Here is a 57,671-nt window from a genome sequence, read left to right as displayed (position 1 = left end):
ATCAAACCACAGCGGCAAGTCAGGCACGCTACCGCCCTTGGCTGTCGGTGCCAATACCGCCTTGATAGCCTCGGGTTCTCCCTGCGCCACAAATGAAGGCGCACAACGCATCCCTTGCCGAATGCGTTTACATTCCGCTGCTTACCCTGACGGATGATTGCGCAAATTACAGGTTCAGACGCAGGCGTTAACTAACTCGTTGCTATACTAGTTATTACTGGCCTGTTTACAAGTGGACCCCGCCATCACCGGACTATTTTAGGAAAAAGACTACCAGTAATAAGTATTGAAGCCGCTCATTTTGGGTGCCGGGGAAGAAAAAAATCAGATTTATTCCATGTTGGCACCAGGATTAATCGCATAAGAAATTCCTCTGAATGGCGAGTGTAGTGACATTAATCTGCAACCTTTATCCCTTACAGTCCTTCCCGCATTAATCATTTCGTCCATTAATTCGCCTGTAATTAAAGTGGTCTGTGTCTAAATAAAGCGTAAAGCGCCTGTCATTCCGCTATTTGTCCCGACGCCGTCTGTCCACTATCATCAGACAAAGCTTATTTTTAGACATTCAGGTGAATAACGCATGCTGGAGGTAATGACCGATCCCTCATTGTGGGCAGGTTTAGTAACGCTAATCGTTCTGGAGCTGGTGCTGGGTATTGATAACCTTGTGTTTATCGCTATCCTGGTGGAGAAACTGCCTGCGGCGTTGCGCGACCGCGCGCGCATTATTGGTCTGCTCATGGCGCTGGTTTGTCGCCTGCTGCTGTTAGCCTCGCTTTCCTGGCTGGTAACGCTGACTCAACCTTTATTCACCTTCGCGCATCATGCCTTTAGTGCGCGTGATCTGTTGCTGTTGTGCGGGGGGCTGTTTTTGCTGTTCAAAGCGACCACCGAACTTAACACACGACTTGAAGGCAGCGATGCGGAGGACACTCAACAAAAGGGCGGCGCTAAATTCTGGCCCGTCGTGGCACAAATTGTCGTGCTGGATGCCATTTTTTCTCTGGATGCGGTGATTACCGCCGTCGGGATGGTCAACGATCTGCCGATCATGATGGCGGCGGTCACTATCGCCATTTTACTGATGTTGTTAGCCAGTAAACCGCTGACGCGCTTTGTTAACAACCATCCGACCATCGTGATTCTGTGTCTGAGCTTTTTGCTGATGATTGGTTTCAGTCTGGTGGCGGAAGGGTTTGGTTTTGCGATTCCCAAGGGCTATCTGTATGCCGCGATCGGTTTCTCCGTCGTCATTGAAGCCCTGAATCAGCTGGCACAGTTTAACCGCCGTAAAGTGTTGTCAGCCGGACGGCCCCTTCGCCAGCGCACAGCTGAAGCCGTGCTGCGGCTGCTGCGTGGTGAAGCGGAACAGGCCGAGCTGGATACGCAAACCGCTTCTATGCTGGCTGACGGTGAGTCTGTTGCCCTGTTTAACCGGCAGGAACGTGTGATGATTGCCAGCGTGATGGGACTGGGGCAACGTCGTATCGACACAATTATGACCACGCGCCATGATGTTCAGCACATTGATTTAAGCGACGATCCCGACGTCATTATGGCCGATCTTGACCGCAATCAGCATACGCGCATCGTTATCACCGAAAACGGTAACGAACCGCTTGGTGTTGTCCATGTTAACGATCTGCTGCATCAGTCGCTGCATCAGCATGCCCTGGATCTGCGTAGCCTGATCCGTCAGCCGCTGGTCTTCCATGAGCGAATAACGGTGTTACAGGCGCTGGAGCAGTTCCGCCAGGCACAGACGCATTTTGCGTTTGTGGTCGATGAGTTCGGGTCGGTAGAAGGCGTGGTGACGCTGAGCGATTTAATGGAGGCGATTGCGGGCAATCTGCCGAACGAAGCCAATTCAGAGGCGCGCCACGACATTCAGCCTGACGGCGCAGGCGGCTGGATTGCCAATGGCCATATGCCACTGGACGATTTGGCCCTTTACGTCACGCTGCCGCGAGAAAACACACAGCATTACCACACGATCGCAGGTTTAATGATGGATCGCCTGCAACATGTGCCGCAGGAAGGCGAAGAGATTCAGCTTGGCGAATACCGGCTACGGACTTTACAGGTCGACCAGCATCGGATTCAGAAGGTAGGGATTGTACCTCACGTCGACGGTGCGGCGCTGAAAGCGTAATTCAGCGCCGGCTGCCGACGGTGATTACGGGTGCGTACTGTTCTTGTCTTTTGCCTGTTGACGATCGAGCCACTGATTGAGGCGGGATTTTGCCTCATTCTGTAGCCTGTCACGCATGACATCATCTACCGGCAGCGTATATTGCGGATTAGCCCAACTGCCATAAATACGGAACGGAATCACCTGGTCGGACAGCGCGGCCACCAGTTTTTCGTCGCCGCGCCAGTCGCTCAGTGTCAGGCCCAGCGTCACATCCAGCTGTTGCTGCACCAGATTGATACGCCCCTCGCCGCGCAGCGTCAGCGCCTTCCCTCCACCGTCGAGATGACTTAACGTCAGCAGCCCATTTTTCATGGCCAGTTGTCCGCTCACCTGCTCAATGCCCTGTCCGGACGCCTGAGAATCACTGCTGACACGGTCGCTGACACGTGCCACGGCACTGCGCACCATTTGCTGTAAGTCGAGCTGGGCCAGTTTCAGATCATGCGCCTGGATATCGGCCTTGCCCTGCCAGCTGCGTTTTGCATCCGCAAGCGTCAGATTTTCACCCGACAATTCACCTTTAAGGCTCAGGGTTCCCTGCAGCGACGGCGGCAAGGCCAGCGCTTTTAATAAAGGCTGGATAGCTATCTGGTTCAGCACCGGCGTAAAAGCGACCTGCGTAACAGGCTGACGAATGTCGATACTGCCCGGTACAGAGAAGCTCCCCTGCCCCACATTGCCTGAGAATGTACTGAAGGTTACCAGCCCCTGTTGATTAACCGCTTTGAGGGAGAGTTTGGTCAGGTTCAGGCCACGCCAGACCGCGCTATCGGCCTGCAGCGACAAATCGAGATCAATGTCGTTAAGCGGGGAGTCTGCATTGGTCGGTTCAGGCTGGTCCGCGATGACCGGTGCCGGGGCAATCTGACTGTTTTGTCCACTCATCTGCTGGGTCAGGGTCGAGATAAACAACAGATTGTCCATATTGAGTGCGCTGGCATGAAGATCCAGCGCCAGCTTTTGCGGCGGCGTAAGTTCGCCTTCAGCGCGCCCGCTGAGCACGCTGTCGTTAGCGGTCAGCTTAAGATTGCTCACGTCAAAACGATTTTTATCCAGGTCCCAGTTGCCCTGAAAGCTCAGCGTGCCTTTAATGCCCTCTGGCGGCAGGCTCGCTCCGGTCAGGTTATAGTCGACCTGCGCCACCTGGCCGCTCAACTGATGCGGATAGCGTGATTTGTCCAGTTGCCCTTTCAGCGTCAGGACAGCGGTGCGCTGGTTACGGGTCAGACTGGTCGTCAGGCCGATCGTGGCGATTCTGGACTGATCCTGCTCCATATCCAGATTAAGATTACGGAAGGTAAAGGCGTCCCCGCCCGGCTGCTGCCAGATAAGCAGGCTGTCGGACAGTTGCAGATTGTCGATGTCAAACGACCAGCCAGCAGACGAGGTGGGTTCGCTGTTGTGTGGCGCGCGCGGCGCGTTCTCAGGTGCCCGCGCGGCGCTGTCTGGCGTGACCCGCACGATGGCATTTTTTAACATCACCTGGCTTACGCTGAGCTGATGGGAAAGTAACGGCAGAAGATTAACATCCAGACGCATGTTATCGGCAGAAACAACCGGTTGCGCCGCTCCGGGTGCCGTCAGGCTCATCCGTCCGGCGAGAATGCTGAGTTTCGGCCACACATGCCAGCGCAGGTCGCCATCGATAGTGAGTTGATAACCGCTACGCTGTTCGACCTCTTGCACCATGTAACTACGGAAGTCGTTAGGGTTCACCAGCATGACCAACGCCGTTAATCCGGCTACGACCACTACCAGTAGAATGGCCAGCGTGGTTATCACTCTTCTCATCACATCCTCATGAATTAATCTTTGTCGATACGACTGGCATCAGCACCCTGCTGGCCACGATATTTTGCATTCTCACGGCGATTATAGGGACGCGCTGCCGGACCGGAAAGCGGTTCAAAGCTTAGCGCACCAATCAACATGCCAGGGCGCAACGCCAGAGGCAGTTTGCCTGAATTATAAAACTCCAGCACGATACGGCCCTGCCAGCCCGGATCGATACGGTGCGCAGTGACGTGAACCATTAGCCCGAGGCGGGCAAGTGAAGAACGCCCGTCGAGCCAGCCCACCAGATCGTCGGGAATCGTGACAGATTCCAGCGTTACCGCCAGCGCCAGTTCGCCCGGATGCAGAAAGAACGCCTCACCTTCCGGCAACACGATCTCATCGCTCATGACGCGATCCAGCGCAGCACTGACCTCGTGCTTCGGGCCGCTTAAATCAATAAACGGCGCGGTATGTCCGCTGAACGTCCGGAACTGATTGCCCAAACGCACGTCCACCGTTGCACCATTGATATGTTCCACGGTTGGCCGTGGGGTAATCGCCAGTTTTCCGGTGTCGAGCCAGGCTTCAATATCGCGGTCGCATAATCTCATTACGGTAACTCCATGAAGTAAGTGTAGCGAACAGGGCGCATCTGTGCTTTTAACCTGTTCGCGTCACGCCTTTTGAGACGTAAACTACTCGAAAAACTGATTAATCTTGGCCTTCAGAATATCAATCGCGATGCGGTTTTTACCACCGCGCGGCACGATGATATCCGCGTACTGTTTTGACGGTTCAATGAACTGCAGAAACATCGGGCGTACCGTTTTCTGGTACTGACTCATGACGGAATCCATTGAGCGACCGCGTTCATTGACGTCGCGCTTCATTCGGCGCATCAGGCAAATATCCAGCGGCGTATCGACGAAAATGGAAAAATTCAGTTCCTGGCGTAACCGCGCATCCGTTAACAACAGAATGCCTTCAAGAATAATGACTTTTTTGGGCTTGAGATGCAGCGTCTCTTGCGTGCGGGTGTGCTCAACGTAGCTGTAAACCGGCAGTTCAATGTCCTGTCCTGCTTTGACAGCGCGCAGATGCTGTAACAGCAAATCATGATCCATCGCGCTGGGATGGTCATAATTGGTCTTAACCCTCTCTTCCATAGTGAGGTGACTTTGATCTTTGTAATAGGCATCTTCGGGAATAACACCGATGTGTTCATCCCCCACTTGATCGCGAATTTCACGATACAGGGTACTGGCGATTAAACTTTTACCGGATGCGGATGCACCTGCAATGCCAACGATCACGCACTGATGGGACTTGTCAGTCATACTTTTAAAAACCTGATACTGGAGCCAGAAACTGTACGCAAACTGCGCACCCAGTTAATGGGGCTGAACGGAGAGGGTGATTTGGCGCTAAGTATAGGGATTTCGGTCTTTTGATGCCAGAGAAATGGCATGGCCGGTTTTCAGACTTTCCCCTTTTAACTCGAATGATTTCATCGATAAACTAGCCCTCTCAGACAGCATGACGATGCACAGCACGTATCAGGTCTTACAAACCTGAACAAAAAGGGCCTGGGGCCCGAAAAAAATAAAGGAAAACTATGCTCTGGAAGACCCTCACCTATTTTGGTGACAGTATGTTGTTAATTCCCACGGCGGTGATTATTGCACTGATTTTGCCGTGGAAAAGTGATAACCGGCGCACCGTATGGTACTGGCTTTTTGCCTTTGGCCTGGCGGGGCTGGTTGTCAGCCTGTCAAAAATTCTCTTTCTGGGCTTTGGCATTGGCAGTGCCCGTTTTAACTTCACCGGATTTAGCGGCCACAGCGCCATGTCTGCCACCCTGTGGCCCGTGATGCTCTGGCTGATATCCGGACGCTGGTCGAGCCTGTGGCGCGGTTTCGCCATTGGCGTGGGCTATATGATCCCCTTAATGGTGGGGTTTTCCCGCCTCGTCATCCATGCCCATTCCCTCAGCGAAGTCCTGACCGGACTGCTGTTAGGCTTTACACTGAGCACAGCTTTTTTGCTTTCACAACGCGAAACCGCATTAAAAGGGTTTAGCTGGCCGCAGATTGCCGCCGCGTTGCTGGTGCCGGTGCTGCTGCTGGGACATGGACGCATCGCCACCACGCAGCAGTTTCTTGAGCACTTTTCAGCCCGCCTCGCGGGCCTGGAAAAACCCTATACCCGTGCCGACCTTTTTCGTTGAATAAGGCGAGACGGGCTCGCCTCACAGACGAGCCCGTCAATCGGTCAAATAACGCAATTTAATGATTTCCCCCCTTTTTTCTCCAACAAATGTGCTAGCATTCTTCAATCAGGATGGCTATCTCGTCACCTGCCATGTCAATACCTTGTACCCTGCTGGATCGATAAATGATCGTTGATGCGCTGGCTTCGTCAGATAAATCACCTAATTCGTGGCTTCATGCCTGCGGGCTTGGCCTGGTTTCGTTCGTCCTGACCTTGTTCTGCCTTGAACTGATCGTAGTGAGCGGCAAGATTTCGCCTTTATGGTTTTCCACCGCCTTAATGACCGTGGTGGTGTTTCGCTGCACATCACGTCAGTTGCCGTTGTTCCTTGCGGCCTGCCTGATTGGCACCGCCGCAGCCAATGCGTTTGTCATCGGTCCTGCGCTTTCAAATTTAAAATTTGCCCTGTTGAACCTTTTGCAGGCGGGCATCGGTGGCATGCTGCTGCGCGCGTTGCTTAACCGCGAGGCACCGCTGGTGTCGCTGCGCGACTGGCTGCGCTTTGTTTTTGCCACCGGCGTGATTTCGCCACTGATTGGTGGCGTACTGGCGCTGTGGGTTTTACAGGTTGGACAACAGGCCTCTTTCGCCTTCTTTTATACATGGGTGATTTCGGAAATCATCGGCATGCTCGCGCTTGGGCCGGTTCTGCTGCTGCTCTCCTGGCCCTTGCCTAAAGGTTACCTCAGGCGCGCCTCGCTGTTTGAAACACTTTTCAGCCTCGTTCTGACGCTGATTGCCAGCTATTTGTCGCTGCGTTTTTTGCCCTGGCCGTTTACCTTCATTTTGGTCGTGCTGTTCTGGTGCGCTGTTCGACTGCCCAAGGTGGAGGCGTTTGTCCTGTTCTTTCTCAACGCCAGCTTTATGGCGCTGCTGCTTTCTTTAGACTGGATAATCGTCACGCCTACGACGACGAATTACGCCATGATTGTCAGTTGGCTGCCGTTTCTGATGGTCTTAATCCCCTGCCATATTATGTCGCTGGTCATGGATGCGTTCCGCCATGAAACGCGCCATATCAGTGAAAGCGAAACGCGTTTTCGTAACGCCATGGAGTATTCCGCTATTGGCATGGCGCTGGTTTCACCCGAAGGCCGCTGGCTTCAGGTGAATAAATCATTATGCGACACGCTGGGTTATCCCGAGTACGAATTAAAGAACCTGACTTTCCAGCAGATTACGCATCCTGACGACCTCGGTATTGACGATGGCAAAATGGATAAGCTGCTGGCTGGCGAGATTTTGTCGTTCACGCTGGAGAAGCGTTACTTCCGTAAGGACCATGAAATCGTCTGGGTGCGGCTGACGGTTTCGCTGGTACGGGACAGCGAACAACAACCGCTCTATTTTATTGCGCAGATTGTGAATATTTCTGAATTAAAACAGAGCGAGTTGGTCAACCAGCGATTAATGGAACGTATCACGCTGGCCAACGAAGCGGGCGGCATTGGCGTGTGGGAATGGAACATGAACAGTGGAGAAATGCTGTGGGATAAACGCATGTACACATTGTTCGGTTTGCAGTCGGATGAAGTGCCCAGCTTCGACTTGTGGATCAAACTGGTGCATCCCGACGATCGCGCATTTTGTGTGCAGACCATACAGCAGGCCATTGAAGAAAGCAGCGCGTTTCAAATGGAGTATCGCGTGATGCGCGAAGAAGGACATTACTGGATACGTTCTCAGGCGAATCGTTTACTCAGTCAGGAAGGCCGGATCGAGCGCATACTGGGCGTTGCACAGGACATTACGCCGCTGCGTAACCTGAACGAAGCCCTGTTTCAGGAAAAAGAGCGCATGATGATTACGCTCGATTCCATCGGCGAGGCCGTCATCAGTACGGATCAGGCCATGCGCGTTACCTTCATGAATCCGGTGGCTGAAAAAATGACTGGCTGGTCACAGGAAGCCGCGGTCGGCAGACCGGTAAGTGAACTGCTTCACATCACCCATGGCCGTCACGGCGCGCCCGTGGAAAATCTGATGATCAACCCCACGCATTCTGAAAAGACTGCGCCCTATTTGTCGGAAGAGTGGGTGCTTCACACCCTGAATGGTGAGCATATTGATATCCATTACACGATAACACCGCTGAAATCGGAATCGGGAACCGAACGCGGCGCGGTGATGGTCATTCAGGATGTGAGTGAATCACGTAAAGTCATGAAACGATTGAGCTACAGCGCGCTGCACGATACGTTAACCCGCCTGCCCAATCGCGCCAGTTTTGAGTTGCAACTGAAGCGACTGCTGTCCGATGCCGCTGAACATCAACATCAGCATGTACTGGTGTTTATTGACCTGGATAAATTCAAAGCGGTTAACGACAGCGCCGGGCACGCCGCCGGGGATGCACTGCTGAGCGAACTTTCCGATTTAATGCGTCACCACCTGCGCAGCACCGACTTTCTCGCCCGTCTTGGCGGGGATGAATTTGCCGTGCTCATGCCTGAATGTCTGGTGGACCAGGCCCGTGATGTGGTGCAGCGTATCGTGCGTGCAGTCAACGACTACTGTTTTGAATGGCTGGGCCGGGCCTATCAGGTTGGGGCCAGCGCAGGCATGACACAAATTTCACCAAATAATTGTCAAAGCAGTGATGTGTTGTCCCAGGCCGATATTGCCTGTTACAACGCTAAACGCAGCGGCCGCGGGCGCTACATGGTGTACGAACAGCATCCGCTGGCCCTGACCGGCAGCCACCATTCGCTGGATCAGGCAACCCTGGATGCCTTGCAGGTGGAACTCCAGGTCTGGGCTGTCGCACCGCCAGGTAAGCCGCACTCTGCCAGCGTCTGGTTGATTGAAGTGCAGTTGTTTACCCGGGAAGGACTGCTGGTGGATGAACATCTGCTGCGTAACAACCTGACTGACGCGGCGCTGAAACAGCGGCTGGAAGACAATATCGTTGAGGCTTTTTTCCGTCATCGCATTGCGGCTATGAGCCAAAAAGGCATTGCCTTAATTTTGCCCGTGGATGTTAACGCGCTTTATAATCCGGTTTTCGTTGAGAAACTTTGTGTCCGTTTTGCAGAATCCGGTCTGGCGAACAGTAACAGCGGTATCGCGCTGCATGCCGCCAGCGTGTTATCGGGCGGCGAGCAGCTTTTGGGTACACTGATGAAGCTGCGCCAGGCAGGCTGTCGCATCGTGCTGCAACAGTTTGGCCGTAACCTGGATGCGTTTAATCAGTTAACCGGTAAAGTGGTGGACTGCCTGATTCTGGCACCCGAGTTGGTGGCGAACCTGCATAACAATCTGATGGATGAAATGCTGATTTCCATTATTCAAAGCCAGACCAATGAACGTAATATTATATTGCTTGCGGGCCCAGTCTCCGTGCCGGCCGTTCTGACCACGCTTACCAGCCTGGATGTTGACGGAGTCTGGGGCAGTGCGGTTGCCGAGCGCCAGCCGCTCAGCAAACTGAGTGAAGATCACCTTTTTGCGATTCGCTAATTCTGCCGCTCGCCGCTTGCCTCACCTTTACAGCTGCGCTAAAGTCGCCCCCTTTTTCCTGCCTGGGGGCGAAAAATGTTCATTGGATTCGATTACGGTACGGCTAACTGCTCGATTGCGGTCAGCGAAAAAGGCACACCACGACTGTTAACGCTGGAGAACGGTCAACGCCTGCTGCCATCGATGATCTGCTCCCCGACACGTGAAGCCGTTACGGAATGGCTTTATCGCCATCATCAGGTTGCCACGCCGGACCAGGAAAGCACGGCGCTGTTGCAACGGGCGCTGCGCTATAACCGTGAAGAAGATATCGATGTTCTCTCCGATAGCGTGCAGTTCGGTCTGACCGCGCTTCAGCACTATATGGTCGATCCGGAAGATGTCTGGTTCGTGAAGTCGCCGAAGTCCTTCCTGGGCGCGAGTGGGTTAAAACCCCAGCAGATCGCCTTCTTTGAAGATTTAGTGTGCGCCATGATGCTGCATATTCGTCAGCAGGGCGAAGCACAGCTTGACCAGTCAATTGAACAGGCGGTAATTGGCCGCCCGGTGAACTTTCAGGGACTGGGCAGCGAAGAGGCCAACGCGCAGGCCCAGGGCATCTTATTGCGTGCCGCTAAACGCGCGGGCTTTCGGGAGGTGGAGTTTCAGTTTGAGCCGGTCGCGGCGGGGCTGGACTTTGAAGCCACACTCGAAAAAGAAACCCGCGTGCTGGTCGTGGACATCGGTGGGGGAACCACCGACTGTTCGATGCTGTTGATGGGGCCGCAGTGGCGTCATCTGTCAGACCGGCGGGAAAGCCTGCTGGGCCATAGTGGCTGCCGCGTGGGCGGTAATGACCTGGATATTATGCTGGCGTTTAAAGCGTTGATGCCGTTGCTGGGCGCGGGCGGGAAGACACAAAAAGGCACGGCCTTACCTGCCCTGCCCTGGTGGAATGCCGTCGCCATCAACGATGTGCCTGCACAAAGCGATTTTTACAGTACCGCCTGCGGCAAACTGTTGCGCGATCTGGTACGGGATGCCGAAAATCCTGCCGCCGTGGCACACCTGTTAAAAGTCTGGCAACAAAAGCTGAGCTATCGTCTGGTGCGTACTGCGGAAGAGAGCAAAATCGCCCTCTCCGACCGCCCTGACTTCGCCGCCGCACTGGATTTTATCAGCGCGGATTTACAGGCCGATATCAGCGTGGCAATCCTGCAGGACGCGATCAGCCAGCCGCTGGAGAAGATCCTGGAACAGGTACATCTGGCGCTGGCAACCAGCCATATTAAACCGGAAGTGATCTATCTGACGGGCGGTAGTGCACGTTCGCCTCTGCTGCGCGCTGCGCTGCAGCAGGCCCTGCCGGGTACACCGATTGCTGGCGGAGATGACTTTGCCTCAGTGACCGCTGGTCTGGCGCGCTGGGCTGAGGTGATGTTTGCCTGACAGCGGGGAGAGTCGAATAAAGTGCAGCACTCTCGGCGGGTGAAATCGCCTGAAGGGGCATTTTGGCTTCGGCTCCCTTTCCTTCGTTTGCCTTTACCGCGAAGACGTCAGGCTGAGCTGCATTGGGATGCTAACCCATTGTTGTGATGTCGGCGGGTGAGATCGCCAGAAGGGGCACTTTGGCTTCGGCGGTCTTCGCGCCGCTCACGCGGTGCCTTCAGGTCGCTCAGCGCTGCGGAATGCCTCGCGGAAAATGCCCCTTCTGGCTTTGTCAGTTTGCGCGCGGGTAAAGCGACACAGTATGTGAGCCCGTGCTTTCTTTTGCGGTGAAGGCAAAACGAATGCAGTGCCTGTCCTCAGAAAAAAAGCCCTTCTGCCCTTTAATCTTGAGCGGGGTTAAAGCGGCACCATGCGTCAGCCGGTTCTGCCGCGTTAAGGATAGCGCCCGGTCCGGCAATGCACGTTACTGACGGACCCGGCGGTATCGAAGATGATGCTTATTCCTCTTCGCGCCGCGCCCCCTTGCTCAGCGCTCAATGTCTCAGCAGGCATAACGTAAGGTTAAACGCTGACCTTCTTCATGCTGCGCACGGCTGCGTAAAGCGCTGGGTAATGAATGTGTCATCTTCCTGAAGGATAGGTTTTTTTAATCCTGTATTTCCTGGTCAGGCAGGATATGATCCGGCGCGCTGTGGTCAGCGTAGTCCGCCTTGTTTCACATCAAATCTGACTCTTTGCCAACGCCGTTTTTTCAAAAAACCGACATACTTACGGTGCGCTGACAGATATCCTTAATTCCTTCAAATTTTTACCCGCAGGGACGACTACAATTCGTGGTTTGCAGGCTAACGTTTATGCCCGCGTCCTGGAACGATATCGCTGGAGAGCAACAATAACAATGAACAACCGACATCCTGGAATGAAAAAAGGCCTGATTTTAGCGGTGGTTATTGCCGCTGCTGCAGGCGGTTACTACTGGTGGAAGCATCCAGCCCAACCAGCAGGCAACGAAACATCCAGCCAGTCAGAACACGGCAAAAGAGGCAACGGCGGGCATAAACCGCTTGCGCCCGTGCAGGCTGCCAGCGCCGTGACAGAAAGTGTGCCGCAATACCTTAGCGGTTTGGGTACGGTGACCGCAGCCAATACCGTCACGGTACGCAGCCGGGTAGATGGTAACCTGGTGGCCATCCATTTCACGGAAGGCCAGCAGGTCAAAGCCGGCGATCTGCTGGCAGAGATCGATCCGCGTCCCTATCAGGTCGCCCTGATGCAGGCTCAAGGCCAGCTGGCGCGCGATCAGGCTACGCTTGCGAACGCCCGCCGTGATTTAGCCCGTTACCAGAAGCTGGCGAAAACCTCGCTGGTATCCCAGCAGGATCTGGATACGCAAAACGCGCTGGTCAGTGAAACCCTGGGCACGATTAAGGCCGACGAAGGCAGCGTTGCCAGCGCACAGCTGAACCTGACTTACAGCCGAATTACTTCCCCGATTGCGGGTCGCGTCGGCCTGAAGCAGGTTGATATTGGCAACTACATCACCAGCGGTGATACCAATGGTCTGGTGGTGATCACTCAGACGCATCCGGTGGATGTCGTCTTTAGCGTCGCCGAAAACAATATCAGCCAGATCATGCAGGCGCAGAAAAGTGGCGAACCGTTGCTGGTGGAAGCCTGGGACCGCAGCAATCAACATCTGATTGCGCGCGGAAAACTGCTCAGCCTGGATAACCAGATCGACGTCACGACAGGCACCATTAAAATCAAAGCGCGTTTTGATAATCAGGATGACCTGCTTTTCCCTAATCAGTTCGTCAACGCCCGGCTGAAGGTGAATACGTTGCAGGATGCCGTCGTGATTCCGGTAGGCGCGTTACAGATGGGCAACGAAGGCCACTTTGTCTGGGTGATTAACAGCGAAGATAAGGTGAGTAAGAAAACCGTGACCGCCGGTTTCCAGGACAGTCAGAAAGTGGTCATCAATGCCGGACTGAGCGCGGGCGACCGCGTGGTAACGGATGGCCTTGACCGCCTGACAGAGGGGGCAAAAGTGGAAGTGGTTGCAGCACAGAGCAGTGCAACTAAACAGAGCCGCGCCAGCTTGCCATCCAAAGGAGAGTCAGAGTAATGCAGGTTATGCCTCCTGACCACAGCGGAGGACCGTCACGCCAGTTTATTCTGCGCCCGGTCGCGACGACGTTACTGATGATTGCTATTCTGCTGGCGGGGATTCTGGGTTACCGCTTTTTGCCGGTGTCAGCGTTACCCGAAGTGGACTATCCGACCATTCAGGTTGTTACCCTGTATCCCGGTGCCAGTCCGGATGTGGTGACGTCGTCGATTACAGCGCCTCTTGAACGTCAGTTCGGTCAGATGTCCGGTCTTAAGCAGATGGCCTCGCAAAGTTCTGGCGGCGCCTCGGTGGTGACGCTGCAGTTCCAGCTCTCGCTGCCGCTCGATGTCGCAGAACAGGAAGTGCAGGCGGCGATTAACTCTGCCTCTAACCTGCTGCCCAGCGATTTGCCGAATCCGCCGGTTTACAGCAAAGTTAACCCGGCGGATCCGCCCATCATGACGCTCGCCGTCACTACCACCAGCATGCCCTTAACCCAGGTACAGGACATGGTGGAAACACGCGTCGCGCAGAAAATTTCCCAGGTGACCGGCGTCGGCCTGGTCACGTTGACCGGCGGCCAGCGTCCCGCTGTGCGCGTTAAGATGAACACCCAGGCATTAGCCTCTATGGGCCTGACCAGCGAAATGGTGCGTACGGCGATCACCAACGCCAACGTAAATTCCGCGAAAGGCAGTCTTGATGGTCCGACCCGCTCGGTTACGCTGTCAGCCAACGATCAGATGAAATCGGTCGAGGATTACCGCCAGCTGATCGTCAGTTATAAAAATGGCGCGCCAGTGCGGCTGGCCGATGTGGCTACGATTGAACAGGGTGCCGAAAACAGCTGGCTGGGTGCCTGGTCTAACCGTGAACCCGCCATCGTACTGAATGTGCAGCGCCAGCCGGGTGCCAATATTATTGCAACCGCCGACAATATTCGCGCCATGCTGCCCGGGCTGATTGCCAGCCTGCCCAAATCCGTCGATGTCAAACTGGTCACCGATCGCACCACCAATATCCGCGCGTCCGTCACCGATACGCAGCATGAGCTGATGCTGGCAATGGCGCTCGTGGTGATGATCATCTACCTGTTCTTGCGTAATGTGCCCGCGACCATCATTCCGGCCGTGGCTGTTCCGCTGTCGCTTATTGGCACCTTTGCGGCAATGTATTTCCTGGGCTTTTCCATCAATAATCTGACGCTGATGGCGCTGACCATCGCCACAGGCTTTGTGGTGGACGATGCCATCGTGGTAATTGAGAATATCTCGCGCTATATCGAAAAAGGGGAAAAGCCGATGACAGCGGCCCTGAAAGGGGCAGGCGAAATTGGCTTTACCATTATTTCGTTAACGTTTTCACTGATTGCGGTATTGATTCCGCTGCTGTTCATGGGCGACGTGATTGGTCGCCTGTTTCGCGAATTTGCGGTGACGCTGGCGGTGGCAATTCTGATCTCAGCGGTGGTCTCGCTCACCCTGACGCCGATGATGTGTGCCCGCATGCTGAGCGCCGAGTCACTGCGTAAGCAGAACCGCTTTTCCCGTGCCAGCGAAGCGATGTTCGATCGCATCATTGCCGTTTATGGTCGTGGGCTGCGCCGGGTGCTGAATCACCCCTGGCTGACGCTGTCCGTGGCGCTCGGCACGTTGCTGCTGACGGTTTTGCTGTGGATGGCCATTCCTAAAGGTTTCTTTCCGCAGCAGGACAACGGCATTATCCAGGGAACGCTGGAGGCACCGCAGTCGGTATCCTACGCCAGTATGGCGGAGCGGACACGCGATGTTGCCTCTGTGATTATGAAAGATCCGGCTGTACAGAGTCTGACCTCGTTCGTGGGCGTGGACGGCACCAATCCGTCACTCAACAGCGCCCGGTTGCAGATTAACCTCAAACCGCTGGATATGCGCAGCGAGCGTATTCCGGAGATTCAGCAGCGGCTGCAAGCGCAGATCAGCAAAATTCCTGGCGTCACCTTGTGGTTGCAGGCGGTGCAGGACCTGACAATTGACACCCAGGCCAGCCGTACGCCGTATCAGTTTACTCTGCAGTCCGGTTCGCTGGATTCGCTCAGCACCTGGGTCCCTGCCCTGCTTAACGCCCTGCAGAAACACCCTGCGCTACGTGACGTCAGCAGTGACTGGCAGGACCAGGGGCTGGAAGCCTATATCAAAGTGGACCGCGACAGTGCCAGCCGGCTGGGCATCAGCATGGCGGACGTAGATAACGCGCTGTATGACGCCTTTGGTCAGCGGCTGATCTCCACGATTTATACCCAGGCGAATCAGTACCGCGTGGTGCTGGAACAGGACAACAGCACCATGCCGGGCCTGCAAAGCCTGGACGGTATTCGTCTGAACAGCACTGATGGTGGCAGCGTGCCGTTGAGCGCGATCGCCAGCATTGCCCAGCGCCATGCGCCTTTAACGATTAACCACCTGAGTCAGTTCCCCTCCGCCACCTTCTCTTTCAATGTGGCGAAGGGCTATTCGCTGGAAGATGCGACCAAAGCGATCAACCAGGCAGAGACGGAACTGGGGATGCCGTCAGAGGTGATGACGCAGTTCCAGGGCAGCACGCTGGCTTTCGAGGCTGCCCTGACCAGTACCGTCTGGCTGATTGTGGCGGCAGTCGTAGCGATGTATATCGTGCTCGGCGTGCTGTATGAGAGCTTTATCCATCCCATCACCATCCTCTCCACGTTGCCCACGGCGGGCGTCGGTGCGCTGCTGGCGCTGATGATAAGTGGGAATGAGCTGGATATTGTTGCCATCATCGGCATCATTCTGCTCATTGGTATTGTGAAAAAGAACGCCATTATGATGATCGACTTCGCGTTAGCGGCGGAACGTGAACAGGGCATGAAGCCCTATGATGCGATTTATCAGGCCTGCCTGCTGCGTTTCCGACCGATTCTGATGACGACGCTGGCCGCCCTGCTGGGTGCATTACCGCTGATGCTCAGCACTGGCGTAGGTGCAGAGCTGAGGCAGCCGCTGGGGATCGCCATGGTCGGCGGCCTGATTCTGAGCCAGATTCTGACGCTGTTTACCACGCCGGTAATCTACCTGCTGTTTGACCGCCTGGCGCATAACCTGCGTCGTCGCCTGGGTCAGACGGAGGCGCAGCCGTGAAGTTTTTTGGTTTGTTTATCCATCGTCCGGTCGCCACGACGCTACTGACGCTGGCCATTGCGCTGGCGGGCATTCTGGGCTTCCGCCTGCTGCCGGTGGCGCCGCTGCCGCAGGTGGATTTTCCGGTCATTATGGTGTCAGCGTCCCTGCCAGGAGCCTCGCCCGAAACGATGGCGTCTTCGGTCGCCACGCCGCTGGAGCGCTCGCTGGGCCGAATTGCAGGCGTCAGTGAAATGACCTCGACCAGTTCGCTGGGATCGACCCGCATTATTATGGTGTTCGATTTTAATCGTGATATTAACGGCGCGGCACGTGATGTACAGGCGGCCATTAACGCGGCGCAGAGCCTGCTCCCTACCGGCATGCCGTCGCGTCCGACCTACCGCAAAGCCAACCCGTCTGACGCGCCGATCATGATTATGACGCTGACGTCAGATCTGTACACGCCAGCCCAGCTTTATGATTATGCGTCGACACAGCTGGCACAGAAGCTGTCGCAGATTAATGGCGTGGGCGATGTCACCGTGGGCGGCAGCTCTCTGCCCGCAGTGCGCGTGGCGCTCAATCCGCAGGCGTTATTTAATCAGGGCGTGTCGCTGGATGCGGTGCGTCAGACCATCGCTAACGCTAACCAGCGCCGTCCGCAGGGCGCGCTGGAAGACGGGCAACAGCGCTGGCAGTTACGGACCAACGATGCATTACAAACCGCCCGGGAATACCAGCCGCTGATCGTGCAATACAACAACGGCGCGGCAGTACGGTTGTCCGATGTCGCCACCGTTGAGGACTCCGTGCAGGATGTGCGCAACGCCGGTATGTCGCGGGGCAAACCGGCCGTTTTGCTGGTGATTCGCAAAACGGCGGATGCGAACGTGATTGAGACGGTTGATCGTATTCGCGCTGAACTGCCCGAACTGCACGAAATCATCCCGACGGCGATCGATCTGCAGATTGCCCAGGATCGCTCACCCACCATCCGCGCGTCGCTCGAAGAAGTGGAGCAGTCGCTAATTATCGCCGTTGGCCTGGTCATTCTGGTGGTGTTTGTTTTCCTGCGCTCAGGTCGCGCCACGCTGATTCCGGCGGCAGCCGTGCCGGTCTCGCTGATTGGCACCTTTGCCGCCATGTATTTGTGCGGCTTTAGCCTGAACAATCTGTCGTTGATGGCGCTGACCATCGCCACCGGCTTTGTCGTGGACGATGCCATTGTGGTTCTGGAAAACATTGCCCGTCATGTTGAATCGGGCATGAAACCGCTGGCCGCCGCGCTCAAAGGCGTGCGTGAAGTGGGCTTTACGGTGCTGTCGATGAGCCTGTCGCTGATCGCGGTCTTCCTGCCGCTGCTGATGACAGGCGGATTGATTGGCCGCTTCTTCGCAGAGTTTTCCATCACCCTGTCGGTTGCTATTCTGATCTCGCTGTTTGTGTCCATCACGCTGACGCCCATGATGTGTGCTTACCTGCTGAAACCCCATGCGCCGCGCAGTCAGCCGCGGCGACGGGGCATTGGCCGCCTGCTGCTGGCGGTACAACAGGGTTATGCCCGCTCTCTGAACGTCGTGCTGAACCATGCGCGCTGGGTCATCCTGTTGCTCGTGGGCACTGTCGCCCTGACGGTGTGGCTGTTCATCAGTATTCCTAAAACCTTTTTGCCCGAGCAGGATACCGGCCGCCTGTCCGGCTTTATTTCTGCCGACCAAAGCATTTCGTTTCAGGCGATGCGCGGTAAGTTGCAGGACTTCATGAAAATCGTGGGGGCCGATCCGGATGTCTCAAGCGTGGTGGGCTTTACCGGCGGCATGCGCACCAATATGGGCCTGATGTTTATCTCCCTGAAACCCTTGTCCGAACGCAAAGATAATGCACAGGCGGTGATTGCCCGCCTGCGTACCAAGCTGGCAAAGGAGCCCGGTGCCAACCTGTATCTTAATGCGGTGCAGGATATCCGGGTGGGCGGTCGCGAAGCCAACGCCAGCTATCAGTATTCTCTGTTAACAGACGATCTGGCTGCGCTGCGCACCTGGGAACCGAAAATTCGTCAGGCCTTTAGCGCCCTGCCGGAACTGGCCGACGTTAACTCCGATCAGCAGGATCAGGGCAGCGAAATGGCCCTGACGTATGACCGGGCCAGCATGGCGCGGCTGGGCATTAATGTTTCCGAAGCGAATGCGTTGCTCAACGATGCGTTTGGTCAGCGTCAGATTTCCACCATCTATCAGCCGCTGAACCAGTACAAGGTCGTCATGGAAGTGGATCCGCGCTATACCCAAGACATCAGTTCACTGGATCAGATGTTTGTGATTAACAGCGACGGCAAACCCATCCCGCTCTCCTGGTTCGCCAAATGGCAACCGGCCAACGCGCCGCTGTCGGTTAATCATCAGGGCTTGTCTGCCGCGTCAACCCTCTCCTTTAATCTGCCAGAAGGTGTGTCGCTGTCCCAGGCATCCGAGGCGATCGATCGCACTATGACGGCGCTTGGCGTACCGTCCAGCGTGCGCGGCAGCTTTGCCGGCACCGCACAGGCGTTCCAGCAATCGCAAAGCAGTCAACTCTGGTTGATGCTGGCTGCGGTTGCGGCAGTTTATATCGTGCTGGGGATTCTCTACGAAAGCTATGTGCACCCGTTGACCATTCTTTCGACGCTGCCGTCTGCGGGCGTCGGTGCCCTGCTGGCGCTGGAGCTGTTTGATACGCCGTTCAGCCTGATTGCCTTGATCGGGATTCTGTTGTTGATCGGGATAGTAAAAAAGAACGCCATCATGATGGTCGACTTTGCGCTTGACGCAGAACGCAACGGCAATCTGAGCGCCCGCGAGGCGATTTTCCAGGCCTGCCTGTTACGCTTCCGCCCTATCCTGATGACCACGCTGGCGGCCCTGTTTGGCGCGTTACCGCTGGTGCTGACCAGCGGAGACGGCGCCGAGCTGCGTCAGCCGTTGGGCATCACCATTGCCGGCGGCTTGATCATGAGCCAGCTCCTCACGCTGTATACCACGCCGGTGGTGTACTTAATGATGGACAAACTGCGACGTAAAACGCGCACCCAGAGGATGAATGCCACTCAGCATTAAGGGGTAAATATCATGCAGAGCGTCACGGTCCGCTGGCAGTTGTGGATTGTTGCCTTTGGTTTTTTTATGCAGACGCTGGACACCACCATCGTCAACACGGCGATCCCGTCCATGGCGCACGATCTGGGCGTGAGCCCACTGCATATGCATTCGGTGATTGTGGCCTATGTGCTCACGGTGGCGGTGACGCTGCCGCTGAGCGGCTGGCTGGCGGACCGGTTCGGCGTGAGAAATATCTTTTTTAGCGCGATTGTGCTGTTCAGCGTGGGATCGCTGTTGTGCGGTCTGTCAGGCACGCTGAATCAGCTTATCATGGCGCGTGTGATTCAGGGGATTGGCGGGGCCATGATGGTGCCGGTAGGACGGCTGACGGTAATGCGTATTGTACCGCGTGACCAGTATATGTCTGCGATGACCTTTGTCACCCTGCCCGGCCAGATTGGGCCGCTGCTGGGGCCCGCACTGGGCGGTGTGCTGGTGGAATATGCCAGCTGGCACTGGATTTTCCTGATTAACATCCCGGTCGGCATCATCGGTGCCGTCGCCACGTTGAAGTTACTGCCGAACTACGCGATGCCGCCGCGACGCTTTGATTTTGTCGGGTTTGTCCTGCTGGCCGCCGGAATGGCTACGTTAACGCTGGCGCTTGACGGTCAACGCAGTAGCGGCGGCTCTGCCTTGTTACTGGCCGCGATGATCCTCATCGGCACTGGCTCTCTTCTGTTTTATCTGCTGCATGCGCGCCAAAACGACAGTGCGCTGTTCAGCCTGAAGCTGTTCGACAACCGCATTTTCTCTATTGGCTTACTCGGTAGTCTGACTGGCCGCATCGGCAGCGGCATGTTGCCCTTTATGACGCCGCTGTTCTTGCAAATCGGCATGGGCTTCAGCCCGTTTCATGCCGGCTTAATGATGATTGCCATGGTGCTGGGCAATATGGGCATGAAGCGTGTGGTTGTCAGCATTGTTAACCTGTTTGGCTATCGCAACGTGCTGGTGGGTTCAACCATAGGCCTGGCGCTGGTGGTCTTGCTGTTTCCACTGGTGGCGATGCTCGGCTGGACAGTCATGCTGCCGCTGGTGCTGTTTCTGCAAGGCATGGTGAATGCGATTCGCTTCTCTTCGATGAATACGCTGACGCTCAAGGATCTACCCGATGACCTGGCCTCCAGCGGCAACAGCCTGTTATCGATGATCATGCAGCTCTCAATGAGTATTGGCGTAACCGTGGCGGGCCTGCTGCTGGGCGCGTTTGGTCATGCAACGTCCGGGGAACAGGGTTTAAGCCATCAGGCGTTTATCTGTGTTTATCTCTGTATGGCGCTGATCATTATTCTGCCTGCGCTGGTGTTCTGGCGGGTTCCGAAAGAGATGAGTAAAAGCGTCGATCTGCGACGTCGGAGAAGTGAATGAGATCGTTCCTGCATTTTGGCATCGGTGCCAAATTATTCATGGCCATATTCTCCACCTGCATGCTGGTCCTGATTACCATGCACTGGGGCGTCCGGCTCAGCTTTGAACATGGCTTTGTCGACTATATTAAACGCGGGAATGAACAGCGGCTGAATTTGCTGGGTGCGGCGCTGGCCGATCAGTATGAACAGCATGGCGACTGGGATTTTCTGCGTAATAACGACCGGCTGATCTTCTCGATGCTGCGCTCGCTGGAGCAAAACCCGGACAGCAGTAACCAGTTACCGCCTCACGGCTGGCGCACCCAGTTCTGGGTACTCGATCAGCACTACAAAGTGATGGTCGGCCCGCGCTCACAGGTTCCCCCGGAAGGGATACGTCACGATATTACGCTCAGTAACGGTAAAGTCGTGGGCTGGATCATCAGCTCGCCGCCAGAGCGCCTGACGCGCAGCACCGATATCAATTTTGATCAGCAGCAGCGACGAACCAGCTGGTATATCGTGGGCCTCTCTACTCTGCTTGCCGCCCTGGTCACCTGGCTGATGGCGCGGGGCTTGCTGGCACCGGTGAAAAGACTGGTAGACGGTACGCATCATCTGGCGGCGGGGAATTTAGCCACACGGGTTAAGGTTGACAGCCAGGACGAACTGGGCCAGCTGGCCCATGACTTTAACCTGCTGGCCAGTTCGCTGGAGAAAAATGAAAGTATGCGTCGGGCCTTTATGGCCGACATCTCGCATGAACTGCGCACGCCACTGGCGATTTTGCGCGGTGAGCTGGAAGCCATGCAGGATGGTGTACGTAAACTCACGCCAGACGCGATTACCTCTCTGCAAAGCGAAGTAGCGCTGCTGACCAAGCTGGTGGATGATCTGCACCAGCTTTCGCTCTCTGACGTCGGCGCACTGGCCTATCGCAAGCAGGCCACCGATTTGGTGCAGCTTATTGAGATCAGCGCAGGCAATTTTACCGAGCGCTACCGCAGCCATGATTTAACCCTGAAGCTCGACATGCCGGATGACGCGCCGTTTTTTGGCGATCCTGACCGGCTGATGCAGTTGTTTATTAACCTGCTGGAAAACAGCCTGCGTTACACCGATGCCGGCGGCGAAGTCCGGGTGCGGCTCTGGTATGACGCGCCCTACTGGCACGTCACCGTAGAGGACAGCGCGCCCGGCGTGGAAGGCGATCAACAGGCACAAATATTTGAGCGTTTTTTCCGCACAGAAGGTTCGCGCAATCGCGCCAGCGGCGGCTCTGGCCTGGGGCTGGCCATCTGTAAAAACATTGTTGATGCCCACGGTGGCAGCATCAGCGCCTCGCATGCGGATTTAGGTGGGCTGAAAATCGCGCTACAATTGCGTTATGTTCCTCCCGTTTAGAAGATTATGAACCAGGAAAACACTTACCCGCTAATCCTTGTGGTTGAAGATGAACCCAAGCTGGCACAACTGATGATTGATTACCTTGAGGCTTCTAACTATCGCACGCATCATCTGGCGCACGGCAACGCGGTACTGGACTACGTTAAACAGACGCCGCCCGATCTTATCCTGCTGGATTTGATGCTGCCGGGTAAAGATGGCCTGACGCTGTGCCGTGAGATTCGCCGTGATTCCGACTTGCCGATTATTATGGTGACCGCGCGCACGGAAGAAATCGATCGCCTGCTGGGCCTGGAGATTGGTGCGGATGACTATATCTGCAAGCCATTCAGCCCACGCGAAGTGGTAGCGCGGGTCAAAACCATTTTGCGCCGGGTGAAGCGATCTCCCGAAGAAGCGCCCGTCGCGTCTTTGCTGAAAGTTCATGAAAGCCGCTTTCAGGCCAGCTGGCGTGATGAGCCGCTGGATTTAACGCCCGCTGAATTTCGTCTGCTGAAAACGCTGTCCCTTGAACCGGGAAAAGTCTTCTCCCGTGAACAGTTGTTAAACCATCTCTACGACGATTACCGGGTTGTCACCGACCGAACCATTGACAGCCATATCAAGAACCTGCGCAGAAAACTGGAAAGCCTGGACAGCGAACAACCCTTTATCCGCGCGGTATATGGCATGGGCTATCGCTGGGAAGCCGATGTCTGCCAGTTGATTTAGATTGACCCAGATCAATTTACTTCCGTTTTCACCCTGCCTACAATTCCGCACCTTTTGCAGGGTTTCCCCCTGCACATGTCGCCCAGGCGACATGCTGACCTGACATCAGTGAGCACATCATGAAACCCGAATTACTTTCCCCCGCCGGAACGCTGAAAAACATGCGTTACGCGTTTGCCTATGGGGCCGATGCCGTCTATGCCGGCCAGCCGCGCTACAGCCTACGGGTACGCAATAACGAATTCAGCCATGAAAACCTGGCGAAAGGCATTAACGAAGCCCACGCGCTGGGTAAAAAGTTTTATGTGGTGGTGAACATCGCCCCGCATAACGCCAAGCTGAAAACCTTTATTCGCGATTTAACGCCGGTAATTGAGATGCAGCCCGACGCGTTAATCATGTCCGATCCTGGCCTGATCATGCTGGTGCGTGAGGCGTTTCCGGCCATGCCCATCCACTTATCTGTGCAGGCTAACGCCGTAAACTGGGCAACGGTGAAATTCTGGCAGCAAATGGGCTTAAGTCGGGTGATTTTATCCCGCGAGCTGTCGCTGGAGGAGATCGCCGATATTCGCGAGCAGGTGCCGGACATGGAGCTGGAAGTATTTGTGCACGGCGCACTGTGTATGGCGTACTCCGGGCGCTGTCTGCTGTCGGGCTACATGAATAAACGCGATCCTAACCAGGGAACCTGCACCAACGCCTGCCGCTGGGAATACCAGTTGCAGGAAGCCAGACAAGATGACGTCGGCAACATTGTTGAAATTCATCAGCCGGTCAGCGTACAGGACGTGACGCCCACATTGGGCATTGGGCAACCCAGCGACAAGGTGTTTTTGCTGGAGGAGAAAATGAAACCCGGCGAAATGATGAGTGCCTTTGAAGATGAACACGGCACCTACATCATGAACTCGAAAGATCTGCGTGCCGTGGCGCACGTCGAGCGCCTGAGCCAGATGGGCGTTCACTCGCTGAAAATCGAAGGTCGCACCAAATCTTATTATTACTGCGCCCGCACCGCACAGGTTTATCGCAAAGCCATTGACGATGCGGCGGCAGGTAAACCGTTTGATTCTGCCCTGCTGGAAACCCTGGAAGGCCTGGCGCATCGCGGCTATACCGAAGGTTTTTTGCGTCGTCACACCCACGACAGCTACCAGAATTACCAGACCGGCTACTCTGTCTCAGAGCGCCAGCAGTTCGTCGGGGAGTTCAGCGGTGAACAGCGCGAGGGCTGGGCGGAAGTACGGGTAAAGAATAAATTTGTTCTGCATGACAGCCTGGAGATCATGACGCCGTCCGGTAACCTGATCTGCACCCTTGATGCCCTGCAAAACAGCCGTGGAGAACCGACAGAGGTGGCCCCGGGAGACGGGCATCGCGTCTGGATGAAAGTGCCGCCGGAGGTAGATCTGCGGTTTGCCTTGCTGCTGCGTAACTTTGCGCCAGGCCAGAACACTCAGGATCCGCATGCCGCTCACGCCACGGCCTGACAAAATTTGACAAAAGCAAGAACAGGATCACAGACGGCTCGGTTTTACTGAACTATAGTGCTGCCTGCTACCAATGAGTAACAATTATCAGCAGCAGTAACTGGATCCACCTCATTCACCCGCCCGGCTCCCCCGTGCGGGTTTTCTTTTTTCTCCCTTTCGCCAATCATTTTTCTCTTCCGGCTATGCTATAACCACTAACTACGCTTTCGATCTCCAAGGAACAGATAATGGACAAACAATCGCTTACGCTGCTAATCCTGAATGGTAAAGGCGCAGGTAATGACGATCTCCGTGAAGCGATCACGAAGCTGCGCGCCGAGGGCTTTAACATAGCCGTGCGCGTGACGTATGAAAAAGGAGACGGTGAGCGTTACGTGGAAGAAGCCCTTGAACTGCAGGCGGAAACCGTGGTGGCGGGCGGCGGTGACGGCACCGTCAACGAAATCGCTACCGCACTGGCGTCGGTCAACGCGGATGAGCGCCCGGTTCTGGGGATTCTGCCGCTGGGCACAGCGAACGATTTTGCCACCAGCGTCGGCATTCCTGAAGAGATTGAGCACGCCTTGCGCCTGGCTATCCAGGGTAAAGCCTGTGATATCGACCTCGCCCGCGTTAACCAGCATCACTATTTTATTAATATGGCGACCGGAGGATTTGGCACGCGCATTACGACCGAGACGCCGGAAAAACTCAAATCCGCACTGGGCGGCGTGTCCTATTTTATTCATGGGTTGATGCGCATGGACACGCTAAAACCGGACAGTTGTGAAATTACCGGGCCCGGTTTTAACTGGCAGGGCGATGCGCTGGTCATCGGCATCGGCAACGGTCGTCAGGCCGGAGGCGGTCAGCGTTTATGCCCGTCGGCGTTGATTAACGATGGCCTGCTGGACGTCAGCATTGTCACCGCGCAGGAGTTGCTGCCTACCCTGCTGCATTCCCTGACCGGCGATGAAGAGAATCCCGGCATTGTTTCTACGCGCTTATCGTCCCTGACGATTCGCTCACCGCATGAAATGACCTTTAACCTGGATGGCGAACCGCTGACAGGCCAGTCATTTACCATTGATATCATGCCGGGCGCGTTAAGCTGCCGCCTGCCGCCGCAGTGTGCCCTGCTGAGTTAATTCTCACGGGAGCCCTGGCTCCCGGCCTTAATGTAAACAGTTCGTGATTACATTCACAATTCCGCTACTTCAACTTGTATGGTAGTAGCGGGACGCGTAATTTTTCATCCTTAATGCCAGCATGGCCTGCCGTCCGTCTGCCACAAGGATGCTTTATGCTACACATCGATCACCTTCCTGCGGATGTTCATCTGCCCGCCTATGACCGTCGCCAGCTTAAAACCCGTATAGTGCATATCGGCTTTGGTGCCTTTCATCGCGCCCATCAGGCCTTGTGCACGGATAAACTGGCCGAACAGGGTAGCGACTGGGGAATCTGCGAGGTTAACCTTAACAGCGGCGAGCTGATTCAGGCACTCCGCCAACAGGACTTTCTCTATACGTTGACCGAAAAAAGTGACGACGCCGTGAAAACCCGGGTCATTGGGGTGGTTACCGCGGCACTGCACGGCAAAACGGACGGCATTGATGCCGTGATTACGGCCCTGTGCCAGCCGGACGTGGCGATTGTGTCGATGACCGTGACAGAAAAAGGCTATTGTCACCTGCCCGCCAGCGGCAATCTCGATCTGCAACATGCGGATATCGTGCATGACCTGGCGCACCCCGCACAGCCCCGCTCGCTGCCCGGAGTGATTGTCGCCGCCATCCGCCGTCGACGCGATCTGGGTTTAGCGCCTTTCAGCGTGATGTCCTGCGATAACATGCCTGAAAATGGCCACGTCACACGGAATGTGGTGACGCAGCTCGCCCGGCAGCATGATGCGTCGCTGGCGGACTATATTCAGCACAACATCACCTTTCCCTCCACCATGGTAGATCGCATCGTTCCGGCGATGAATGAGGCCGCCTTTGACGCGTTACGTGCCCGTATTGGTTCGTCCGATCCAGTGGCCGTTGAGGCTGAACCCTTCTTTCAGTGGGTGATTGAAGACCACTTTGTCAGCGGCCGACCTGACTGGGACAAGGCCGGTGCCGAACTGGTGGAGGATGTGCTGCCGTTTGAGCAAATGAAGTTGCGCATGCTCAATGGCAGCCACTCCTTTCTGGCGTACCTTGGTTACCTTGCGGGTTATGAACACATCAGCGATTGTATGGCTGACGACGCGTTCCGGGCGGCTGCACGTGCGCTGATGGTTAACGAACAGGCACCGACGTTAACCACGCAGGGGGTGGATTTACCGGCTTACGCCGACGCCTTAATCGCTCGCTTTGCCAACCGCGCTATCAGACACCGCACCTACCAGATTGCGACCGATGGCACCCAGAAACTGCCACAACGCTTTCTTGACAGCGTACGCTGGCATCTCGCTAACGGCACACCCTGCCCGCTGCTGTTGCTGGGCATTGCCGCCTGGATGCGCTATGTCGCTGCGGTCGATGAAAAAGGCGAACCTATAGCGATCCGTGACCCACTTAAAGCCCAGCTGGCCACCTGTGTGGCAGAAAGTGCGGAAGGTCAGGAGCGGGTGCGGGCCTTACTGGGCCTGAAAACCGTTTTCGGCGAGGATCTGGCGGATAATACAGCCTTTGTTGACGCGCTCTCCGCCTGCTATATACAGTTGACGAAAGTGGGGGCACGGGCGGCCGTGCAACAGGCCATCGCACAGGGCTAAGGCGTTTTAACGCGCTGGCGAAATCGGGTTAATGTTAACAGGGACAGAACATGACGCTTTCCTACACCATCACGACAAGTGAACCGGTCAATCAGCAGATTTACCGTTATCTACGCAAAGATATCGTCACCTGCGTCATTCAGCCGGGCGCTTTGCTGTCGGAAAAAGAGGTTTCCGCCCGTTTTCATCTCTCTCGCCAGCCGGTACGTGAGGCGTTCATTAAGCTGGCAGAAGCCGGTCTGGTACAAATCCTTCCACAGCGCGGCACCTTTGTGCGTAAGATTTCAGCGAAGCAGGTTGAAGATGGACGCTTTATCCGGGAAGCGGTAGAACTGGCCGTGATACGCCGCGCAGCGCGGGAAACAAGCCAGCGCGGACTGATGGCGCTGGAGCATAATCTGCAGCTCCAGCGCATCACTGCCGCCCGGGGCGACAGCCAGATGTTTCTCAGCCTGGACGATGAATTCCATCGTCTGATTGCCGAGAGCATCGACTGTATGCTGGCATGGGAAACCATTGAAAACATCAAGGCGACGATGGACCGGGTGCGCTATCTCACCCTGAATCAGGTCGCGCCCGCTGAAACGCTGATCGAACAACATGAAGCCGTTTTTGCCGCCCTGAAAGCGCGCGATGCGGACCAGGCAGAAACCGCCCTGCGTCACCATCTGCAGGCAATGATGTTTTCGCTCGCGCCCGTGATCAGGCAAAACCGTGACTGGTTCGAGGCTGAGTAGCGCGCCGTACAATCGCTGAGCGAAGCCGTTACCACCACTGATGAAAATGATGCACAGGTCCAGTCCCGTGGCCCACCTCCAGCGAATCGGCTGCCAGCAGGGCCTGTTGTAGCCAGGTTTTGGCTTCATTAACCGTCTCCGCCCAGTCACTGTGCCGTGGACGCAGGGCCGCCAGCGCAGCAGACAGCGTACAACCGGTACCGTGCGTATGGCGCGTTTTCACCCGAGGCGTGCTGAACCGTTGCCGCCCCGCTGGCGTGATCAGCCAGTCAGGACTTTCGCCATGATCCAGATGTCCGCCCTTCATCAGCACGGCCTGACAACCCAGCGCCAGAAGGGCATCACCCTGCGTCAGCATCTCGTTCTCATTGCTGGCCATACCGCATTCGAGCAGCGCGGCGGCTTCGGGCAGATTAGGTGTGATCAGTGACACCTGTGGCAACAGGTGTTCGCGGACACAGGCAATGGCATCAGGACTCAGTAAGGCATCGCCGCTCTTGGCCACCATCACCGTGTCCAGCACCACGAACGGGATTGCCCGGCGCTGCAAGCCAGCCGCCACCCGCTCCACGATCGCCGCGTCGGACAGCATGCCAATTTTTGCACTGTCGATGCGCACGTCATCAAGAACGGAATCCAGCTGTGCGCTGACAAAATCAGGATCAATACGGTACACCGACTGTACGCCACAGGTATTTTGCGCCACCAGGGCCGTAATCACGCTGGTGCCGTAAGCGCCCAGTGCGGAGAAGGTTTTCAGGTCGGCCTGAATCCCGGCACCGCCGCTGGGATCGGTACCGGCAATCGTTAAAGCATTGATGCGTTTCACAGAGCGGCCTCCAGTGTCCAGAGCGCGTCCAGAAACGCTGGTGCAAAGCTGCCCGGCCCGGTTGATGCCTGTGCGGCTTTCTCTCCGGCCAGTGCCATCACCCGACAGGCGCTGGCGATATTCACCAGTCTGTCACCCGGCAGGCTGGCAAAGGCGGCGACGACCGCAGACAGCGCACAGCCGGTACCGACCACCCGCGTCATTAAGGGCGATCCGCCGACGATCGACAGGGTACGCATCCCGTCGGTGGCATAATCCACCTCGCCAGTGACCACCACACAGGTCTGATACTCCCGCGCCAGTTGTTGGGCGGCCAGCAGGGCGCTTTCGGCGGCGTGCAGACTGTCCACGCCACGTCCGCCGTCAGCCTGCTGGGCCAGCGCCAGAATCTCGGAAGCATTGCCGCGAATCACGGCAGGCGACTGCATCAGCACCTGCTGGCAAAACCGGGTACGCAACGTCAGTGCGCCCACCGCTACCGGGTCCAGCGTCCAGGGCGTGCCTGCCAGATTAGCCGCCTCGATTGCCGCGGCCATGGCCTGCTGGCGTTCGTGCGTTAATGTGCCGACATTGATTAACAGTGCATCCGCGATACCGCTGAACTGCGGCGCTTCCTCGCGATCGATGACCATGGCAGGTGACGCGTTCAGAGCAAGCAGGACATTAGCCGTGAGCATTTGCACCACATCATTGGTCATGCAGTGCACGAGCGGTGACTGACGGCGAAACTGTTGCAGGATGGGCGCGCATTGCGCATCAGAAAGATGGTGCGGTTGATGTGTCATCAGAACTCCCAACCGGCGGACAAGAAGGCGAATGCGGTCAGGCATCAGACTTCCCTACGCTGGCATTATCCAGATCAGGTAATACGGGTTTTTCTCAGCCTTCACAAAGAAGGGCACCCCGAGTCGTGTTACGCAGAGAAGAATAAGTAAGCCCCTAAATTTAAGCAAGGTGCTTATTCTTTTTTCAACCTGGCGGGCGAGACTTTTACATGATCCCGATCAACTCCCCACCGCACGAAAAAAGGCTTAATGCTGCGGGCTTAAAATTTGCACGTCAGAGCAGTAAAGGTATTTACGCAAGTAAATTATATCCTTCACCATTATCAGAATGCCCAGCAATAACAAACACCTGCCTACAACATCGCAACAATAAATCTTCATATCACGTAGTTAAAAATTACCAGAACACTTCATACTTGACAGGAAGCATGATGCGATTTTTAGCGCTTATCCCTCATCGTCACCGATGGACTGACATCACCATTACCCGTCAGGGTGCCCTTTCTCCTTCTGGCCGACACTATTATTCCACTTATCTTTCTGCCCGTTGTCAGCGTTGCGATGCGGTTATCCATCGGGTGTATTATCGCGATATCAGTGATGACCAGGCGCGCCGCTGGCTGGGGTAAATTCGCGGGTCGGGTACACGTTTTGCCAGGTTACGCGGCCGACGCAATTTGGTAGTCTTGCCCTTACTGAGTCACTGGACTGCTTACGCTTATGCCCTTCCTGCTGGATACATTAGGACACCAGATTTACCTGTCAGCCCCGCTGTTTATTCTTATTTTCCTGGGTTATTGCCTGACGAAATGGGGCAAATGGCCGCTGAGCATCAGCGAAGGCATGAACCGGTTTGTCTTTAACGTTGCCCTGCCCTGCATGCTGTTTCGCATCATGAGTGACTTTTACAACAGTCCCGCAGTCGATGTGCGCCTGCTTCTGGCATTCTTTGGCAGTTGTCTGCTGGTGTTTATCGTGGGCCGAATCCTTGCCTCGCGTCTGTTTCATCTGGGTGGCGTGGCCGGCTCGGTCTTTGCCCTGGGCGGGGTCTTTTCAAATAACGTTATGCTGGGCATTCCGGTCGCTACCGTCCTGCTGGGCCCCGGTGCCTTGCCATCGGTTGCGCTGGTGCTGGTATTTAACAGTCTGATCCTCTGGACATTACTCACCGTCTCGGTGGAATGGTCGAAACAGGGCAGTTTTTCCCTTCAGGGCTTTAAGCGCACCTTGATTAGCGTGCTCAGGAATCCGTTAATTATTGGCATCTTATCAGGTACCGCCTGGAGCCTGTTGCAGCGGCCGCTTCCCGCCATCGCCGCTGAACCGCTGCGCATGCTGGCGTCCATCGCCGCACCCTTATCGTTGGTCACACTCGGCATGAGCCTGGCGCACTACCGGGTGCGGGAAGGCTTGAAAGAGAGTTACACGATTTGTGCGTTGAAACTGATTCTGCAGCCGCTGTGTGTCTGGGCGATCGCCTGGCTGACGGGTCTGCCTGCGCTGGAAAGTAAAGTGGTGGTGCTGCTGGGGTCGATGGCGGTCGGTGTGAATGTTTACCTGATGTCGCAGAAATTTAACGTGATTACCGGCCCCACGGCCGCCAGTATGCTGCTTTCCACCCTTTTTGCCGCGATAACCACGCCGCTGTGGATGATGTTAATGACGCTGGCCGGATATTAAAAAGCCCTGTAACACAGATTACAGGGCTGGCTTTTGCACCGAAAAACTTAGTGTGCAGGTTGGGTGCGAATCAGGTAATCAAAAGCGCTCAGCGAGGCTTTTGCCCCTTCACCGCTGGCAATGATGATTTGCTTGTAAGGCACCGTGGTGCAGTCGCCTGCTGCGAAAACGCCTTTCAGGCTGGTTTCGCATTTTGCATCGATGATGATTTCACCCATCTTGTTGCGCTCAACCGCCCCTTCCAGCCAGGTGGTGTTAGGGAGCAGGCCAATCTGAACAAAAATGCCTGACAGCGCCAGTTCATGGGTTGTCTGGTTGGTGCGATCCAGATATTGCAGGCCGGTAACTTTGCTGCCGTCGCCTTTCACTTCGGTGGTTTGTGCATTCAGGATCACATCCACGTTTTTCAGACTGCGCAGTTTGTCCTGCAGCACTTTGTCTGCACGCATTTCGCTGGCGAATTCCAGCAATGTGACGTGTTCAACAATACCAGCCAGATCGATAGCCGCTTCCACGCCGGAGTTACCGCCACCGATGACGGCAGTGCGTTTACCTTTGAACAGCGGACCGTCACAGTGCGGGCAATAGGTCACACCTTTAGTACGGTACTGCTCTTCCCCCGGCACGCCCATGTTGCGCCAGCGCGCGCCGGTCGCCAGGATGATGCTACGGGATTTCAGTACGGCACCTGACGCCGTTTCAATGGCGTGCAGGCCGCCTTTCGCCGCAGACGGAATCAGTTTAATCGCGCTCTGACTGTCAATCACATCAACACTGTAATCGTCAACGTGGGCACGCAGTGCGCCAGCCAGTTTGGCCCCTTCCGTTTTCTGCACGGAAATATAGTTTTCGATATCAACGGTATCCAGTACCTGTCCGCCGAAACGCTCACCCATCAGGGCGGTGCGGATGCCTTTACGGGCAGAATAGATGGCGGCCGCTGCGCCAGCGGGACCGCTGCCAATAATCAGCACATCATAGGCTTCGCGTTTATTCAGCGCTTCTGCTGCGCGCTTGTCAGCATTGGTGTCGACTTTACTGACGATCTCCGCCAGGCTCATGCGGCCCTGACCAAACTCTTTGCCGTTCAGGAAAACCGCCGGCACGCCCATGACATTCCGTTCCTGAATTTCGTTCTGGAACAGGCCACCGTCAATCGCGGTGTGGCTGATGCGTGGGTTCAGGACCGCCATCAGGTTCAGAGCCTGTACCACATCCGGACAGTTGTGGCAGGACAGCGAATAATAGGTTTCGAAATGGAAATCCCCATCCAGCGCCGCAATCTGATCAAGCAGATTTTGTGCTTCTTTGGACGGGTGCCCACCGGTCTGTAACAGCGCCAGCACCAGTGAGGTAAATTCATGACCCAGCGGCGAACCCGCAAAACGTGGGCCGTGATCCGCACCAGGGTTAGTGATTAAAAATGAGGGTTTACGCACCTGACGATCGTTCTCTTCACGAAAGCTGACCTTGTCAGACAGGCTCGCGATATCGACCAACAGATTGCGAATCTCGGTTGATTTTGCGCCATCATCCAGCGTTGCAATCAACTCCACAGGCTTGGTGAGTTTCTCAAGATAAGCTTTGAGCTGCGTTTTTAAATTGGTATCAAGCATAGTGAGTTCCTGGTCAAAAAATCGGGTGCCGAAGCACCCGATGAGAAAATGATCGACGTTGCGATGCGGAAATTAGATTTTGCCAACCAGGTCCAGCGAAGGCGCCAGAGTCGCATCACCTTCTTTCCATTTGGCCGGGCACACTTCACCAGGGTGAGAAGCCACGTACTGCGCCGCTTTCACTTTGCGCAGCAGGTCAGATGCATCACGGCCAATACCTTCAGCGGTGATTTCTACGGCCTGGATAACACCCTGTGGGTCAACGATGAATGTACCACGGTCAGCCAGACCTTCGTCTTCGCGCATGATGTCGAAGTTGCGGGTCAGCGCGCCAGTTGGGTCACCGATCATCGCATATTTGATTTTTGCGATGGTGTCAGAAGAGCCGTGCCAGGCTTTGTGGGTAAAGTGGGTATCAGTAGACACTGAGTAGATGTCCACGCCCAGTTTCTGGAACTCTTCATAGTGATCCGCGACGTCGCCCAGTTCGGTTGGGCAAACAAAGGTGAAGTCAGCCGGATAAAAGAAGAAAACACTCCATTTACCTTCAACGTCTTTCTCGGTTACTTCGATAAACTGGCCGTCTTTAAATGCACTGTTTTTGAACGGCTTAATTTTGGTGTTGATAATGGACATGTGATGGCCTCCTTTAAAATATGTGATGCAGCTTACAAATTTTCCGGGCCAACATCTAATAAGCCCTCGTTATCAATAAAATAAACGAAAGCTATCAAACGCCGATCGCGTTGATCGTTAAGGGAAAAAACCGCTTTTCTTACCTTCATTTACCCGCAAAAAGATATATTGCGTGCTTCCAGGCAATAACCCCTGTGCGTTAACTGAAGGCCGTTTGCTGTTTTCCCATAAGGCACCGTCGGGCAGTGTACAAGGAAAGTGATGACATTTGTTCTGCTTTTACTTTTTTGAGAATCCCTGCCAGGGTTGTTAAAAGATGTTTAACGGAGCTTGATGTGCATATTCGATTATTTACAGAGGCCGACCGTCCTTTCCTGCGGACGTTGTTTCTGGCGGCCCGTCGGCATAACTGGGACTGGATCGCCAACGATGACTGGCAGCTGGAAGACTTCGATCAGGTGATACTCGGCGAAACCGTTTTAGTGGCTGAGCTGGACGGGCATCGGGCAGGATTCGCGGGTCTGATGGAAAACGATAATTTCTTACACAGCCTGTATGTGGATCCTGATTATCAGGGGCGCGGCGTGGGCAGTGCACTGCTTGAGGCCGTCCAGTCACGCTTTACATCAACCGGCGCGCTGAAGTGTCTGCAAATGAACAAGGCCGCCCAGACGTTTTACCTGCAACATGGCTGGAAAGTGATTTCCCAGGGTGAAAGCGAGCAAGGCGGCTATCTGTTAATGCATTATCCCCAGGCGTCGCACTATGAGAGCGACGCGCAGAAAGGTTAAAGCGCGCGGAAGGCGATATCGCCGGGAATCACCTCGCCCTGCCAGTAAAGCTGGGCGGCCACACGTCCGGCGAGCTGACGGTACAGCATCGCAAATTCACTGTCCGGCCGACGAATCACCGTTGGCTCGCCATCATCCAGATCTTCACGCAGATGAATATGCAGGGGAAGCTGTGCCAGCAGCCGCGTGCCATAGTCGTCCACCAGCCGTTGCGCCCCGCCGGTACCAAAAATTGGCTCATGGTGACCGCACTGGCTGCAGACGTGGATACTCATGTTCTCCACCACGCCCAGCACCGGGACGTTAACCTTTTCGAACATGACCATGCCTTTGCGTGCATCGATGAGCGCGATGTCCTGTGGCGTAGTGACCACCAGCGCACCGGTGACGGGCACACTCTGCGCGAGCGTTAACTGGATATCTCCGGTTCCTGGCGGCATATCCAGCACCAGATAATCCAGGTCGGGCCACTGGGTTTCGGTAAGTAACTGCATCAGCGCTTTGCTGGCCATAGGGCCGCGCCACACCATCGCGTTATCGTCGGTCACCAGATAGCCGATGGAATTGGTTGCCAGACCATGGGACATGATCGGCGCCATATGGGTGCCGTCAGGCGAGGTCGGGCGCTCTTTTTCACAGCCCAGCATGTTGGGCACGGACGGGCCATAAATATCGGCATCCAGAATGCCCACACGTGCGCCTTCAGCCAGTAAAGCCAGCGCCATATTAACTGCGGTACTCGATTTGCCCACGCCGCCTTTACCGGAGCTGACCGCGATAATGTTCTTCACGCCGTTAACACCAGGGTGATTTTTCACGCGTTTCAACGTAGCAATCTCGTGACTTAACCGCCAGTCGATGGCCTGCGCGCCGCTCAGACGCAGTAGCTCAGCGCTGGTGTCTGCTTTTAAGGTCTCAAACGCGCTGTGCCAGGCAAAAGGCATCCGCAGTTCAATATGCAACGTCCCATCCAGCAGCGCCACATGATGCAGCGCCTTCAGGGTAATAAGATTACGTTGCAGCGTCGGATGCTCAAAGCTGTTCAGAACGCCGGCCACCACGGCGCGTAAGGCTTCTGGTGTATGTGGTTCCCGGGATTGCGCTGTCATCCCCACTCCTTTTCTGCTGTGCTTATGCTGTTTTTCAACGATGTAGTAACAATACTATCAGATGCCGATCGTTTCACGGGCCGCGCGGCGGGAAATCCCTTATGTTTACGCGGCTGTGCCCATCGGTTACCATCTAAGCCCGTTTTTTTACTTAACTGAAAGCTACGCAAACTATGACTCAAGTCGCAAAAAAAATTCTGGTAACCTGCGCCCTGCCTTACGCTAACGGCTCAATTCATCTCGGCCACATGCTCGAGCATATCCAGGCGGACATTTGGGTGCGTTATCAGCGAATGCGTGGCAATCAGATTTACTTCATCTGCGCCGATGACGCCCACGGCACGCCGATCATGCTGAAGGCTCAGCAGTTGGGCATTGCGCCGGAACAGATGATTGCTGAAATGAAACACGAGCACGAAACAGATTTTGCCGGTTTTAACATCAGCTATGATAACTATCACTCAACGCACGGCGACGAGAACCGTGAGCTGGCCGGGCTCATCTATGGTCGCCTGAAAGAGAACGGTTTCATTAAGAACCGCACGATTTCTCAGCTGTACGATCCGGAAAAAGGCATGTTCCTGCCTGACCGTTTCGTGAAAGGCACCTGCCCGAAATGTAAAGCGCCTGACCAGTACGGCGACAATTGCGAGGTGTGCAGCGCGACCTACAGCCCGACCGAACTGATCGATCCGAAATCTGTGGTGTCCGGTGCAACCCCTGTGCTGCGTGATTCCGAGCACTTCTTCTTTGACCTGCCGTCGTTCAGCGAAATGCTGCGCGCCTGGACGCGTTCTGGCGCCCTGCAGGAGCAGGTCGCCAATAAAATGCAGGAGTGGTTCGAATCCGGTCTGCAACAGTGGGATATCTCCCGTGATGCGCCGTACTTTGGCTTCGAAATTCCTGGCGCGCCGGGCAAATACTTCTACGTCTGGCTGGATGCGCCCATCGGCTATATGGGCGCGTTTAAGAACCTGTGTGACAAACGCGGCGACATCAGTTTTGACGAATTCTGGCAGCAGGATTCCACCACAGAGCTGTACCACTTCATTGGTAAAGACATCGTCTACTTCCACAGCCTGTTCTGGCCTGCCATGCTGGAAGGCAGCGGCTTCCGCAAACCCAACAACCTGTTTGTGCATGGCTATGTGACCGTAAATGGCGCAAAAATGTCGAAATCGCGCGGAACCTTTATCAAAGCCAGTACCTGGTTACAGCATCTGGATGCCGACAGCCTGCGCTATTACTATGCGGCCAAGCTTTCTTCGCGTATTGATGACATCGACCTGAATCTGGAAGATTTTGTTCAGCGCGTCAACGCCGACATTGTGAACAAAGTGGTCAACCTGGCATCACGTAATGCCGGTTTTATCACCAAACGCTTTGACGGCAAGCTGTCCGCAGAACTGGCCGACCCGGCGCTTTATCAAACCTTCCTGGACGCATCCGAAAAAATTGGCGAGGCCTGGGCAAGCCGTGAATTTGGCCGGGCGATTCGTGAAATTATGGCGCTGGCCGATCTGGCCAACCGTTATGTTGACGAGCAGGCACCGTGGGTGGTGGCGAAGCAGGAAGGCCGTGATGCCGATCTGCAGGCTATTTGCTCCATGGGCATTAACCTGTTCCGTGTGCTGATGACCTGGCTGAAGCCTGTGCTGCCGTCGCTGAGCGAGCGAGCCGAAGCTTTCCTGAACAGTGAACTCAGCTGGGACGCTATTCAGCAGCCGCTGCTCGACCATCAGGTTGCGCCGTTTAAAGCCCTGTATGGTCGCATTGAGATGGCGAAAGTCGAGGGCCTGATTGAAGCGTCGAAAGCCGACGCGGCTGAAGCCAGTAAACCGACGGTCAGCGGCCCACTGGCGGATGCGCCGATTGGCGATACCATCACGATTGATGACTTTGCCAAAGTTGATATGCGCGTGGCACTGATTGAGAAAGCGGAACTGGTGGACGGCTCAGACAAACTGCTGCGTCTGGAGTTGGATCTGGGCGGCGAGAAGCGCCAGATTTTCTCTGGTATCCGTGCAGCCTATCCTGACCCGGCCGTACTCGTTGGCAAAATGACCATTATCGTGGCGAACCTGGCACCACGTAAAATGCGCTTTGGCGTCTCGGAAGGCATGGTGCTGTCTGCGGGGCCGGGCGGCAAAGACCTGTTCGTGTTGTCTGTCGACAGTGGCGCAGTGCCGGGTATGCCCGTTAAATAAGGCGTTCGCCCTTCCTGCATCTGATGGCAGGAAGGGCCGTTCTGCCTTACGCTGACAGCTGGCACGCCAGACCGTCAGTGCGTAGGATCACGCTCGTTGGAAACAGGAGCCTGTCATGCACACCGTGCTAGCGATAAGTTGGCGTTATCTGCGCGCTTTTACCCTTCTCTATCTCTGTTTATATGCCGGAAACGGCGTAGCAAGGTTGCTGCCCATTACGCTGCCCGGCAGCATTATTGGCATGCTGATTTTGTTTACCCTGCTCGCGTCTCAAATCGTGCCGGTCCACTGGGTTAAGCCCGGTTGTCATCTTATCATTCGCTATATGGCGCTGCTGTTCGTTCCCATCAGTGTGGGCGTCATGAATTACACCGATCTGCTGACCGCGCAGTTTGGCCCTATCGTGGTCTCGTGTCTTGTCAGTACCTTCGCTGTCCTGAGCATCGTGGGGTTAAGCGCCCACAAGCTGCATTCGCGCGCGCCGACGAAAGAGGTGAAGGATGAGTGATATCTGGTGGTCATTGCCCCTGACGCTGGGCGCATTTTTCCTGGCGCGCAGACTGGCTGCCGCGCTGAAGATTGCCCTGCTGAACCCCTTGCTGGTTTCGATGGCGATCATCATTCCCATCCTGCTGTTACTGCAACTGCCCTATACACGTTACTTTGCCGGAAGCCAGGTGCTTAATGACCTGCTACAGCCCGCCGTGGTCGCACTGGCGCTGCCGCTGTATGAGCAGATGCATCAAATTCGCGCCCGCTGGAAATCCATTATCGGCGTATGCCTGATCGGCAGCCTGACGGCAATGACCTCCGGCACAGCGATCGCCCTGTGGATGGGGGCAACGCCGGAAATCGCCGCCACGATTTTACCTAAATCCGTCACCACACCGATCGCGATGGCAGTATCCGGCTCTCTGCACGGCATTCCCGCTATCAGTGCGATTTGTGTGCTGATAGCCGGTGTGCTCGGTGCGGTATTTGGCCATATGGTGCTGAATCTGTTGGGCGTGAAAAGTAAAGCAGCACGCGGTCTGGCGATTGGTAATGCGTCCCATGCGCTGGGAACCGCCCGGGCGGCGGAACTGGACTTCCAGGAAGGGGCATTTAGTTCGCTGGCACTGGTGATCTGCGGCATCGTAACGTCGTTACTGGCACCCTTTGTTTTTCCGCTGCTACTGCACTGGTTTGGCTAAAACTTTGGGAGAGATCTCGCAAAGTTGAAAACTCTAAGACACGTTGCATTGTCAGAGCGACAGAGATCACATATAAACCGATGTCTGGCACATTGCCTGAAGATTGAATGAGGCTTCCATGCATCCACGTTTCCACTCTGCCTTTGAATTACTGCCGGCTCCCCTGCAAACCGCGCTTCGTCCGGTGCTGAGTGAGCCGGGATTTGACGCGATGCTGCGGGCCGATCAGGTCACCCTCCTGCAACAGCAAACCCAACTGGATGCGGACGCCCTCGCCCTGGCGCTGCTTCCGGTCGCGGCGGCCTGCGCGGTCGCCTCGCTGTCCCGTTTCAACGTCGGTGCCATTGCACGCGGGATAAGCGGTAACTGGTATTTCGGTGCCAATATGGAGTTTGCCGGTGCCACCATGCAGCAAACCGTGCATGCAGAACAAAGCGCCGTTACGCACGCCTGGCTGCGCGGCGAAGCGCGCCTGGAGACCATCACCGTCAACTACACGCCGTGCGGGCATTGCCGCCAGTTCATGAATGAACTTAACAGCGGCACGGCGATTCGTATCAGCCTGCCCCAGCGCCCGGTGCAGACGTTAGCGCACTATCTGCCTGACGCTTTCGGTCCTGGCGACCTGCACATCACCGAACGGCTGATGGATAAGGTGGATCATGGCTTTGTTGTCACGGGCGATGCGCTGTCGCAGGCGGCCATTGACGCGGCCAACCAGAGTCATGCCCCTTACAGCCGCGCGTTCAGTGGCGTTGCAGTGCAAACCGCCTCAGGCCGTATTTTTAGCGGTCGCTATGCGGAAAATGCGGCCTTCAATCCCAGCCTGCCTCCGCTTCAGGCCGCACTGATTTTGCTGAATATGGCCGGCGAATCCTGCGAGGCGATTCAGGTAGCAGCGCTGGCCCAGCCCCGACAGCCTGCGTTAGATCAGTATTCAGCGACGCAGGCAACACTGCGCGCGCTGGGCTGCGACAACCTTAACGTTATCGAGCTGGCGTAAAGCGTAATGCGGGGCACGGTTTTAAACAGTTTCTAAATCTTTTATTTACAAAAGCTGTACATCCGCGAGAAATTTCATAGGATCTGACGCCAGGCCTTCTTTATCAAAATAAACTGGCGTCCTCTACCCTCTTATTGCGCCAGGAACACTCGCAACCGGAGCATTACTGCATGGAACTCGAATACGAAAGTAAACGCCCGCTCTATATTCCCTACGCTGGCCCTATTCTGCTGGAATTTCCCCTGCTGAATAAGGGCAGCGCCTTCAGCATCGAAGAGCGTAACGAATTCAATCTCAACGGCTTACTGCCCGAAGCGGTCGAAACCATTGAAGAGCAGGCGAAACGCGCATGGCGTCAGTTTCAGGACTTCAAAAATAATAACGACAAGCACGTCTACCTGCGCAATATTCAGGACACCAACGAAACCCTGTTCTACCGTCTGCTGGACAATCATCTTGAAGAGATGATGCCAATTATTTATACGCCAACCGTCGGCGCAGCCTGCGAACACTTCTCTGAAATTTATCGCCGCGCCCGCGGTGTGTTCATCTCATATCCCAACCGTGAACACATCGAAGACATGCTGCAAAACGCCACCAAACAGAACGTTAAAGTCATCGTGGTGACCGACGGTGAGCGTATTCTGGGCCTGGGTGACCAGGGCATCGGCGGCATGGGTATTCCGATTGGTAAACTGTCGCTGTATACCGCGTGCGGCGGCATCAGTCCGGCTTACACCTTACCGGTGGTGCTGGATGTCGGTACCAATAACCAGCAACTGCTGAACGATCCGCTTTATATGGGCTGGCGTCACCCACGTATCACCGGTGAAGAGTACGATGAATTCGTTAATGAATTTATCCAGGCCGTGAAACGCCGCTGGCCGAAAGTGCTGCTGCAGTTTGAAGACTTTGCGCAGAAAAACGCAATGCCGCTGCTGGAGCGCTATCGCGATGAAGTGTGCTGCTTCAACGATGATATTCAGGGCACCGCTGCTGTCACCGTGGGCACTCTGATTGCCGCCAGTCGTGCTGCCGGAAGCCGTTTGTGCGAACAAAAAGTGGTGTTCCTGGGGGCAGGTTCAGCCGGCTGCGGTATCGCAGAGCAAATCATTGCGCAGATGAAGTCGGAAGGTCTGAGCGATGAAGAGGCGCGTAGCCGCGTAATGATGGTCGACCGCTTTGGCCTGCTCACTGATAAGTTGCCTAACCTGCTCGATTTCCAGAGCAAGCTGGTGCAGAAAAGCGACAACCTCAAAGACTGGGATACGGCCAGTGATGCGATTTCGCTGCTGGACGTAGTGCGCAACGCCAAACCCGATATTCTGATTGGGGTTTCAGGCCAGCCCGGACTGTTCACCGAAGAGATCATCCGCGAGATGCACAAGCACTGCAAACGTCCTATTGTGATGCCGCTCTCTAACCCCACCTCGCGCGTTGAAGCCACGCCAGCGGATATTATCGCCTGGACCGATGGTGCTGCACTGGTCGCGACCGGGAGCCCGTTCTCACCGGTTTCATGGAACGGTAAAACCTATCCGATCGCGCAGTGTAACAACTCCTATATCTTCCCGGGCATCGGTTTAGGGGTGATTGCCTCGGGTGCATCACGCGTAACCGATACCATGCTGATGACCGCCAGCCGCGCACTGGCAGACTGCTCGCCGCTGGTCAACGATGGTGAAGGGCCGGTACTGCCTGAAATCAAAGATATTCAGGGCGTGTCGAAAGTGATCGCAATGGAAGTAGGCAAAGCCGCGCAACTGGCGGGCGTTGCCGTGGTGACCTCGGAAGACGTGCTGTCACAGTCTATTTCGAATAACTTCTGGCTGCCGCAATACCGTCATTACCGCCGTACCTCGATCTAAAAAGGTCTGCGCTGGATCATCCTCTGATCCAGCGCTGCTTAAAATAGCACCAGCCAGACGGGGTAAACTTGCTTCGCGAGGGTTGCTCAAGTAGCCTTGTCCCACCAAAACCTCTCATCTCGAGTGCTCAGGCGCATGTTGAAACGCGTTTTCATTGCTCTGCTTTTCATCATCTTAACGATGGTGGCGACGGCGCTTGGCCTGGATCGCTGGATAAGCTGGAAAACCGCCCCCTATATTTACGACAATCTGGCCTCACTGCCCCATCGTCAGGTCGGTGTTGTGCTGGGTACGGCAAAATATTACCGCACCGGGGTGATTAATCAGTACTACCTCTACCGGATGCAGGGCGCGCTTAACGCCTATAACAGCGGCAAGATTAACTATTTACTGCTGAGCGGAGACAATGCGCAGCAGAGCTATAACGAACCCATGACCATGCGGCGCGATTTAATCAAAGGTGGCGTCGACCCGGCAGATATCGTACTGGATTACGCAGGCTTTCGGACGCTGGACTCCATTGTCCGCACGCGCAAGGTATTCGATACCAACGATTTTATTATCATCACCCAGCGCTTCCACTGTGAGCGGGCACTGTTTATCGCCCTGCACCTTGGCATTCAGGCTCAGTGCTACGCTGTGCCCTCGCCGAAAAATATGCTGACAGTGCGCATGCGTGAAGTCGGTGCACGTCTTGGCGCGCTGGTAGATTTGTACCTCCTCAAGCGTGAACCGCGCTTTCTCGGGCCTCTGGTGCCCATTCCCGCCGTACATGATGTGCCGGAGGATGCGCAAAGCTATCCTGCTGTCACCCCTGAGCAACTGCTGGAACTGGAACAAAAACGCCATCAGTAAGCCGCCTTTGTCTGGCTGACATCCCGCTCACCCTGGCGTGAAGAGAGACTGTGAGAACGGATGATAACGCCGGCGCGGCAGGCTCCGCCTTTCTGACAGGAGTGCATCGCCGACGCGTAGCATCCTTGCTATGGCGAAACAAGGCTTAGCGCGGGACTTTGCGATGGCGTCAGGGCTTATCACGCATCGTCACCAAGGATGGCGGTCAGCCCAGCGCGGCGGATTCGCTGCTTTTTTATCTTACTGACCTGCTGACCTGCTGACCTGCTGACCTGCTGACCTGCTGACCTGCTGACCTGCTGACTCAGGATTTTGCGTCCACAGGACAGCTTTCTGTTCCTGATTAAAGTCAATTCGAACACGCATTCTCATAGCGGGCATCCTGCTGGCTCGCCGTGAATCCGCGTTCTTTCCTGCTTCCGGGCGCACGCTGGCAGCTTCCGTGCCAAAAAAAAGCGGCCCGCAGGCCGCTTAGCTTACATGATGACTTCTGCCGTTATTTTTTACGTGCGTACTTCAGCGAGTCGAGCGCCACAGCAAAAATAATGATGCCGCCCTTGATGATGTACTGCCAGTACGGGTTAATGCCGATGTAGGTCAAGCCGTAGTTGATGACGGTGAAGATCAACACACCGGTCACGACACCGGCCACCGTCCCCACACCACCGGCAAAAGACACACCACCGACGACGCAGGCCGCGATAGCATCCAGCTCGTACATAAAGCCAAGGTTGTTCGTTGCCGAGCCGATACGGCCCGCTTCCAGCATGCCGCCGAAAGCATAGAACACGCCTGAAAGGGCATAAATCAGAATCAGGTTCAGGTTGACGTTTACGCCGGAGACTTTTGCCGCTTCCGGGTTACCGCCGATGGCAAAAATGTTTTTACCGAAACGCGTTTTGTTCCACAGAATCCAGACGAACACGATCGCAATCACCGCATAGAAGGTGATGTAGGACAGCTTAAAATCCCCGAAACGCAGGAAGCCTTGCGTAAAGGTTGAGAAGCCGTCATAGAAGCCTGCAATCGGTGATGCGCCTACGAAGTCGTAATACAGCGAGTTGATACCGTAAACGATAATCATGGTACCCAACGTAGTGATAAACGGCGTCACTTTCAGGTAAGCAATGATCACGCCGTTCACCAGGCCAATAACGGCACCAATCGCACAAACAATCAGGATCACCACAGGAATCGGTACGGTTTCCAGATGGGGAAACACTTTGTTTGGGTTATCCATAGCCTGCAGCAGCGAAGCGGCCACGATAGCGGCGAGGCCAACCTGACGACCGGCTGACAGGTCTGTCCCCTGGGTCACAATCAGTCCCGCAACGCCCAGCGCGATGATAATACGCACCGAGGATTGGGTCAGAATGTTACTCAGATTCATTAAACTTAAGAACGTCGGATCCTGGAAAATAATAATCGCCAGCAGTACCAGTAGCACGACATAAATGCCACCCTCTTTCAGCCAGGTTAGCGCATTCTTTTTTGTAGTCGCTTTCATGTTAACAGCCCTTACTTCATTAAAGGTGTAATGACGCTAAACGCAATATTTCGTTCTGCGTAGTCGTTTTTGTATCAACAATGCCAGCGACCAGACCGTTACTCATGACCAGAATACGATCGGTGATGCCTAACAGCTCTGGCATTTCGGAAGAGATAATAATGATGCCCTTTTCTTTTTTTGCCAGCTCAGCCATCAGCTGGTAAATCTCGAATTTGGCCCCCACATCAATACCGCGAGTGGGTTCATCGAGCATCAATATTTCGGGCTGCGTCAGCAACCAGCGTCCAATAATCACCTTCTGTTGGTTACCACCTGAAAGCGAACCAATTTGGGTGTGGTGGCCTGGCGTTTTTACCCGCATGGAGTCGATAACCCATTGGGTATCACTCTTCATGCGCTTATTATCCAGCAGACCAATGTTGTTCTTATATTTTTTGATATTGGAGATGAGAGAATTAAAACCAATATCCAGAAACGCATAAATACCGGTAGAGCGACGTTCTTCCGTCACAAGAGCAAAGCCATGATTGATGGCTTCATTCGCCGTGTGATTATTAATCGTTTTACCGTGCAGTTTAATTGTGCCGCCCGATTTTTCGCGAATGCCAAACAGCGTTTCGACGATATCCGTACGTTTTGCACCGACCAACCCGGCAATACCGAGTATCTCCCCTTTGCGCAAATCAAACGAAATATCACGAATAGAAGGCTGACGCAGAGAGGTTAAATTGCGCACCTCAAGAATGGTTTCGCCCGGCACATTTACGCGATCCGGGAAGCGCTGGCTTAATGAACGCCCCACCATCATGGCGATGATCTTATCCATGTCCAGCCCTTCGAGCGGCTGGGTTGCAATCCACTGACCGTCACGCAGAACCGTAATTTCATCACACAACTGGAAGATCTCTTCCATTTTATGTGAAATATAAACAATGCCGCAGCCGCGATCTTTCAGCTTACGGATAATCGTGAACAGATGATTCACTTCTTTTTCCGTCAACGAGGATGTCGGTTCATCCATGATCACGATTTTGGCGTCATAAGAAAACGCTTTGGCAATCTCAATCATCTGCATTTGCGAGACGGAGAGATGCGCGACTTTGTCACGGGGATCGATGTTAATATCCAGCTCGTCAAAAATCGCTTTGGTATCACGGTACATTTTTTCCTGATCGACAAAGAAGCCTTTGCGTGGATAACGCCCAAGCCACATGTTGTCCATCACGGTACGCTGTAATACCAGGTTTAATTCCTGGTGAACCATTGACACGCCATTTTCCAGCGCCTCTTTGGAGCTTTTAAAATCTATTTCCTGCCCTTGAAAAAGAATACTTCCGGTATCTTTTTTGTAGATACCAAATAAACATTTTAACAACGTTGATTTACCAGCGCCGTTCTCACCCATCAGTGCATGAACGGAGTGAGGCCGCACTTTTAAATTTACGTTGTCGAGAGCTTTAACGCCGGGAAATGATTTACTGACGTTGGTCATTTCCAGCAGATATTCGCGCTGCGCGGTCGTATTATCACTGGCCATAATTTACCTGGCTAAAAAACGGTGATGACATAAAAAAGGCGCAGCAGCCGCCGCGCCCGTTTGCACATAATTATTTCTGGAACTGAGACAGGTTTTCCTGATCAACCGGTACGTAGGGTACGCGTACGATCTTATCGACCATCTTGAAGTTGGTGCCTTCGGTGGCCGGTTTACCATCGGCAAGGTTCTTCGCCATATCGATGGTGGCTTTCGCCTGGTTTTCCGCATCGTTCAGCACCGTACCGGCCATCGCGCCAGATTTAACCAGCGCCAGCGCCTCAGGTAAGGCATCCACACCAAATACCGGTATAGAAGACATGTTGTGTGCCTTCAGCGCTTCAACAGCCCCCATCGCCATCGCATCGTTGTTCGCGATTACCACTTCGATTTTCTTGGCGTTAGGGCCTGACAGCCAGGCGTCCATTTTGTCTTTAGCCTGTGCGGTATCCCACATCGCCGTATCCATCGCTAACTGCTGGGTTTTCACACCATCTTTGTTCAGCGTATCGATAACATATTTGGTACGCGCTTCAGCATCAGGATGGCCTGGTTCGCCTTTCAGCAGCACATACTGGATCACACCGTCTTTGTTCAGATCCCAGGCCGGGGTTGCTTTCCAGTGCTTCTCAATCAGTTTGCCCTGAATCACGCCAGACTCTTTCGAATCGGTACCGACATAGTAGGCTTTATCGTAGCTGGCCAGCACTTTGGCGTTAGGTTCTTTGTTGAAGAACACAACCGGGATATCGTTCGCACGGGCTTTCTGTACCACGACGGCCGCTGCGGCCGGGTCGACCAGGTTGATGGCTAACGCTTTCACGCCTTTTGCCATCAGCACGTCAATTTGATCGTTTTGTTTTGACTGATCGTTCTGCGAGTCATTCATCAGCAGCTGGATGCCGCCCAGCGTTTTGGCTTCTTTCTCGATGTCTTTACGTACCATCGACATAAAGTTGTCGTCGTACTTATAAATAGTCACGCCGATACGCGTATCAGCGGCGTGGGCTACTGCACCAAACATCATGCTGGCAACCAGTGCTGTGAGCGTGAAAACCTTCTTATTCATGGTATCTCCGGTTTTTCTGTAGGGTCTTTTTATGTTCTGCTGCGTCAAGCCGCGGAAGAACATCGGGTAAGAATTATCCGGCGAGGCAAGATGCGCTCTAAATCAGACTGAGCCACTGCTGTGCCGTGCCAAACTCGACTTCCATGTAGGTCAATGCGTCCGTAAAGCGTGTGTTATAAGCCTGAACCAACGATGCTGTCGGTGCCCTCAACGGGAGAGTGGCGTTACATAATGTTTCAGTACTGTAAGACGTTGCCATCATAGTGATAGCAATGTTAATTAACTGTGAATACAATCACAGATTGAAAACGGTTACATCGCGGAATCGCCTGAATTAGTGACGGACTCCACACTTTGCTTTTGCGCGACGGAATGGCGGCGAACGAGGGTGGGCATAAAGATATGTTTCGCCGTAGTGTCAAGACAGCCTGCCGCGCCCTGCAGGGCCAGTTCAGTGGCAAGTTTTGCCATAGAAACAATAGGATAACGGACTGTGGTAAGTTGAGGATCGGTGTACCGCGAAACCGGAATATCATCGAAGCCGACGACGGAAAAATGGTGCGGCACCTGAATGCCATTGTCTTTCAGAGCGGTAAGGGCACCGGCCGCCATACCATCGTTATAGGCGAAAATGGCGCTGAGATTCAGATTGCGTCCCAGCAGTTCCACCATTGCGGCTTCGCCCCCTTGCATATCCGGCTCTGCGCTGGCTATCCAGCTTTCCTGTGGGCGGATTCCCTGCTCTGCCATCGCCTGTAACCAGCCTTCACGCCGTTGATCCACATCTTCAATGGGATGACTGGAACAGAGATAGCCGATGCGGGAATGCCCCTGTTGCAGCAGCATGCGTGAGGCCATTAAGGCCCCGGTCACATTATCCAGACTGACGCAACGGGCCTCATAACCCGGTATACTGCGGTTGATAACCACCATACCTGGCACCTGACTCATAAAGCCCGCCAGCTCTGCGTCTGAAAGCGTTTTCGCATGGACCACCAGCGCATTGCACCGTTGCCGTATCAACACTTCGATAGCGTGACGCTCTTTTTCTTCCTGATGCCAGGAGTTGCTGATCAGTACATGTTTCTGGACGCGCTGTGCCACGGTATCCACCGCTTTGACCAGCGCGCCAAAAAAGGGATCGGAGACATCCATGACGACGACGCCGATCGTATCGCTCACCTGGGTTGCCAGCGCCTGAGCATTGGCATTTGGGCGATAGCCCAGAGCGTCAACCGCCTGTAACACGACGTCACGTGTTTCAGCGGTGACCGCGCTGCTGTTATTTAGTACGCGCGAGACAGTCGCTACGGACACGCCCGCCTGACGCGCAACATCTCGAATGGTTATCATGCAGCACTTCCAGAGAAAAGGCATTACGCCGGTTATGGCACCGGCGCTATTCTGTCAGGGAAGTGCATGGGACAGCGTGAATTGCGTCACACCAATGAAAACGGTTACATACAATTCTGCAACCTTTGTGATGACCGTCATTATGTTTCTGAGGATGACGTGGGGTGCGGCGTGGCAAGAAAGCGTGTCAGACGACGCCAGATCCATTCCACCGGCCCCTGCGGGAAATAGCGTAGCCATAGCACGGAAAACAGCAGGTTAATACACCATATGCCTGGCACCATCATGACCAGTTGCCAGCGCGTAAAGTGCATAAAAAGCCCGAAGCGGTAGAACAGCGTAGTGCCGATCAGGGACTGCAGCAGATAGTTACTGAGCGCCATACGGCCCACACACTGAATAGCATAACTCATCCGCCAGCGCTGAATGGCTGGCCAAAATCCAAAGCAGAGTGCGGCATAGCCGATACTGATTAACGGGCTGGCAAAATCACGCGGCAGTTGTAAATAGAACGCACTCCAGCGTGCATCCCAGTCCACAAACCATTGCGCGGCCACACCTGCCGTCGCTATCCCCAGCCCAATCGGCAGTAACATCCGCGCAACGCGCCGGTAATGGGACACGGGAAACGTTCCTTTCAGCCAGCCGCTACGTAATAAGGCGGCGCCCAGCAGCATCAGTCCGGCCAGTTGCCAGCCATACTGCGCCACCAGCGCCATTAAACTGGAGGAGAGGTTATCCAGGCGGATGCGTACCGCCGCCAGCCCGCCGTTGACCTTCCAGAACTGTTCATACTGAATGTCTGCGGCGCCGGGCAACCACGAGCGTGACGGCTCGGCGCTGCTAATCAGGGCAAAGATCAGCAACAGCGCACAGCCCACCAGATAAAGTAAAATCCCGGTATTGATTAGCCCACGCGTGGACGGGGCATCGCGCAGCATCCGCCAGACGATCAGGCCGATAATGCCGTAATCCAGCAGGATATCGCCTTCCCAGATAAAAATGCTGTGAAGAAACCCCAGCAGCACCAGTAATGACAGACGGGCGGACAGCCAGCGACTTCCGCGCGGCAGTTGCAGTTGCAACCCCGCGCCAAACAGCAGCGCAAAGAGCGTCAGAAATTTAAGCTGCGCGAAGATATCGGACAGCGCCCATGTCCAGGCATCAGACAAGGTGACGCTGCCCTGCCAGGCAGGATTGAGATAGGCCGCAGAAGGTAAGCCAAAACCAATAATATTCAGCAACAGGATGCCGAGAATGGCACAGCCGCGAATAAAATCCAGCGCAAGGTAGCGTTGCATAGCGGCTCCTGACGGACCCGGCAGGCGCATCTGCGCCCACCTGTCGATATTAACTGTGACGCACCGCGCGCAGAAATTCCTGACGGGTATTCTGGCTGGATTTAAACAGACCGCCCAGGGAAGTGGTCGTGGTGGCACTGGTGGCATCTTTCACACCGCGAGCTTTTACACAGTAGTGGACGGCATCAATGGAAACAGCAACGTTATTGGTGCCTAACAATGTTTGCAGCGCCAGCAGCACCTGCTGAGTCAGACGCTCCTGCACCTGAGGTCGCTGGGCAAAAAACTGCACGATGCGGTTAATTTTGGACAAACCAATCACTTTGTCTTTGGGAATATAGGCGACGGTGGCTTTGCCATCGATAATCACAAAGTGATGTTCACAGGTGCTGGTCAGCGTAATGTCGCGTACCGTGACCATCTCGTCCACCTTCATCTTGTTTTCGATAAGGGTGATTTTGGGGAAATTGGCGTAATCGAGACCGGAAAAGACCTCATCGACATACATTTTGGCAATGCGGTGCGGGGTTTCCATCAGGCTGTCATCTTCAAGATCCAGATTCAGCAGCTGCATGATTTCCGTCATATGGCCTGCAATCAGGCTTTTGCGCGTTTCATCGTCCATTTCACGCGTGGGTGCACGCAGCGGCGTTTCCAGCCCACGCGCCAGCAGCGCTTCGTGAACCAGTGCAGCTTCCTGACTTAAGGTACTCATCTTACTCTTCTCCGGCAGGTGTTGCGCCCGCAGTCTGTTACCTGCGGGTCATATTACTGAGCGCGTATTGTGAAACTTTCTGTGCAGGGAATCCAGCAATCAATCTGATTGGAGATGAAAGCTTTTCACGCGACCCGCCGCCACACTAACAGGCCCGCCCAGACCAGACTGGCGCCTGCTACCCATAACGCAGGCTCAAGGTGGTGCAGAAACAGGGTTGAAAGTGAGGAAAGTAAGGGGCCAGTCAGTTGCCCAATCGCATAGCCGGTGGTCAGTAAGCCCGCCATATAGCGCGTATGCTGCGGAGCCAGTTCACGCGCGCAAAGCAGCGACAACTGCACGACACTCAAAAAGCCCCCGCCCACCAGCAGCGCACCGAGTAACAAACCACCGAACCCCGGCAACAAGGCGGCCGCCAGCACGCCCAGCGCCTGGGCCCAGAGCGTGATGGCCAGGCGGGCATGCGCCTGCCCCATTCGACGCGTCACAATACCGATGACGATGCCCAGCATCGCCGCCCCGCCAAATACCGGCCAGACCAGCTGCGCCAGCGCACTGCCCGGAAAACGGGCTGCCGCCATTTGCGACAAAAAGGTGGCAGGCAAAATATAGCCAAACCCCGCCAGGCTGTAGCTCAGGACCAGCCGCCGCAGGTTGGGCGTCAGCGTCAGCGGCGCTGGTATCTGCCCTGCCCGGTGCAGCGCCCCCGTACGCGGCAGGTTGCGGCAGATGGCCGCCACCAGCACGGTGGCCAGCACAGCGTAAATGCCCCACGCCAGCGTCACAGAGACCTGTAAACTGTGTAAGATGACCGCCAGCAGGCCGCTGATGAAAATGCCAGCGCCGGGACCGGCAAAGACCGCCGCCGACAGACCAGGACGACCGTGATGATGCAGTTGCTCATTGCTCCACGCGGCCACCAGCACCATGGCCCAGCCGCTGGCCCAGCCAATCACAAAACGAATGATCCCGTGCAGCCAGGGGCCACCGGCACAGGCTGACAACGCGGTTAACACCACCGCGCCCCAAACCCCCAGATGCAGCCGCCACTCCACACGCTGCTGCGCGCGCATCGCGTCAAAGGAGCCGCACAGGTAACCCAGGTAGTTTAATGCTGCGACCACACTGGCACTGGTCAGGGTTAACTGATCAGCCTGAATCAGTAAAGGCACCTGGGGCGTAAACGCAAAACGGCCGATGCCCATGACGACAAACAAGGTCAAAAACGCACTTATCGCGACGCGAAATGCCATTGGGCACCTCAGTTTTTTTAAATTGAAACTTGCGTACAGCATGAACGATGCTTAGAATCACGAAAAGTGAATAATATTAACCAACTTGTTTACAGGAAGAGAACACATGGATTTAGTCCAGCTACGTATGTTCTGTTCCGTGGCAGAGAGCGGTTCTCTTGCCCGTGCTGCGGAACAACTGCATCGGGTGCCTTCTAACCTCACCACGCGCCTGCGCCAGTTGGAAGAGGAACTGGGTGCCGATCTGTTCATTCGGGAAAAACAGCGCATTCGCTTATCCCCGATGGGCCATAATTTTCTTAACTATGCGCAGCGCATTCTGGCCCTGAGCGATGAAGCCTTAAGTATGGCGCGCACCGGTAAGCCTGGCGGGAATTTTGCGCTGGGCTCGATGGAAAGTACGGCGGCAACGCGCCTGCCTGGCCTGCTGGCTGCCTATCATCAGCGTTTTCCGGCGGTCGCCTTATCGCTGATCACTGGCACCTCCGGTGAAATTATCGATCGGGTTCGCGAAGGAACACTGGCCGCGGCGTTGGTCGACGGGCCGGTTCAGCACGACGATCTGAATGGCTGTATTGCGTTCCGTGAAGAGATGGTGCTCATCACTGACCTTGACCACATCCCGGTGACGAGCGCACGCGATACTCAGGAAGATACGTTGTTTGCGTTCCGCAACAGCTGCTCTTACCGGGTGAAACTGGAAGCCTGGTATCGCGACAGCCAGGCGGCGCCAGACAGCGTCATGGAGATTCAGTCTTATCATGCCATGCTGGCCTGTGTCGCAGGCGGTGCAGGCGTGGCGATGATTCCGGCGTCGGTCCTGAAACAGATGCCAGAGCGCGCACGGGTTCAGGTACACAGCCTGCCGGCGAAGTATCGTGATACTGCGACCTGGCTGATGTGGCGACGGGACGCCTTCACGCCCAATGTTGAGGCACTCAAGTACCTCATTATCGAACAGTTTCACGATCGTCCGCTCAACGATGAGCTGATGCATCCTTTACAGGCGGCGGAATAAGATTTCCGCGCTATTTTTAATGAATCACGACCATCCAGACGCCATAACGCGTCACAATCTGACTGGAAGAGGGATTGCATGAACATGATCAAAACCCGTGCCGCTGTCGCCTGGGCCGCTGGCGAACCACTGAAAATTGAAGAAGTGGATTTAATGCCGCCGCAAAAAGGGGAAGTGCTGGTCCGTATCGTTGCCACTGGCGTTTGTCATACGGATGCTTATACGCTGTCAGGTAGCGATCCGGAAGGCGTGTTCCCGGCGATTCTGGGTCACGAAGGCGGCGGTATCGTTGAAGCGGTCGGCGAAGGCGTCACCAGCGTGGAAGTGGGCGATCATGTTATCCCGCTTTACACGCCGGAATGTGGTAAATGTAAGTTCTGTCTGTCAGGCAAAACCAATCTGTGCCAGGCCATCCGCACCACACAAGGTAAAGGCCTGATGCCTGACGGCACGACGCGCTTCTTTAAAGACGGTAAACCCATTTTTCACTATATGGGCACGTCAACCTTCTCCGAATACACCGTCGTCCCGGAAATCTCTCTGGCGAAAATCAGTAAAGAAGCGCCACTGGAAGAAGTGTGCCTGCTGGGCTGCGGCGTAACCACCGGTATGGGCGCAGTGATGAACACCGCTAAAGTTAAAGAAGGCGATACCGTTGCCATCTTTGGTCTGGGCGGCATTGGTTTGTCAGCGATTATCGGCGCGAAAATGGCGAAGGCCGGCCGCATCATTGGTATTGATATCAATACCAGCAAATTCGACCTGGCCCGTAAACTTGGTGCAACCGATCTGATCAACCCTAAGGATTACGATAAACCTATCCAGGACGTGATTGTTGAACTCACCGACGGCGGCGTGGATTTCTCCTTTGAATGTATCGGTAACGTCAACGTGATGCGTTCTGCCCTGGAGTGCTGCCATAAAGGCTGGGGCGAGTCGGTGATCATTGGCGTCGCCGGTGCAGGCCAGGAAATCTCTACGCGTCCGTTCCAGTTAGTCACAGGGCGCGTCTGGCGTGGCTCTGCGTTTGGTGGCGTAAAAGGTCGCTCGCAGCTGCCTGGGATTGTGCAGGATTACCTCGATGGTAAATTTGCGTTGAACGACTTCATTACGCATACCATGCCGCTGGAAGAGATAAATGACGCCTTTGATTTGATGCACGAAGGGAAGTCGATCCGCTCCGTCGTTCACTTCAATAAGTAATCGGGGGCGCTATGACATCTTCTCTTGAGTTACTGGAAGAACACCGTATTTTTGGCGGCTGGCAGCAGCGCTGGCGTCATCCCTCTCAGGTGCTGAACTGCCCGATGACGTTCAGCATCTATTTGCCCCGTCCGCGCGGGGATTCGCCCCCGCCGGTGGTGTGGTTTCTGGCAGGCCTGACCTGCAATGATGAAAACTTTACCACCAAAGCGGGTGCGCAGCGCGTCGCCGCTGAACTGGGGCTGGTGCTGATCATGCCCGATACCAGCCCGCGCGGTGAGGCGGTGGCCAATGACGAGGGCTATGATCTGGGCCAGGGCGCGGGCTTTTATCTCAATGCGACGCAGCAGCCCTGGGCGAGCCACTATCGGATGTTCGACTACCTTAGTGAGGAGCTGCCTGCGCTGATTGCCGATAACTTTAAGGTCAGTGAACGTCAGTCGATCATGGGGCACTCTATGGGCGGACACGGCGCGCTGATGCTGGCGTTACGCCTGGCAAACCGCTTTGCCTCCGCCTCCGCCTTTGCGCCGATTGTGAATCCCGCCGATGTGCCCTGGGGACAAAAGGCGTTCACCGCTTATCTGGGAGAGGATCGCCAGGCCTGGCGGGCATACGACAGCTGTCAGCTGATGCGCGAGGTTCAGCATCGCCTGCCGTTATTGATCGATCAGGGCGACAGCGATCAGTTTTTGGCGGATCAGCTTCAGCCGGAGCGATTAGAGGCAGTGGCGCAGGAGATGGATTTCCCGTTAACTCTGCGTATTCAGCCAGGCTACGATCACAGTTACTTCTTTATCGCCAGCTTCGTGGAAGATCATCTGCGCTTTCATGCGCAGCACTTGTTGGTGGGATAACACAACCGGGGATGGCGTGCGCCATCCCCGTTTTTTTACATCAGCCCTTCCCGGACTAATCCGTCAATCATGACCTGCGGCATTCCGCGGGAACAGTGCTCAATGCGGCCCTGCACGCCATAAACCTGCGCCAGCGTAGTGGGCGTGATCACGCTATCCGGTGCGCCTTCCGCGATTAACCGTCCCGCTTTGAGCATCAGCGCATGCTGCGCGTGACGTAAAGCGATATTGATATCGTGGACCACGACCACCGTCACCATATTGCGCAGCGCCGTCTCACGCCGCACTAAATCCATAACGTGAAACTGGTAGTTTAAATCCAGCGCACTCAGCGGTTCATCCAGCAGTAACAGCGCAGGCCGGCGAATCAACGACTGGGCCAGGCCAACAAGCTGCTTTTGTCCACCCGAGAGCTGATCCAGGTACCGCATTGCCAGATGGGCAATGCCCAGTTGATCCAGCAGTCTCATGACATCGGCTTCACTGGCGGGACTGTGCAGGCCCGATGACGCACGCTGCGCGACAATAATGGACTCCAGCACATGCAGATGCACCCCCGCAGGCAACGATTGCGGCAGGTACACAACCTGTCTGGCCCGGCGGGCAAAGGGCTGAGTCATCAGATCTTCGCCGTTTAACCACAGTTCGCCCTGCCCTTTATTCAGCCCGGCCAGCGCACGCAGTAAGGTGGATTTACCGCAGCCGTTCGGTCCCAGCAGGACCGTGATTTCGCCACGCGGTAACGGCTCGACGTGAAGGTTATCAATGACCTGACGTTTAGGATAACCGGTGGTGAAGCCGCGCAGGCGTAATCCCTGTTTCATTACACATGCCCTCGGTGACGCAAAATGATACTCAGGAAAAACGGCACCCCAATGAGCGAGGTCACAATCCCGACCGGGATGATGGCTCCGGGAATCAGGTTTTTGGAAGCCACTGAGGCCAGCGACAGCACAAGGGCACCGGTCAGCGCACTGGCCGGTAGATAGAAGCGATGATCTTCGCCAAACATCATACGGGCGATGTGCGGTGCGACCAGGCCAATAAAACCAATCGGGCCGACAAAGGCAACCGCTAAGGCGGATAGCACACTAATACGCAGCAAAGTCGCCAGGCGCAGACGGCGCACGTCGATACCAAAACTCACGGCCCGGTCTTCCCCCAGGCGCAGTGCGGTCAGTTTCCAGCTACTGAGCAGGGAAAACGGCACCAACAGCACAAAAGCCGCGCTCAGTACGCCCAGTTTTTCCCAGGACGCACGCGCCAGGCTGCCCATGGTCCAGAACACCAGCCCCTGTAACGTATCTTCACTGGCGATAAACTGCATCATCGACACCAGCGCATTAAAGGTAAACACCAGGGCAATACCAAATAACACCACGCCAGATGACGAGACCTGCGTCCAGCGCGTAATGCCGTCCAGCATTAAGGCGGCCAGCAGAGCAAAGATAAACGCATTGGCTGAGATAAACCACTGACCGGAGATCCCCGGAATCCCTACGCCTAAAATAATGGCCAGTGCGGCGCCGAACGCCGCCGCCGAGGAAACGCCCAGCGTAAACGGACTGGCAAGCGGGTTATTAAGGATGGTTTGCATTTCTGCGCCGGCAAGGCCCAGTGCAAGGCCGACCACGATGGCCATGAGCGCATAAGGCAGGCGGATATCCCAGACAATGACGCGCGTGCCTGCATCAACGCTCTCGGGTGAGAGCAGCGTGTGCCACAACGTCGATAGCGAAAGTCCGGCCGGGCCGAGCGTAAAGTCCAGAACCAGTGACGCAAGGATCGCCACCAGCAACGCCCCTATCCAGAACAGGCGGCGGCGCAAAACCTGATGATAATTTTTCAGTATGGGCTGATGGCCTGCTTCAGCACCAATCAACGAGGATTCCGTTGTCATGGTTCAATCCAGTAATGGCTCCAAAATTAAAAACGCAGCCACAATAGTGCAGGTGATAATAATTATCAATTCATGGAATGTTAATAGTGATGACGTAACGTAAAAGCGCACGGCGTTTACCGTGCGCTTTTAACCCGTTATGAGCGGGGAAATTCCATCTCACTGTATTTCACAATGCGTCCGCCCCGCACCAGCCTGTAACCCAGCCAGATCAGCAGGAACAAAGGCAGGCCAATATAGGTCGCTGCAACGCTGTACCAGTCAATGGTGTCCTGCAGGAAGGCCTGGTAATTCTGACCGAGCGTAATAATCAGACAGAGTACAAAGGCAAAAATGGGCCCCAGTGGGAAGAAGCCTGAGCGGTACGGCAAGTCGCTCAGATCGCGCCCCTGAGCCACATAACCGCGACGGAAACGATAGTGACTGATGGCAATCCCTAACCAGGCGATAAAGCCTGTCATACCGGAGGTATTCAGCAGCCAGAGATAGACTTCCTGATTACCAAATTTTGAGGTTAAAAAGCACAAACCCGCGACGACGGTGGTGGCCCATAACGCATTACGCGGTACGCCGCCTTTTGACAGCCGGGCAAAAATGCGCGGCGCTTTACCTTCACACGCCAGGTTATACAACATGCGCGTTGAGGCATACATCCCGGAGTTACCCGCCGACAGTACCGCCGTTAAAATCACCGCGTTCATGACCGCCGCCGCAGACAGCAGGCCGGCATTCTGGAACACCAGGGTAAACGGACTCACGCTGATATCTTTAATATCATTGTGCAGCAGTTGCGGATCGGTATAGGGCAGAATCAGACTGATAATCAGAATGGCCAGCACATAAAACAGCAGGATGCGCCAGAACACCTGACGCACGGCGCGCGGAATGTTTTTCGCCGGATCTTCAGATTCACCCGCCGCTATGCCGATGAGTTCAGTCCCCTGGAAAGAAAAGCCGACAATCATTGCAACACCGATCATCGCCGCGAAGCCTCCGGCAAACGGCGCATCGCCTACCTGCCAGTTATGCCAGCCTGCATTTTCCGCGCCACGCATAATGCCCACAATCATCAACACGCCCACCACGATAAAGATCACGACGGTGGCGACTTTGATCAAGGAGAACCAGTATTCGGTCTCGCCAAAGCCTTTGACTGAAATGTAATTGATCAGGAACATCAGGCTCAGGAACAGTGCGCTCCAGATCCAGCCCGGCGTGTCGGGAAACCAGTAATTCATAACCAGTTGCGATGCTACCAGGTCGACAGCAATGGTGACCGCCCAGTTGTACCAGTAATTCCAGCCCAGGGCGAAACCAAAGCCCTCTTCCACATATTTGGCACCGTAGGTGGCGAAGGAGCCGGAAACCGGCATAAACGCGGCCAGTTCGCCGAGGCTGGTCATCAGGAAATAGACCATTAAGCCAATTAAGGCATATGAGAGT

At 55.2% G+C, this 57,671-nt stretch carries 44 protein-coding genes and 1 riboswitch (1 of these 45 running past the window's edge); of the genes, 26 read left to right on the top strand and 18 right to left on the bottom strand.

Features of this window, described 5'->3' with window-relative positions; translation table 11 throughout:
- Positions 1 to 583: 583 nt before the first annotated feature.
- Positions 584 to 2,155, top strand: coding sequence for a TerC family protein (locus C7433_RS11960; RefSeq protein ID WP_110268227.1), 1,572 nt, complete (start codon positions 584 to 586; stop codon positions 2,153 to 2,155).
- 24 nt (positions 2,156 to 2,179) lie between these two features.
- Here C7433_RS11960 and asmA read toward each other — a convergent pair whose 3' ends face one another.
- The 3 genes from asmA to udk form a co-directional block, all read right to left on the bottom strand.
- Entirely contained in the window at positions 2,180 to 3,988 is a 1,809-nt protein-coding gene (gene asmA, locus C7433_RS11955) for an outer membrane assembly protein AsmA (protein WP_110268226.1), read from the bottom strand.
- 14 nt (positions 3,989 to 4,002) lie between these two features.
- A complete protein-coding gene (dcd, locus tag C7433_RS11950; RefSeq protein WP_006119878.1) occupies positions 4,003 to 4,584 on the bottom strand; it encodes a dCTP deaminase in 582 nt (193 codons plus the stop codon).
- A gap of 84 nt (positions 4,585 to 4,668) precedes the next feature.
- Entirely contained in the window at positions 4,669 to 5,310 is a 642-nt protein-coding gene (gene udk, locus C7433_RS11945; protein ID WP_006119880.1) for a uridine kinase, read from the bottom strand.
- A 278-nt stretch (positions 5,311 to 5,588) separates the two neighbouring features.
- Between udk and C7433_RS11940 the strand changes: the two genes are divergently transcribed.
- The 13 genes from C7433_RS11940 (at position 5,589) to C7433_RS11880 (ending at position 27,943) form a co-directional block, all read left to right on the top strand.
- The gene (locus C7433_RS11940) at positions 5,589 to 6,200 is read left to right on the top strand and encodes a phosphatase PAP2 family protein (protein ID WP_110268225.1); all 612 of its coding nucleotides are present in this window, start codon (positions 5,589 to 5,591) and stop codon (positions 6,198 to 6,200) included.
- Positions 6,201 to 6,367: 167 nt separating this feature from the next.
- Positions 6,368 to 9,703, top strand: coding sequence for a diguanylate cyclase (locus tag C7433_RS11935; RefSeq protein ID WP_110268224.1), 3,336 nt, complete (start codon positions 6,368 to 6,370; stop codon positions 9,701 to 9,703).
- Positions 9,704 to 9,778: 75 nt separating this feature from the next.
- A complete protein-coding gene (yegD, locus tag C7433_RS11930; RefSeq protein ID WP_110268223.1) occupies positions 9,779 to 11,131 on the top strand; it encodes a molecular chaperone in 1,353 nt (450 codons plus the stop codon).
- An 898-nt stretch (positions 11,132 to 12,029) separates the two neighbouring features.
- Positions 12,030 to 13,259 carry an MdtA/MuxA family multidrug efflux RND transporter periplasmic adaptor subunit gene (locus tag C7433_RS11925; protein WP_110268222.1) on the top strand — a complete coding sequence of 410 codons (1,230 nt, stop codon included), beginning with the start codon at positions 12,030 to 12,032 and terminating at the stop codon, positions 13,257 to 13,259.
- Positions 13,259 to 16,381 (top strand): MdtB/MuxB family multidrug efflux RND transporter permease subunit, encoded by a 3,123-nt coding sequence (locus tag C7433_RS11920; RefSeq protein WP_110268221.1) that lies wholly within the window; start codon positions 13,259 to 13,261, stop codon positions 16,379 to 16,381. The genes C7433_RS11925 and C7433_RS11920 overlap by 1 nt, the downstream gene beginning before the upstream one ends.
- Positions 16,378 to 19,455, top strand: a complete 3,078-nt coding sequence (gene mdtC / locus C7433_RS11915; RefSeq protein WP_110268220.1) for a multidrug efflux RND transporter permease subunit MdtC — start codon at positions 16,378 to 16,380, stop codon at positions 19,453 to 19,455. The genes C7433_RS11920 and mdtC overlap by 4 nt, the downstream gene beginning before the upstream one ends.
- 12 nt (positions 19,456 to 19,467) lie before the next feature.
- The gene (gene mdtD, locus C7433_RS11910) at positions 19,468 to 20,868 is read left to right on the top strand and encodes a multidrug transporter subunit MdtD (protein WP_110268219.1); all 1,401 of its coding nucleotides are present in this window, start codon (positions 19,468 to 19,470) and stop codon (positions 20,866 to 20,868) included.
- Positions 20,865 to 22,253: a two-component system sensor histidine kinase BaeS gene (gene baeS, locus C7433_RS11905; RefSeq protein ID WP_006119887.1), complete on the top strand. Its 1,389-nt coding sequence runs from the start codon at positions 20,865 to 20,867 to the stop codon at positions 22,251 to 22,253. The genes mdtD and baeS overlap by 4 nt, the downstream gene beginning before the upstream one ends.
- A gap of 6 nt (positions 22,254 to 22,259) precedes the next feature.
- Positions 22,260 to 22,967: a two-component system response regulator BaeR gene (baeR, locus tag C7433_RS11900; protein WP_033740518.1), complete on the top strand. Its 708-nt coding sequence runs from the start codon at positions 22,260 to 22,262 to the stop codon at positions 22,965 to 22,967.
- Positions 22,968 to 23,083: 116 nt separating this feature from the next.
- Complete coding sequence (gene yegQ / locus C7433_RS11895) at positions 23,084 to 24,460, top strand: tRNA 5-hydroxyuridine modification protein YegQ (protein WP_033740520.1); 1,377 nt, start codon at positions 23,084 to 23,086, stop codon at positions 24,458 to 24,460.
- A 230-nt stretch (positions 24,461 to 24,690) separates the two neighbouring features.
- On the top strand, positions 24,691 to 25,590 hold the full coding sequence (gene yegS, locus C7433_RS11890) for a lipid kinase YegS (RefSeq protein ID WP_039338141.1): 900 nt from the start codon (positions 24,691 to 24,693) through the stop codon (positions 25,588 to 25,590).
- A 155-nt stretch (positions 25,591 to 25,745) separates the two neighbouring features.
- Entirely contained in the window at positions 25,746 to 27,206 is a 1,461-nt protein-coding gene (locus C7433_RS11885; RefSeq protein ID WP_110268218.1) for a mannitol dehydrogenase family protein, read from the top strand.
- 50 nt (positions 27,207 to 27,256) lie between these two features.
- Positions 27,257 to 27,943: a GntR family transcriptional regulator gene (locus tag C7433_RS11880; protein ID WP_039338144.1), complete on the top strand. Its 687-nt coding sequence runs from the start codon at positions 27,257 to 27,259 to the stop codon at positions 27,941 to 27,943.
- Between the two features lie 28 nt (positions 27,944 to 27,971).
- Here C7433_RS11880 and thiD read toward each other — a convergent pair whose 3' ends face one another.
- On the bottom strand, positions 27,972 to 28,772 hold the full coding sequence (thiD, locus tag C7433_RS11875; protein ID WP_110268217.1) for a bifunctional hydroxymethylpyrimidine kinase/phosphomethylpyrimidine kinase: 801 nt from the start codon (positions 28,770 to 28,772) through the stop codon (positions 27,972 to 27,974).
- Complete coding sequence (thiM, locus tag C7433_RS11870; RefSeq protein ID WP_152607495.1) at positions 28,769 to 29,557, bottom strand: hydroxyethylthiazole kinase; 789 nt, start codon at positions 29,555 to 29,557, stop codon at positions 28,769 to 28,771. Before thiM ends, thiD begins: the two co-directional genes overlap by 4 nt.
- A 34-nt stretch (positions 29,558 to 29,591) precedes the next feature.
- Positions 29,592 to 29,688: riboswitch (TPP riboswitch) on the bottom strand.
- A gap of 300 nt (positions 29,689 to 29,988) precedes the next feature.
- Here thiM and C7433_RS11865 point away from each other — a divergent pair.
- Together C7433_RS11865 and C7433_RS11860 are read left to right on the top strand one after the other, a co-directional pair.
- Positions 29,989 to 30,186, top strand: a complete 198-nt coding sequence (locus tag C7433_RS11865; RefSeq protein WP_006119907.1) for a hypothetical protein — start codon at positions 29,989 to 29,991, stop codon at positions 30,184 to 30,186.
- Between the two features lie 91 nt (positions 30,187 to 30,277).
- A complete protein-coding gene (locus tag C7433_RS11860; protein WP_110268216.1) occupies positions 30,278 to 31,237 on the top strand; it encodes an AEC family transporter in 960 nt (319 codons plus the stop codon).
- A gap of 47 nt (positions 31,238 to 31,284) precedes the next feature.
- On the opposite strand, the gene ahpF is transcribed toward C7433_RS11860, so the two are convergent.
- Together ahpF and ahpC are read right to left on the bottom strand one after the other, a co-directional pair.
- Entirely contained in the window at positions 31,285 to 32,853 is a 1,569-nt protein-coding gene (gene ahpF, locus C7433_RS11855) for an alkyl hydroperoxide reductase subunit F (protein WP_039338149.1), read from the bottom strand.
- Positions 32,854 to 32,925: 72 nt separating this feature from the next.
- Positions 32,926 to 33,489: an alkyl hydroperoxide reductase subunit C gene (gene ahpC, locus C7433_RS11850; RefSeq protein WP_033740540.1), complete on the bottom strand. Its 564-nt coding sequence runs from the start codon at positions 33,487 to 33,489 to the stop codon at positions 32,926 to 32,928.
- A gap of 335 nt (positions 33,490 to 33,824) precedes the next feature.
- Here ahpC and C7433_RS11845 point away from each other — a divergent pair, with 335 nt between their 5' ends.
- Positions 33,825 to 34,280, top strand: a complete 456-nt coding sequence (locus C7433_RS11845) for a GNAT family N-acetyltransferase (protein WP_039338150.1) — start codon at positions 33,825 to 33,827, stop codon at positions 34,278 to 34,280.
- Here C7433_RS11845 and apbC read toward each other — a convergent pair.
- On the bottom strand, positions 34,277 to 35,389 hold the full coding sequence (gene apbC / locus C7433_RS11840) for an iron-sulfur cluster carrier protein ApbC (RefSeq protein WP_033740543.1): 1,113 nt from the start codon (positions 35,387 to 35,389) through the stop codon (positions 34,277 to 34,279). The genes C7433_RS11845 and apbC overlap by 4 nt on opposite strands.
- Positions 35,390 to 35,562: 173 nt before the next feature.
- Here apbC and metG point away from each other — a divergent pair, with 173 nt between their 5' ends.
- The 6 genes from metG (at position 35,563) to sanA (ending at position 42,515) form a co-directional block, all read left to right on the top strand.
- Entirely contained in the window at positions 35,563 to 37,596 is a 2,034-nt protein-coding gene (gene metG / locus C7433_RS11835; RefSeq protein ID WP_110268215.1) for a methionine--tRNA ligase, read from the top strand.
- Positions 37,597 to 37,711: 115 nt separating this feature from the next.
- Entirely contained in the window at positions 37,712 to 38,104 is a 393-nt protein-coding gene (locus C7433_RS11830; protein ID WP_033740547.1) for a CidA/LrgA family protein, read from the top strand.
- On the top strand, positions 38,097 to 38,789 hold the full coding sequence (locus tag C7433_RS11825) for a CidB/LrgB family autolysis modulator (RefSeq protein WP_033740549.1): 693 nt from the start codon (positions 38,097 to 38,099) through the stop codon (positions 38,787 to 38,789). The genes C7433_RS11830 and C7433_RS11825 overlap by 8 nt, the downstream gene beginning before the upstream one ends.
- Before the next feature lie 118 nt (positions 38,790 to 38,907).
- Entirely contained in the window at positions 38,908 to 39,792 is an 885-nt protein-coding gene (gene cdd / locus C7433_RS11820; protein WP_110268214.1) for a cytidine deaminase, read from the top strand.
- Between the two features lie 170 nt (positions 39,793 to 39,962).
- On the top strand, positions 39,963 to 41,660 hold the full coding sequence (locus C7433_RS11815) for an NAD-dependent malic enzyme (protein WP_006119924.1): 1,698 nt from the start codon (positions 39,963 to 39,965) through the stop codon (positions 41,658 to 41,660).
- 135 nt (positions 41,661 to 41,795) lie between these two features.
- Positions 41,796 to 42,515 carry an outer membrane permeability protein SanA gene (sanA, locus tag C7433_RS11810; RefSeq protein WP_006119925.1) on the top strand — a complete coding sequence of 240 codons (720 nt, stop codon included), beginning with the start codon at positions 41,796 to 41,798 and terminating at the stop codon, positions 42,513 to 42,515.
- Positions 42,516 to 43,011: 496 nt separating this feature from the next.
- On the opposite strand, the gene mglC is transcribed toward sanA, so the two are convergent.
- From mglC to C7433_RS11775, 7 genes are all read right to left on the bottom strand, one after another.
- Positions 43,012 to 44,022: a galactose/methyl galactoside ABC transporter permease MglC gene (mglC, locus tag C7433_RS11805; protein WP_006119926.1), complete on the bottom strand. Its 1,011-nt coding sequence runs from the start codon at positions 44,020 to 44,022 to the stop codon at positions 43,012 to 43,014.
- Between the two features lie 19 nt (positions 44,023 to 44,041).
- Positions 44,042 to 45,562 carry a galactose/methyl galactoside ABC transporter ATP-binding protein MglA gene (gene mglA, locus C7433_RS11800; protein ID WP_006119927.1) on the bottom strand — a complete coding sequence of 507 codons (1,521 nt, stop codon included), beginning with the start codon at positions 45,560 to 45,562 and terminating at the stop codon, positions 44,042 to 44,044.
- Positions 45,563 to 45,632: 70 nt separating this feature from the next.
- A complete protein-coding gene (mglB, locus tag C7433_RS11795) occupies positions 45,633 to 46,628 on the bottom strand; it encodes a galactose/glucose ABC transporter substrate-binding protein MglB (RefSeq protein WP_033740552.1) in 996 nt (331 codons plus the stop codon).
- 312 nt (positions 46,629 to 46,940) lie between these two features.
- Positions 46,941 to 47,981, bottom strand: coding sequence for an HTH-type transcriptional regulator GalS (gene galS / locus C7433_RS11790; RefSeq protein WP_110268213.1), 1,041 nt, complete (start codon positions 47,979 to 47,981; stop codon positions 46,941 to 46,943).
- 140 nt (positions 47,982 to 48,121) lie between these two features.
- The gene (yeiB, locus tag C7433_RS11785) at positions 48,122 to 49,282 is read right to left on the bottom strand and encodes a DUF418 domain-containing protein YeiB (protein WP_110268212.1); all 1,161 of its coding nucleotides are present in this window, start codon (positions 49,280 to 49,282) and stop codon (positions 48,122 to 48,124) included.
- 49 nt (positions 49,283 to 49,331) lie between these two features.
- Positions 49,332 to 49,997: a GTP cyclohydrolase I FolE gene (folE, locus tag C7433_RS11780; RefSeq protein ID WP_006119934.1), complete on the bottom strand. Its 666-nt coding sequence runs from the start codon at positions 49,995 to 49,997 to the stop codon at positions 49,332 to 49,334.
- A 125-nt stretch (positions 49,998 to 50,122) separates the two neighbouring features.
- Positions 50,123 to 51,250 (bottom strand): YbfB/YjiJ family MFS transporter, encoded by a 1,128-nt coding sequence (locus C7433_RS11775; RefSeq protein WP_110268211.1) that lies wholly within the window; start codon positions 51,248 to 51,250, stop codon positions 50,123 to 50,125.
- A 106-nt stretch (positions 51,251 to 51,356) separates the two neighbouring features.
- Between C7433_RS11775 and C7433_RS11770 the strand changes: the two genes are divergently transcribed.
- The 3 genes from C7433_RS11770 to fghA all read left to right on the top strand — a co-directional run bounded on the left by C7433_RS11770 (position 51,357) and on the right by fghA (position 54,328).
- Positions 51,357 to 52,268: a LysR family transcriptional regulator gene (locus C7433_RS11770; protein ID WP_039338161.1), complete on the top strand. Its 912-nt coding sequence runs from the start codon at positions 51,357 to 51,359 to the stop codon at positions 52,266 to 52,268.
- A 78-nt stretch (positions 52,269 to 52,346) separates the two neighbouring features.
- Positions 52,347 to 53,471, top strand: a complete 1,125-nt coding sequence (locus C7433_RS11765) for an S-(hydroxymethyl)glutathione dehydrogenase/class III alcohol dehydrogenase (RefSeq protein WP_033740561.1) — start codon at positions 52,347 to 52,349, stop codon at positions 53,469 to 53,471.
- A gap of 11 nt (positions 53,472 to 53,482) precedes the next feature.
- Positions 53,483 to 54,328: an S-formylglutathione hydrolase gene (fghA, locus tag C7433_RS11760; RefSeq protein ID WP_006119939.1), complete on the top strand. Its 846-nt coding sequence runs from the start codon at positions 53,483 to 53,485 to the stop codon at positions 54,326 to 54,328.
- 35 nt (positions 54,329 to 54,363) lie between these two features.
- On the opposite strand, the gene C7433_RS11755 is transcribed toward fghA, so the two are convergent.
- From C7433_RS11755 to C7433_RS11745, 3 genes are all read right to left on the bottom strand, one after another.
- Entirely contained in the window at positions 54,364 to 55,152 is a 789-nt protein-coding gene (locus tag C7433_RS11755) for an ABC transporter ATP-binding protein (protein WP_054633449.1), read from the bottom strand.
- The gene (locus C7433_RS11750) at positions 55,152 to 56,228 is read right to left on the bottom strand and encodes an iron ABC transporter permease (protein WP_054633448.1); all 1,077 of its coding nucleotides are present in this window, start codon (positions 56,226 to 56,228) and stop codon (positions 55,152 to 55,154) included. The genes C7433_RS11755 and C7433_RS11750 overlap by 1 nt, the downstream gene beginning before the upstream one ends.
- Before the next feature lie 137 nt (positions 56,229 to 56,365).
- Positions 56,366 to 57,671, bottom strand: partial view of an amino acid permease gene (locus C7433_RS11745; protein ID WP_033740564.1) — the 3' portion only. Its footprint extends 155 nt past the window's final position; 1,306 of the gene's 1,461 nt are visible here — the last part of the coding sequence; its start codon lies off the right edge, out of view; its stop codon occupies positions 56,366 to 56,368.

The organism is Pantoea sp. PNA 03-3, assembly GCF_003201175.1.
GTDB classification, from domain to species: Bacteria; Pseudomonadota; Gammaproteobacteria; order Enterobacterales; family Enterobacteriaceae; genus Pantoea; species Pantoea stewartii.
The sequence above is the reverse complement of the archived record's forward strand: the minus strand, read 5'-3'. Positions and strand labels throughout refer to the sequence as shown.

What these genes read in the sequence shown, in the direction of transcription:
- C7433_RS11765 (WP_033740561.1), top strand. Translation starts at nt 52,347, where the DNA reads ATGAACATGATCAAAACCCGTGCCGCTGTCGCCTGGGCCGCTGGCGAA.
- ahpF (WP_039338149.1), bottom strand. Translation starts at nt 32,853, where the DNA reads ATGCTTGATACCAATTTAAAAACGCAGCTCAAAGCTTATCTTGAGAAA.
- sanA (WP_006119925.1), top strand. Translation starts at nt 41,796, where the DNA reads ATGTTGAAACGCGTTTTCATTGCTCTGCTTTTCATCATCTTAACGATG.
- mglA (WP_006119927.1), bottom strand. Translation starts at nt 45,562, where the DNA reads ATGGCCAGTGATAATACGACCGCGCAGCGCGAATATCTGCTGGAAATG.
- C7433_RS11885 (WP_110268218.1), top strand. Translation starts at nt 25,746, where the DNA reads ATGCTACACATCGATCACCTTCCTGCGGATGTTCATCTGCCCGCCTAT.
- mglB (WP_033740552.1), bottom strand. Translation starts at nt 46,628, where the DNA reads ATGAATAAGAAGGTTTTCACGCTCACAGCACTGGTTGCCAGCATGATG.
- baeS (WP_006119887.1), top strand. Translation starts at nt 20,865, where the DNA reads ATGAGATCGTTCCTGCATTTTGGCATCGGTGCCAAATTATTCATGGCC.
- folE (WP_006119934.1), bottom strand. Translation starts at nt 49,997, where the DNA reads ATGAGTACCTTAAGTCAGGAAGCTGCACTGGTTCACGAAGCGCTGCTG.
- C7433_RS11815 (WP_006119924.1), top strand. Translation starts at nt 39,963, where the DNA reads ATGGAACTCGAATACGAAAGTAAACGCCCGCTCTATATTCCCTACGCT.
- C7433_RS11825 (WP_033740549.1), top strand. Translation starts at nt 38,097, where the DNA reads ATGAGTGATATCTGGTGGTCATTGCCCCTGACGCTGGGCGCATTTTTC.
- galS (WP_110268213.1), bottom strand. Translation starts at nt 47,981, where the DNA reads ATGATAACCATTCGAGATGTTGCGCGTCAGGCGGGCGTGTCCGTAGCG.
- udk (WP_006119880.1), bottom strand. Translation starts at nt 5,310, where the DNA reads ATGACTGACAAGTCCCATCAGTGCGTGATCGTTGGCATTGCAGGTGCA.
- C7433_RS11830 (WP_033740547.1), top strand. Translation starts at nt 37,712, where the DNA reads ATGCACACCGTGCTAGCGATAAGTTGGCGTTATCTGCGCGCTTTTACC.
- fghA (WP_006119939.1), top strand. Translation starts at nt 53,483, where the DNA reads ATGACATCTTCTCTTGAGTTACTGGAAGAACACCGTATTTTTGGCGGC.
- mdtD (WP_110268219.1), top strand. Translation starts at nt 19,468, where the DNA reads ATGCAGAGCGTCACGGTCCGCTGGCAGTTGTGGATTGTTGCCTTTGGT.
- C7433_RS11750 (WP_054633448.1), bottom strand. Translation starts at nt 56,228, where the DNA reads ATGACAACGGAATCCTCGTTGATTGGTGCTGAAGCAGGCCATCAGCCC.
- C7433_RS11940 (WP_110268225.1), top strand. Translation starts at nt 5,589, where the DNA reads ATGCTCTGGAAGACCCTCACCTATTTTGGTGACAGTATGTTGTTAATT.
- thiM (WP_152607495.1), bottom strand. Translation starts at nt 29,557, where the DNA reads ATGACACATCAACCGCACCATCTTTCTGATGCGCAATGCGCGCCCATC.
- metG (WP_110268215.1), top strand. Translation starts at nt 35,563, where the DNA reads ATGACTCAAGTCGCAAAAAAAATTCTGGTAACCTGCGCCCTGCCTTAC.
- apbC (WP_033740543.1), bottom strand. Translation starts at nt 35,389, where the DNA reads ATGACAGCGCAATCCCGGGAACCACATACACCAGAAGCCTTACGCGCC.
- C7433_RS11770 (WP_039338161.1), top strand. Translation starts at nt 51,357, where the DNA reads ATGGATTTAGTCCAGCTACGTATGTTCTGTTCCGTGGCAGAGAGCGGT.
- C7433_RS11880 (WP_039338144.1), top strand. Translation starts at nt 27,257, where the DNA reads ATGACGCTTTCCTACACCATCACGACAAGTGAACCGGTCAATCAGCAG.
- C7433_RS11865 (WP_006119907.1), top strand. Translation starts at nt 29,989, where the DNA reads ATGCGATTTTTAGCGCTTATCCCTCATCGTCACCGATGGACTGACATC.
- C7433_RS11960 (WP_110268227.1), top strand. Translation starts at nt 584, where the DNA reads ATGCTGGAGGTAATGACCGATCCCTCATTGTGGGCAGGTTTAGTAACG.
- dcd (WP_006119878.1), bottom strand. Translation starts at nt 4,584, where the DNA reads ATGAGATTATGCGACCGCGATATTGAAGCCTGGCTCGACACCGGAAAA.
- mglC (WP_006119926.1), bottom strand. Translation starts at nt 44,022, where the DNA reads ATGAAAGCGACTACAAAAAAGAATGCGCTAACCTGGCTGAAAGAGGGT.
- cdd (WP_110268214.1), top strand. Translation starts at nt 38,908, where the DNA reads ATGCATCCACGTTTCCACTCTGCCTTTGAATTACTGCCGGCTCCCCTG.
- C7433_RS11860 (WP_110268216.1), top strand. Translation starts at nt 30,278, where the DNA reads ATGCCCTTCCTGCTGGATACATTAGGACACCAGATTTACCTGTCAGCC.
- baeR (WP_033740518.1), top strand. Translation starts at nt 22,260, where the DNA reads ATGAACCAGGAAAACACTTACCCGCTAATCCTTGTGGTTGAAGATGAA.
- yegD (WP_110268223.1), top strand. Translation starts at nt 9,779, where the DNA reads ATGTTCATTGGATTCGATTACGGTACGGCTAACTGCTCGATTGCGGTC.
- yeiB (WP_110268212.1), bottom strand. Translation starts at nt 49,282, where the DNA reads ATGCAACGCTACCTTGCGCTGGATTTTATTCGCGGCTGTGCCATTCTC.
- C7433_RS11775 (WP_110268211.1), bottom strand. Translation starts at nt 51,250, where the DNA reads ATGGCATTTCGCGTCGCGATAAGTGCGTTTTTGACCTTGTTTGTCGTC.
- C7433_RS11925 (WP_110268222.1), top strand. Translation starts at nt 12,030, where the DNA reads ATGAACAACCGACATCCTGGAATGAAAAAAGGCCTGATTTTAGCGGTG.
- asmA (WP_110268226.1), bottom strand. Translation starts at nt 3,988, where the DNA reads ATGAGAAGAGTGATAACCACGCTGGCCATTCTACTGGTAGTGGTCGTA.
- C7433_RS11755 (WP_054633449.1), bottom strand. Translation starts at nt 55,152, where the DNA reads ATGAAACAGGGATTACGCCTGCGCGGCTTCACCACCGGTTATCCTAAA.
- ahpC (WP_033740540.1), bottom strand. Translation starts at nt 33,489, where the DNA reads ATGTCCATTATCAACACCAAAATTAAGCCGTTCAAAAACAGTGCATTT.
- C7433_RS11920 (WP_110268221.1), top strand. Translation starts at nt 13,259, where the DNA reads ATGCAGGTTATGCCTCCTGACCACAGCGGAGGACCGTCACGCCAGTTT.
- yegS (WP_039338141.1), top strand. Translation starts at nt 24,691, where the DNA reads ATGGACAAACAATCGCTTACGCTGCTAATCCTGAATGGTAAAGGCGCA.
- C7433_RS11935 (WP_110268224.1), top strand. Translation starts at nt 6,368, where the DNA reads ATGATCGTTGATGCGCTGGCTTCGTCAGATAAATCACCTAATTCGTGG.